Source organism: Ruegeria sp. BF8 (assembly GCF_056538625.1).
In genome coordinates, this window is sequence record NZ_JBQFTL010000003.1 from 446,329 (window position 1) to 500,647 (window position 54,319).

Genomic DNA, 54,319 nt, shown 5'->3' on the forward strand with positions numbered 1-54,319 from the left:
CGATCCGTCGCAAAGTACGCCGTGACTTTGATCGCATGTTCCCGGGTTGGGCCGAGGTTGAGGCAACTCATATGTGGTCAGGTATGGTTTGCCTGACCCGTGACCTGCTGCCCTTTGTCGGGGAGGTTCCGGGCCACCCGGGCTTGTTTGCCGGTCTGGCCTATCACGGGAACGGCGTGGCGATGGGCAGCTATTGCGGGCGGGCATTGGCCCGCTTGGTTTTGGGTGAGCCCGCGAATATTCCGGACGTCATCGCCAAACCGCCGTCAAAGTTCCCATTCGGGCGCTGGCGGCGACTGCTGATGCCACCGGCTTATGCGGCCATGGCTCTTGCCGATTTGTGATACGGCCCACGGTCAGAGGGCCGCAACCTCAAGGTCAAACCCGGCCCTATAGGCTGGCGCACCATTCTCGGCCCGCCACAGGCAGTAGGCAGCCATACGCCAATTGTACCAGGGCTTTAGCTCGAGGTATCGGCGCACCGTCGGCGGGCTGTCATAGGCCGACAGAAACGTAGCCTCTTCCTCGGGGGTCAGCGCCTTGCCGCGATAGAGATGCTGCATGGCGGGTGACAGGAACAGGGCAAGATCCTCGCATGGGTCACCCATCGCCGGGCATTGCCAGTCGATCAGTGTCAGCCCCGCAGAGGAGACGAGGATGTTGCCGGCCACCGGGTCGCCATGGATCAGGCATACTCGGGGGGTCGGCGGCACCCGGACCCTGGGTTTGCGTTCGGCCAGAACGGCGCTGAGTCCCGAGCGGCAACCGTTCAAAATACGGGTGCCGTGATGATCGAGATCAACGCTTCCATTGCATCCCTTAGGGACCTCTAGCACGATTTCTCGGGCGTGCAGATTATGCAGCAGTTTCGCCACCTGCGCGGTCCCTTCTCGCCACGGAGTGCCAGCCGCATGGTCATAGAAAACCCAGCGATCCGGGCCAAAGCTGCCCGAGGCGCGAAGCCGCGGAACAAACCCCGTCGCAGCAAGTGCGTGCAGACAGGCTGCTTCGAGTTGGGCGTCGTTGCGAAACAGCGGGTTTTGAAGGGAAGACCGATAGAACTTCAAAACCCGGTCCGGCTTGGCGTCCAATACCTTCCACACCTGGTTCGTGCGTCCGCCATACAGCGTTTCGAACTGGGCGTCTTTTGCGATCAACCCGCTTTCGACAAGTTGGTCTGCAAGGCCGGGTGGAGGAGCGGTTGGAACGGACAGTTGAGACACCGGAGCGTTGCGAATCTGGACGGCCAATCCTTGGCCCGCAGCGCCCCCGAGTTCAAGCGCCGGTACGAACGGCAACGACGTCGGTTGCCGGAATCACGACGCCGCTGTCCAAGGTCAACATGACGACACCGGCCCCGACTTGGGCTTCGACGACGCGGCTGTAGGTGGCCGCAGGCCGCGCCGAGAGCAGTTCATCACCCAAATAGCTTTCCAGTGTTGCGGAATAGGTGCCGTTGGGCAGCGGATTGCCCGATGCATCCACTCCAGCCCAAAGAAACTCGGTTTCGGATACCGGAACAGAGACCCGGTCGATTTCGGTTCCGTCAGAATCCTTGATGACCAGCACAGACGCATCCGCGCCCAGGTCAGGCTGAGTGAATATGGTCTGCGGCTGGCCATCAAACCGGAAGGAGGCTGCGCCCTGAACATCGACCCCAATCCAGTTGGACAGCTCATCCAGATTGACGCTGCTCAGGGCGGCGGTGAGGTTTGCCAGAAGGTCGTTGGTCTGCACCTGCTGCTCGACCATCGAAAACTGGGCGAGTTGCGACGCATATTCCGACGAATCCAGTGGCTCCAGAGGATCCTGGTTGCGCGCCTGCGCCGTCAACATCATGAGAAACGTCTCAAAGTCCGAGGTCAGCCCTGTCGCTGTCGAAGTTCTCGTTGGCTGCGCTGTTGAGGGTGTATGTGTCGCGGATGCCGCTGTGGTGATCATGGGTCAAAGCCTCAGGTCCAACGCCCGGTCCACCTGAGTTGGGCGGGCCAGAGCGGGTGTTTCGGTTGCAGGGTCAAGCTCCCCTGTGGTGATGAATGTGCTTCGTTCAGTTGGCTCAGCGTCCTGTTCTGCGTTCGCCGAGGTGCCCAGATCAAAGGAAAGATCGCCCAGCCCCATCTCTTTGAATTCGGCTGACAGGATCGAGATATGCCGGCGCATGAGGTCCATGGTTTCAGGCCGGTCGGCGACGATCATCATGTGCAACCCGTCTTCGCGCCCGGTCACCTTGATCGAAACTTTGCCCAGCTCTTCCGGAGTCAGTGCGATTTCCACGCTTCCGCTTCCCGGCTTTGCGACGATGCTGGCCGCCATTTGCCCGGCGACCGCCCGAGCAATTTCCGCCCGGCCCGAGAGCGGGACGCCGTTGGTCGGGCCTGCATCCCTTTGCGCTGGGGTCGTACCCAAGTCCTGCATTGGCATCCGGTCGTGCAGACTGTCCTCTGGCATCGGGTCCTTCAGTGCTGCGCGTTCCGATGTACCGACGATCTGCGCCCGGATGATGGATTCCGTTCCCTGGCCAGCAGGTTTGGCCGGCCGTTGATCCACCCCCCACGATCCGGTGGCCTGCTCGTCGCGCCTGGCTTCTTTACCGGTTGCAGTGCGCAATTCGTCCTTTCGGTTCTGCAGCCCTCCACTCACTCCAGGTTCGGTGGCGTTCAACTGCTCTTTTGCGGCTGACGCAGGTTGGGGCGCTGTGCTCGCGGCACGCTCGGGCGCTTCGGCTCCCTTGCCCGTGTCGCCCGCGAGCGATCGGCGATCGGGATCAGAGGTTACTGCGCGCATGGCCGCGGCGGCAGTTGACTGGCGTCCCTCCGCCGGAGGGCTGGCCTCGAGAGTGGCGTGCGCCGTCGCCTCGCGCTTTGGAAGTTCACCGGGCGTTGCCATGGGCAGAGGCGTGTCTTTCTGTCGAGCGTCCTGTTGTGATCCCTGCAATTCCAGCGGTTCAGCCAAATCGGGTTCGACCTGCGGGACGTCAGGGTCGGTGTTTTCATCGCCATCCACGATTTTCGGACCCGCGCGGCTGTCCGGATGAGGTTTCGCCTCGGCCTCTAGGTTCAGCATCTCATCTTCGGCCATGAGCTCCGCGAAATCAGAGTCGCCTTTTGTTGGGGGCTCGGACTTTGCGGCCCAATCCGGCTTTCCGCCGGAAATCACATTGGTCATCATGGTCAGGGCGTTGGGCATTTTGCTCCGGCTCCGGTTGTTTGGCCCAAACCTGCCCTCAAGGTAGTTACGTATATTTTAACCGCTCTTCGCTTTGATCGACAAAGATCGAAACAATTTTCGGAGAGGGCGATGGAAATCCCAAACTTCGCGCCGGTACCGCGCAGCAATATGACCGAACAAAGACTCAAGGCCGCAGCGGTCGAGCTTGAGGCAACTTTTCTAGCCGAAATGCTGAAGGCCGCAGGCCTGGATAAGACGCGGCAGGCTTTCGGAGGTGGCGCGGGCGAAGACCAGTTCGCGTCTTTCCTGTTGCAGGAGCAGGCCAGGCAATTGGCCCGATCCGGCGGGATCGGACTGTCGGAAACCCTTTTCAATGCAATGATGGAGAAGACCCATGCCGACTGAGCACAAGCAGGGACTGATTAAGGCTCTCGAGGAGGTTCTCGATCTCGAGCGCAGGGCTTTGGTCGAAGGGGACCTGGATCGGCTGGGCCAGATGATGCCGCAGAAGGAAAAACTGATCGGCGCACTCAACGAGATGCAGGTGCACGACAGTGACGACTTGATCCGGCTGCACCAGAAGGTCGAGCGCAATCAAGGCCTGCTGAACAGCGCGGCCGAAGGGATTCGGGCGGTCATGAACCGGATGTCTGAACTCAGAAAAATCCGGCAGGAATTCACGACCTATGACGCGGCCGGGCAACGCAATGGCTTCGCCGTCCGTCAGGATCCCAAACTGGAAAAACGTGCCTAGCGGTGGGTTTGATTCAAATCCGTCTTTTTCCGTCGGACCGCCTTAGCACTCCGTTAGGAGATCAGGCCCAAAAGTGGTCCCGCACCTCGAAAGAAGGTGGCGCGAGCACCGATCGGTAGCTCGCACAGGTCAGAACGACAACACGTCCGCCAATGATGGTCGGGCGTCACTGGGCGAAGAAGGCCCGAATGGAAAAGGATGAAAAACATGTCCAGCATTCTGACAAACAACGGCGCGATGGTTGCGCTGCAGACTCTGAAATCGGTCAACAAGAACCTTGCAGCAACCCAGAACGCGATTTCGACGGGTAAGGATGTCGCTACGGCCAAGGACAACTCGGCCGTATGGGCGATTTCCAAGGTGATGGAATCCGATGTCAACGGTTTCAATGCGATCAAGGATAGCCTGGCACTGGGTGAATCGACTGTCGCCGTGGCCCGGAACGCTTCGGAAACCGTGACCGACCTGCTGACCCAGATGAAGAACAAGATCGTCGCCGCGCAGGAGGACAACGTCGACCGCGGCAAGATCAATGATGACGTAGCCGCCCTGCGGGACCAGATCGCATCGGTTGTCGGTGCCGCACAGTTCAACGGCCTCAATCTTGTGGACGGGTCAGCGGGCACCGCATCGATCCTGTCGTCGCTGGATCGCGACAGCGCTGGCAACGTGACCGCGTCGTCGATTTCGGTGGCCAGCCAGGACCTGTCGACCGGTGGATATGCCAGCAAGGGCGTTCTGGCCGGCTCGGACAACGCGACCACTGACAATGACGCCGCCGGGTTCACAATGGACAAGTCCGGCGGGTCCGGTGACATCGTGATCGATAGTTCGACCGACAACTTCGCCGTCGGTGACAAAGTGTCGATCACCATCGGGGACAAAGTTGCATCATACACCGTACAGGCCAGCGATCTGGATCCTTCGGGAACCTATGACTCTGCCTACACAGATGCCATCGTGGCAGTGGGGCTGAAGAACCAGATCGACGCGCTTGGGATCACCGGTGTAGCGATCGACTATGACTCCAGCGCGCCGGGCACTCTGTCCTTCGTGACCGGGACCGCAACCGCTGGTGCTGACGCAGATCGCGACGTAACCGTTTCGGCCCAGTTCACCAATGCCGGTTCTGGCGGTCTTGGTGCGCTGTCGTCGATTGACGTTTCGACCAGTGCCGGCGCTGCCGCAGCACTGGGCACGATCGAAACCTTGATCGACACGGCGATTGACGCGTCGGCCGCGTTCGGTTCGGCGCAAGGGCGGATCGAGACCCAGAAGGAGTTCATCTCGAACCTGACTGACTCTTTCAAATCCGGCATCGGCTCGCTGGTGGACGCCGATATGGAAGAGACCTCGGCCCGTCTGCAGGCCCTGCAGGTCCAGCAGCAATTGGCGACACAATCGCTGTCGATTGCCAACCAGGCCCCGCAGTCGATCCTGTCGCTGTTCCGCTAAGGCGGAAACTTGGTCGGGGCGTGACCAACGCGCCCCGGCTGTGACTGCAAATACGACGGCCTTTTGAAAGGATTTCAAGTGACCCAGCAAACGCTTGCACAACGGGCATATGCTCAGTCCGCCGCTCCGACGCGAACCCCGCGTGATACCGAGTATGAGGCGATTTCAAAGATCACACACCGGCTCAAGGCAGCGGCCGCGCGCAAAGCCTCGGATTTCGCGGGCTTTGTTCAGGCCCTGCATGAAAACCGCCGCTTGTGGTCCGTCCTGGCCAATGGCGTCGTTGACTCGGACAATGCACTGCCGAATGAGCTGCGCGCGCGGATCTTCTATCTGGCCGAGTTCACCGAGCAGCACACGGGCCAGGTTCTGGCCAGCAAGGCTGGGGTCGAGCCGCTGCTTGAAATCAATCTGGCGGTTTTGCGCGGGCTGCGTCAGCGGGGGACCGCGTAATGGGCGGGCTGGTTCTGAAGCTGGCGCCGAAAGAGCGGGTTTTGATCAATGGCGTAGTGATTGAGAACGGCGATCGGCGGACCCGCTTTTCAATCATGACGCCCGAGGCAAATGTCCTTCGGTTGCGCGACGCAATACATCCCGACGAAGTGACGACCCCGGTCCGGCGCGTGTGCTACGCGGCCCAGCTGGTCCTGTCCGGAGATCTGGAAGCCGGAGACGCAAAACAACAGCTGCTGCGGCGGATCGAGGAACTGAGCCAGGTCTTCACGGATGCCGACAGTCGCCGGGTCCTTGCGCAGGCGACCGAAGCCCTGGTGACTGAGCAGTACTACAAATGCCTGAAGGCGCTTCGATCTTTGCTGCCGCGCGAAGAGCGTCTGATGGCCTATCGGCAATGACATTCCTGCCGGTCGTTCCAACTGGGGGTGTCGTAGGGTGGCGTTTTTTGCAGCGCACCTATGACGCCCAGTTGCAGGCCTTTTCCACCTCGGCGGTCAATGACCGGGACACGCAGTATTTTGTGGAAAACATCCGAAACGTCCGATCGGCAGAAGATCTGGTCTCTGACCGGCGACTGCTGCAGGTCGCGTTGGGCGCGTTCGGATTGGAAGGTGACCTGGACAATCGGTACTTCATTCAAAAGGTCTTGTCAGACGGTACGAGTTCGGATGACGCCCTTGCGAACCGGCTGGCTGACAGCAGATACAGGGAGTTTTCCGAAGCATTCGGCTTGGGTCCGGGCGAAGTTCGGAAAACCGCACTGATCACTGACATGGACAAGATCGCTCAGAAGAATGTCGTCGCCCGGTTCGAAAGCTCGGTCGGAGAAACCGACGACTCGATGCGGATCGCACTTTTTGCCCAGCACGCTTTGAAAGACCTTGCCGGGCAGTCCGGAAGCGAGACCAAGAAGTGGTACGATCTGCTGAGCCTGCCGCCGTTGCGCAGCATGATGGAAACAGCGTTGGGCCTGCCGTCAAGCTTTGGCCAGCTGGATATCGACAAGCAGCTGGACGTATTTCGGGACAAGCTGAGCAGAGTGACCGGTTCGCCGAACCTTTCGCAGTTCGTCGATGCCGATGCAATTGCCGAACTGACGGATACTTATCTCGCCCGAACTCAGATCGCACAGATGCAGAGTTCGATTTCTCCCGCGCAAACTGCGTTGATTTTGCTGGGCGCCGCAAGTTGAACCGTTCGGGCTAAGGTCAGTACCTCGCGCCAGGATCAGAAAGCGCACCAGTGCCTTGCGCAGCTATGAATGGCTGTTTGGGATCGGGGGGGCAAGGGTGCCGGATGCTCAGGCATCCAGAACCGTGTCAGCGGATGTCTGCAAGGCAAAAGACATCACCGGATGCGAAACGTTGTGCAAGTCGACCGGCCCCAATGGAACGGCCCGGGAACAGGCCGGCTCGATATCTTCGGAAACGACGATCCGATGGCCATTGAGCTTGCCGAACTCGCCCAACCGCGCCGCGACATTGGCTGCATGTCCGATCACCGTGAAATCAAGCCGCTCGCGCGAACCGACATTTCCGTACGTGACACGCCCGGACGATACGCCGATCGAGCAATCGCATTGCCGGTTCTTGTCGGAGCGACGCAGCTCGGCCAATTTCTCGACGATTTCAACGGCACTGCGCTGAGCGTCTGACCGTGCCTTGCCGGGGTCCTCACCTGCCGGGAAAACCGCAAGAACGGCGTCGCCGATGAATTTCAGAACCTCACCGTCGTTGTCGTGGACGATGCCGGACACCGTTTCGAAGAATTCGTTCAACAGGTTGATGTATTCCGTGCGGCCCAGATCCTCTTCCAGGCTGGTTGAGTTGCGCAGGTCACAGAACATGATGGCCGCGTCGATGTCATCGCCGTCGCCGCGACGAATGTCGCCGCCCAAAACGCGGGCCCCGGTTCGTTTGCCCACATAGGTCTCGAGAAGGGCCTGAGCATTCTCGCGCTGCATGAACACCTCATAGTAGCGGGCGATGACGGCCGAGCACTCAAAGACAAGCCCCAGGTTTTCCGTGGTAAAGCCGTTGGGGTGGTCGCAGGTCAACGTCAGGACATTGATACGCCCGTCGGAAAACGGCAGAGGCATTGCCACGTAATCGGTGCCCCCCTTGGCGCGCAGGTCCTCCATGATGGGGAAACTGTTGTGGGGGTTGTCTACGTTCAGCCGTTGCCGAACGCCGCCCAATCCGTTCGAGACATGCCGCAAGGGGCTGTTGATGAACGCGGGGTGGTCGTGAATCTCGTAGGTTGGAATACTGGTCGAAATCTCCTCGGCACCCTTTTCCCAGATGTAGTGCTTGCCTGCGATCAAGGGATGCAGCGACCAGACAAGGATGCTGAGACGTTGAATGGCGATGCCGTGTTCCAGCATTTTTTCGGCCAGGGTCTTGGTGAAATCTTCCGGTGTTGAGATCGACCCCGCGCCACGCATCAACCAATCGATCAACGGGCCGCTGATGTTGCCGTCTCGCGGTTGGCGCAATTGATTGTCGCCCAGATCGATATGAGTGTAGGCCGCCGGCATGAAGCCGATGTGACCCTGAATGGCTTTGCTTTCAGGCAGGGAATCCTCGTAGGCCCAAACCGAGTTTGCCAACCGTTCATCGCCAATCAGGACATCGTGATAGGTTGCCGTGCCCTTGAACGGGCAGAAGGTCTGCAACTCGGTCTCGCCGCTCAGATCAACGCGCACGTCTTCGCGCGGAACATAAATCGCAGGCGGCAGCCGGGTTTCATACATGACCTTGGCATTCGTGCTTTCAGCCAGAAGGATGTCATCGCGGTAGATGGCAACCCTGCCGTCAAGCGTTTCGATCGAAATTCCGTAGCCGTTCGTATTCCGTGTGGCGTGGACATTCATCGGCCGTCTCCCTTGCCCGGGTCCCTAGAGGATGGGCTTTTGCAGCCCGATTTCCAAGGGGCGCAACACAGAATTTACCGATCGCGATCCACGGCCGAGGTGGTCAGACCATCTGGATCACGTCTTTTTCGATCGCCAGCATATAGCCCTTTTTGGCGATGTTTTTGACCAACAGCTCGCTGACCATCTGATTTCCCAGCGCGTCCCGCAGCCGTTTGATGCGCGTGGCCCCGGCAGCTTCGTCACAGTCCGATATGTCTCGGCCAGAGATCATGGCTTCGATCTGAACCCCCGACAGCACTTCGTCGTCGAGACGGGACTCGGCCAGGACGGCCAGTGTTTCCATCGCTGCGGGCGTCAGCTTGAAATCCATGTTGTTCAGGTAGACGGTGTTCTCTTCGCGACTGATCAGCAGCGACGTGACCTGGATTCCCGTGCGCTCGATCTGGGCCATTCGACGGTTCAACGTCACCAGCATCACCAGAAAGACCAAGGCGGCCAACAGCATGGCCGTGGCAAAGATCAGCAGCACGAAGATCACCATCCGGTAGCTGGCCAGCGTGTCGGCAAATGCGGTTCCGGATTGCGCGAGGATCTCCAGCAATCGGATTTCAGCCTGGGTGGTCAGATCGCTTTCGACGAACAGCCGCTCGACCCGTGCGTTAAAAGCATTGGCATCGGGCAGGGTCCAGAACAAAAAGACTGCGGCCGTGATCAGGATCACAACGATTGCGGCGATGCCTGCTCCGACCAGCCGGGTGCCAGACCGCCGAGCCTCAGAAACGGAGATAGAATTTTCCGGCATTGGCCTTCCTTTGATCCAACCCTTCCGGTCCAAAAACGCTGATCACGTTGAGCAACGTCCACCCCGAGGATTTCAGCCTTTTGGCCACCTCTTGCTTGGCTTGCCCCTTTTTGCAGGCGGACACCTGCATCACGCCATAGTGCAGGCGCAGCGGGTTGTCCTGTTTGGCCTTGTAATCGGCATAGCATTCGGCCGCCGAAACGGTGGTGCTCAGCGATATCAACGTCGCAACGACCAGGAAAGAGAGGATCTGTTTCATAGGCTGCATCCTGCGCATGGCTTGGCACGATATTCAATATCTCAAAGGGTTTGCGGCGATGATATCGGATAACACTGGGCCGTTATTGCTTGTCTGTCGGCGGGTGGCCGAAAGCTGTTGCATCAGTTTCGCGGTCAGCCAGTGGCGCCGCGTCCAGCTTTGAAAGGACACTTGTCATGCACCGGAAGTTCATCGCCCTCGTCGTCGCCACCGCAGTCGCCATCACCGGCGTTTCCGCATCCCAGGCCAAGGCGGCCGACGCCCATGATATTCTGGGCGGGTTGGCGGCCATTGCCATCATCGGTGCGGCCGTCAATCACTATAACAAGGAAAAGCGCAAAGAGCGTGTCACCCGGCAGAACAACTATGTCTACCAGCCGCAAAACGTTCGGCCCGATCATATCCGCCCGCTGCCCCGGCGTGTCGCCCGCTATGACCTGCCGCAGCGTTGCCTGAAGACCTACAACGGCTATTCGAAGAAACGTCCTTTGCTGGGGCCGAATTGCCTCGAGAAACACTACAAACATGCCAATAGCCTGCCACAACAGTGCAAAGTGGGGTTCTGGGACGGCAAGAAGGTGAAGCGGGCCTACGAACCCGCCTGCCTGCGCCAGAAAGGATACCGCGTGGTTTACCAGTAGTCGGTTTCGAGCAGGAGCAGCGCCGCAGAAGCGCTGTATGGGAAGGGGGCGGCCTGGGTCGCCTCCTTCTTTTTTGTTGCGGTTCGGACCAAAAAGCGGTTTGCCGAGGGGATGACGACTCCGACGTTTGAATTGGAACAGGCGCTGATTGCGCAGGGCTATCCCCGAATAGCAGGTGTAGACGAGGTGGGTCGCGGCCCGTTGGCCGGTCCGGTCGTGGCGGCCGCGGTCATTCTGAATCCGCAGGACATCCCCGACGGTTTGAATGACTCCAAGAAGCTGACGGCGCGAAGGCGGCGCACCCTTGACGAAGATCTGCGCGCCCGGGCCGAGTTTGCCATTGCCGAGGCGTCGGTTGAGGAAATTGATGACCTCAATATCTTGTATGCCTCTCATCTGGCGATGGAGCGCGCCGTCGCCGCCCTGCATCCTGCGCCGGACTACCTGTTGATCGACGGCAATCTGATCCCCAAAGGGCTGACCTTGCCGGCGCAGGCCGTGGTCAAAGGGGATGCGAAGTCAGTCTCGATTGCGGCGGCGTCGATCCTTGCAAAGAATTGGCGCGATCAACTGATGGTGGATTTGGCGCAACAGCATCCGGGCTACGGCTGGGAAACCAATGCGGGCTATCCGTCCAAACAACACCGCGAGGCGCTGCAATATCTTGGGGTAACCCCACACCATAGACGTTCATTCAAGCCCGTCCACAATATCTTGTATCAAGAGTAAATCGTAACCCTCTGATTCAAAAAAGAATTTGACGCCGAATCCGGTTTGACTCATCCTAGTCTCAACCAAATGAGCGCAAAAGCGCCGTGGAACTTGAGGCAGAGACATGACAACTACCAAGACAAAGGGCGCATCCGCGCTCCCTTTAAACACGATTCTATCTGGCGACTGCATCGAGGTGATGAACAGTCTGCCCGAGGCGTCGGTTGACCTGATTTTTGCGGATCCGCCGTATAATTTGCAGCTGAAAGGACAGTTGCATCGCCCGGACAACAGCCAGGTGGATGCGGTCGATGATCATTGGGACCAGTTCTCGAGCTTTGCCGCCTATGACCAGTTTACCCGCGAGTGGCTGAAGGCCGCGCATCGCCTGCTCAAGCCCAATGGGGCGATCTGGGTGATCGGCTCGTATCATAACATCTTCCGCGTGGGCTCGGCCCTGCAGGATGCGGGCTATTGGATTTTGAACGACGTGATCTGGCGCAAGTCGAACCCGATGCCGAATTTCCGGGGCAAGCGGTTCACCAACGCGCATGAAACGATGATCTGGGCCAGCAAGCGGGAAGGGGCGAAATACACCTTCAACTATGAGGCGCTGAAAGCCTTGAATGAAGGCGTGCAGATGCGCAGCGACTGGGTGCTGCCGATCTGCACGGGCCACGAGCGCCTGAAAGATGAAAATGGTGACAAGGCGCACCCTACGCAAAAGCCCGAGTCGCTGTTGCACAGGGTTCTGGTTGGTTCGACCAATCCGGGTGACGTGGTGCTTGACCCGTTCTTCGGCACCGGAACCACCGGCGCGGTGGCCAAGATGCTGGGCCGCGAGTTCATCGGGATCGAGCGTGAGGACAGCTATCGAAAGGTGGCCGAAAAGCGCATCGCCAAGGTGCGCAAGTTTGACCGTGACGCGCTCGAGGTCAGCGCCAGCAAACGCGCCGAGCCGCGCGTGCCCTTCGGCCAGCTGGTCGAACGCGGCATGCTGCGCCCGGGCGAAGAGCTGTATTCGATGAACCAGCGGCACAAGGCCAAGGTGCGGGCCGACGGCACGCTGGTGGGCGACAACATCAAGGGCTCGATCCATCAGGTGGGCGCGCATCTGGAAAACGCGCCGTCCTGCAATGGCTGGACATACTGGTGCTTCAAGCGCGACGGAAAAACCGTTCCGATCGACGTGCTGCGCCAGCAGATCCGGGCCGAACTGCACAACTGATCACACCAATACCGCCGGTGCCTGTGGCCTGACACATGGTACCAAGCCTTGCCCCGCCGAACCCGGCGGGGTCTTTTGTTTTGTGCCCCGTGATGTTTGGATGGTGCGACCCCATATCCCGCTGCATAGCGAGGGAGCATCAGAAATGTCTGATACCACGGCCAGCCAATCCCGGTTTCAGCGGTTTTTCGTGACCACGCCGGACAAATTCAATTTGGACAACAAATACACCGAAGCCGCGCTGGAACGGCACAAGCGCGAGGGGCTGGAACTGGCCGTCCGCGCCCGCTGGATCGCCATGGCGTTGACCGGTGTCCTGCTGGTGTTTCTGAATCCGAACTGGGATGTGATGTGGTATCATTTCATCCTGCTGCTGCTCTGCGGCAACGGCTGGTTGATCCGGCGCGCTGGCCGTGTGGGCCAATCCCGGATCGAGCTTCTGCTGATTTTCGCCGATCTGCTGATCATGACGCTGGGCATGGTCGTTCCCAACCCGTTCAGCGACGATGTGCGCCCGCTGGCGATGCAGTACCGGTTCGACAATTTCCAGTATTTCTTCATCATCCTGGCCGCAGGTACGCTGGCCTATTCCTGGCGCACGGTGATCGCCATGGGCAGCTGGACGGCCCTGATGTGGACGGCGGGCTGGGTCGTCGCCTGGTGGGTGGCCACGCCCATCCCCGGGCTCAGCGAAAAGGTTGCGGCCGCCTTGCGGGGCTATCCGGCCGTGGCTGAATTGTTGGACCCCAACAGCTTCATGGTTCCGATGCGCGTGCAAGAGGTGATCGTGTTCATGATGGTCGCGGTTACGCTGGGCGTGTCGATGCGGCGGCTCAATCGCCTGTTGATCTCAAATGCCGGACTGGAGCGGGAACGCGCCAACCTGTCGCGATACTTCTCGCCCAACGTGGTCGAGGAGCTGAGCCAGAACGACGAACCGCTCAAGCAGGTGCGCAAGGAAAACATCGCGGTTCTGTTCATCGACATCGTGGGCTTCACGAAATTCGCTGCCGGCCGCGACCCGTATGAGGTGATCGAGGTGCTGCGGGGCTTCCATGCGCGAATGGAGGCCGAGGTGTTCCATCACCACGGAACCTTGGACAAGTATCTGGGCGACGGGCTGATGGCCACGTTCGGCACGCCGGTTCCAACGCCGTTGGACGCGGTCAACGCCCTGTCCTGCGCGCGGTCAATGGCTGACATCATCGACCGTTGGAATCTGGAACGCCGACGGGCAGGCGAGCAGGAGATTCAGGTTGGCATCGGTGTTCACTACGGTCCGGTCGTTCTGGGCGACATCGGGGCCAACCGGCTGGAATTCGCGGTGATCGGAGACGCGGTCAATCTGGCTGCCAAGCTTGAAGCAATGACGCGAAAGATGGGTGCGCGGATTGTCATCAGCGACGCGCTGCGCGAAAAGGCCCTAAGCGAAGCGTCGACGGCTGCCGATCTGATGAACGGGTTCCAGCGCCACGATGCACAGGCGGTTGGCGGCGTCGAGCGGCCGGTCGATATCTGGGCGCTGCGTTGACCGCTCTCAGGACCGTGGCATCGGAAGCATTGCCTTGTTGTACGGCTTCCAGTCCGTGATCTCGGGGTAGTACTGTCGCCGCCAAGCCCGCACCCGCGGGTTCATCACACGCCGCCACAGCGGCGGGACCATCGCCGCGATCGTCATCACCGGATAGCCATAGGGCAGCTGCGGGGCCGCCTCGGGTGGGTGGTTCTGCAGCAGCGGAAACCGCCGGTTGGGCTTGTAATGATGGTCCGAGTGGCGTTGCAGATTGATCAGCAGCCAGTTCGAGGCCTTGTGCGCGGCGTTCCACGAATGGCGCGGCCGGACGTGCTCGTATTTGCCGTCGCCCAGGTATTTGCGCGTCAGGCCGTAATGTTCGACATAGTTGACCAGCTCCAGCTGCCAGATCGCGGTGCCCGCCTGAACCAGGAACAGCCCCAGCCCCGCCCATCCGCCGAGCAGCAGCGCCAGCGCCAGCATCAACCCCTGCAGCGCCCAGTACCGCCAGAACGGGTTCGACCGGTCCGTCCAGTTCAGCCTTTTGCGCGCCAGCTTGGCCTTCTCGGCCTGGAACGCGGACACCAGGCACTGGCGCAGGACGCGCGGATAGAAGCGGTGGAACCCCTCGTTGTAGCGCGCGGTCACCGGGTCGCGGGGCGTGCCGACATAGCGGTGGTGCACCAGCAGGTGTTCGGACCGGAAATGCGAATACAGAACCATCGCCAGCAGGATGTCGCCCAGCCACCGCTCCAGCCGGCCCTTTTGGTGCATCAGTTCGTGGCTGTAGTTGATGCCGATCGTGCCCGAGATCACGCCCATCCCGAAGAACAGCCCGATCTTTTCCAGTGATGACAGATGTTCGGCGCGGGTGGCGTACCAGATCAGGCCATAGAGCGTGAAAAACTGGACCGGAACCCAGGCCTTGGTCAGCAGGACGTACCAGCGCAGCGCGTCCTCGGGCGTTTCGGGGTCGGCGTTTTCAAGGTTCAGCCCGGTCAGGCCGTCCAGCGCCGCAAACAACCACCAGGTGGACAGCGGCACCAGCAGCACCCACCAGCCACCGGCGAAAGCAGTGAACCACAGGATCGGGATCAATATGAACGAAACCCAGAAAGGAAGGGCTGATTGCCAGCGCGACAGGGTATCAGTCGAGATCATGGTCAGGCTCCGAAACTCTGCCGTCAGGATAATCCTGCCCGATCCATTTTCCCAGATGCAGAACTGCCGCGCCACAGATCATGCGCCTTGCGCATCACGGTCGGAAGATCGCCGGGGCGAAAGGCATGTATGGGCGTCACGACCAAGCCCACGGGGTCCACCTCTGCGGGAACGGCGGCGGTCCAGACGCGCAGGGTCAGGTGGAAATGGGTAAAGGTATGGCGCACCTCGGCGGGCAGCAGGGTCCAATCGGCCGGAAAGGGCGGCGCTTCGGCCGCGTCCTCGGCCCAGTCCGAGCCCGGAAAGCCCAGCATCCCGCCCAACAACCCGGTTTCTGGGCGGCGTTCCAGCAGGATTGCGCCATCGGCGCGCTGCGCGATGTAGACGTGGCCAAGCCGGGTGGGCTTCGGTGCCTTGGGCGTCTTGCGCGGCAGGTCGGCCTGTGTTCCGGCAGCGCGGGCCTCGCACGGGTCTCGCAGGGGGCAGATGCCACAGGCCGGAGACTTCGGCGTACAGATCGTGGCCCCCAGATCCATCACCGCCTGAGCATAGTCGCCGGGGCGGTCGTCCGGGGTCAGCGCGGCGGCCTTCGCCTTCAGCAGAGGTTTCGATTTCGGCAACGGGTCGTGGATGTCATACAGCCGGGCCATGACCCGCTCGACATTTCCGTCCAGCACGGTTTCCGGCCGGTCAAAGGCGATGGCCGCGATGGCGGCGGCGGTGTAGGGGCCGATGCCGGGCAGCTTCAGCAGCGCATCATGGCTGTCGGGAAAGCGCCCGTCGTGCTGGTCCACCACCGCGCGGGCGCATTTCAGCAGGTTGCGCGCGCGGGCGTAATAGCCCAGCCCGGCCCATTCCGCCATCACCTGGTCATCGGGCGCAGCGGCTAACGCCCGGACATCCGGCCAACGCGCGGTGAAGCGCAGGAAATAATCCCGCACGGCGGCCACCGTGGTCTGCTGCAGCATCACCTCGGACAGCCACACGCGATAGGGGTCGGGCTGCACGCCTGCCGCCCTGTCGGCGGGGCTGACCCGCCACAGCAGGTCGCGGGCATGGCGGTCGTACCAGGCAAGCAGGCTGCGGCCCAGGTCGAAGGTGGCGGTGTCACGCAAGTTTTATCCATTTCTCTGTCGGGTTTCGCTGGCGCCCGGATGCACGCCCATTACAATAGCGGCGCAGGAGTTGGAAACCAGATGCAACCAAGACGGTCCACCACCCGCGGGTTCAAACGCACCGCGTCCTTGCTGAGCGATCGGATCCGCAAAGCCGGTGAAAGTCGCGGCTTTGCCGTGTCGCGCCTGTTGACCCATTGGGCCGATATCGTGGGCCCCGACATCGCCGCCATCGCCCGACCGGTCAAGGTGGGCTATGGAAAGGGTGGGTTCGGCGCCACATTGACCGTGCTGACCACCGGACCACAGGCCCCGATGCTCGAGATGCAGAAGGACCGTCTGCGCGACAAAGTGAATGCCGTCTATGGCTACAGTGCCATCAGCCGCATCCGCATCACCCAGACTGCTCCTACAGGATTTGCCGAGGGGCAGGCCAGTTTCGAGCATCGGCCGAAACAGGCGAAACCCACCATCGCACCGGAAGTCGTTGCCGAGGCAGACAAAGTGACGCGCGAGGTTCACGACCAAGACTTGCGCGCGGCCCTTGAACGACTGGGCCGGAACGTTCTATCCAAACAAAAACGCTGAGAAAGGGCTGAGTATGAGCCGTATTGCAACCGTAATCTGCGCGGCCGTGGCGCTGGCCGCAGGCGGCTATTGGCTGACCCAATCGCCAAGCACCGTGCCTGTGCCACAACTGGTCGGCAGCGCCGAAGCGCAAAACGCCGATCTGGACACCTCGACCATCGTCGAGATGGTGCAGGGGGCCGAGGATGCACCGGTCGAAATCATCGAATACGCGTCCTATACCTGCCCGCACTGCGCGAACTTCCATCAGGGGCCGTACAAGCAGCTCAAGAAGGAATACATCGACACCGGCAAGGTCAAGTTCATCTACCGCGAGGTCTATTTCGACCGCTACGGCATCTGGGCGTCGATGGTGGCGCGCTGTGGTGGCCCCGAAAAGTTCTTTGGCATCACTGACCTGATCTATCAGGGCCAGTCCGAATGGACACGCGCCGGCGGCCCGGCCGAGATCGTGGAAGAACTGCGCAAGATCGGCCGTCTGGCCGGGCTGAGCAACGATCAGCTGGAAGCCTGCCTGCAGGACGGCACCAAGGCGCAGACCCTCGTCGCCTGGTACCAGAAAAACGCCGAGAAAGACGGTATCCAGGCCACCCCGTCCTTTGTCGTCAACGGCAAGAAGGTCGACAACCAGTCCTATGACGAGTTCAAGGCGCTGATCGAAAAGGAACTGGGCAACTGATGACCGGGCCTCTGGCCGGTCTCAAGGTTGTCGAACTGGCGCGCATTCTGGCTGGCCCCTGGGCCGGCCAGACCTTTGCCGATCTGGGCGCCGAGGTCATCAAGGTGGAATCCCCGGCCGGCGACGACACCCGCGCCTGGGGTCCGCCCTTCGTGACCCGCGATCAGGATGTCTCGGCGGCCTATTACCATTCGACCAATCGCGGCAAGGCGTCTGTGATCGCCGATTTCTCGACCCCCGAAGGGCAGCAGAAGGTGCGCGCGCTGGTCGCTGACGCCGATGTGGTGATCGAGAATTTCAAGGTCGGCGGGCTGAAGAAATACGGGCTGGACTTTGACAACCTCAGCCAGTTGAACCCGCGCCTCGTCTATTGCTCCATCACCGGGTTCGGGCAGACCGGGCCATATGCGCATCGGGCCGGGTATGATTTCATCATCCAGGGCATGTCCGGGCTGATGTCCGTGACCGGAGAGCCCGACGGCCAGCCGCAGAAGGCAGGCGTGGCGATCACCGACGTGTTCACCGGCATCTATGCGGTGGCCGGGGTTCTGGCGGCGCTGCACCAGCGCCAGCGCACCGGGCGCGGGCAGCATGTGGACATGGCCCTTCTGGATGTGGCCGTGGCGGTCACGGCAAACCAGGCGCTGAACTATCTGACGACCGGTCAGGTGCCGCAGCGCATGGGCAACGCGCATGTGAACCTGGCGCCCTATCAGGTGTTCGACTGTGCCGACGGTCACATCATCATCGCCACCGGCAATGACCGGCAGTATCAGCGCCTGTGCCGGGTGTTGAACCTGCCCGACATGGCCGAGGCGCCCGAATACCTGCACAACAAGGACCGGCTGGCCAATCGCCGCACCCTGATTGCACGGCTGAACGGGGCCACGGCGACCTGGGCCAAAGCCGACCTGCTGGCCGCCTGCGAGGCGCAAGGCATCCCCGCCGGGCCGATCAATACACTGGACGAGGTCATGGCCGATCCGCAGGTGATCGCGCGCGGCATGCAGATCGACCTGGACGGGGTGCAGGGGATTCGCGCGCCATTCGTCTTTTCGGATGCCGATCTGAACCTTTCGCGCCCTGCCCCGAAACTGGGCGAAGACGACTAGGGCGGCGGCGCGGCCGTCAGCAGCCGCTGACGCACGTCGTCGGCCTGATCCACCTGCAGGCGCACCGGCAGGGTGATGACCTTGCTGCGAAAAGCAGGCGGCAGGCGCACGGCGTCTTTTTCGGTGGTGACCATCTGCGCACCCAGCAACCGCGCCTCGTTTTCCAGCCGGGTCATCAGGGCCGGCGTCAGCGGCTGGTGATCGTCCAGCGCCTCGGCCCGCAGCAGGCGCGCGCCCTGTTGGCGCAAGGTTTGAAAGAACTTCTCGGGGTGGCCGATACCGGCAAAGGCCAGAACCGGAGTTTCGCTCCAGTCCATCCCGGTTTGCAGTGCCATGACCTGACCGGTTGCGTGCGGAACGCCCAGCTTGTCGCCCCATTGTTGCGCGAACTGTTCCTGCGCGGCCAAGTCGCCCAGCGACAGTACTAGATCGGCCCGTTGCAGCCCCACGTCGACCGGCTCGCGCAGCGGTCCGGCCGGCAGGCACAAGCCGTTGCCAAAGCCACGGACCGCGTCCACCACGACGACCGAGAATGTCTTGGCCACCGAAGGGTTCTGGAATCCGTCGTCCAGCACGATCGCGGTGGCGCCGTCCTCGGCTGCGGCGCGGGCACCGGCGGCACGGTCCTTGGCGACCCAGACCTCGGCGAAGGCCGCCAGCAACAATGGCTCGTCACCAACCTGCGCCGCCGTGTGTCGGACCGGGTCGACCCGAACCGGCCCCTCAAGCGATCCGCCATGGCCGCGGGTGACCACATGCGGCGTGTGATACGCGTCGCGCAGCTGTTCAAGAACCCAGATCGCCGTCGGCGTTTTTCCGGTGCCGCCAGCATTCAGGTTGCCGACGCAGATCACGGGTACACCCGGATCAACCCCGGGCCCCGACGCCACCCGCCGGGCCGTAGCCCGCGCATAGACGCGGCCCAGCGGCGCCAGCAGCCTTGCGCGCAGGCCGGGGTGATCCGGCGCGTTGTTCCAGAATTCAGGCGCCCTCATGTTCCGCTCCGTGCTGGTCCAGATGTTCCTGTACCATGTCGATCAGAGTATCCACCTGGGGCGCGCTCTCAGTCACCAGTTGCCAGCCGGCAAGGGCCATGTTCGCGGCCAAGTCCGGGGCCAGCAGTTCAACGACAGTGTCGCCCAATTCGGTGGCGGTGCGAATCTCTCGAGCGGCTCCTACACCATCAAGCGCGTCATACAGGGCCTTGTGGCCGCTCACGTCCGGTCCATGGATCAGGGCCGAGCCCAGGGCTGCGGCCGCGATCGGGTCATGCCCGCCTATTCCCGACTCGAGCGTGCTGCCCATGAACGTCACCGGAGAGACGCGATACCAAAGGCCAAGGGCCTCGGGGTCCGACGCAAGGATGACCTGGGTCATGTCTTCGATCATGTCCCCATCTTCCCAGTTGGCACAGCGCAGGTCCATCGTTTCCAGCCTTTTGCGCAGGGGCGCCGCCTCGGACATGTCCGCAACATGCAGGATCAGGGCCAGCCTCGGCAGCATCCGCATGGCCTGCCGATGTGCGCTGAGAACCGAGATGAATTCCTTGGCGTCGACCCACGCCGCCAGCCAGACCGGCCGCCCTGCCAACGCATGGTTCGTCTCGATCAGCTCGTCCTCGGGCCAGGGGCGAAGGGTGGGGCTGATACTGAGCGGCGGAAACAGTGCCACCTTCGAAGCCGGGACGCCCAGACGTCGGATTTGCCGGGCTGCGTCCTCGGACGTGACGTGGATCGCACGGAAGCAGTCAAAGGTATAGCGGTTGATGTCCGGCAGCCATTTCCCGACAAAGGCAACACGAACGTCGTTCTCGCCCTCAAGCAGGACCATGGGTATACCGCGTTCGGCCGCGCGGGTGATCACGTTGGGCATCAGGCCGCCGCCGACCCACAGCCCCATGTCGGGTTGCCAGTGCTCCAGGAATCCACGCGCCGCGCCGGTTTTTTCGTCAGGCAGCGGAACCAGCTCCATGTCGCAGCCTGCCCAGCGTGTCAGGTCAGCGTCAGGCGGGACGGTCAACAGAATCGACAGCCCCGGCCGGGACTGCTGCAGCCGCTTGCAAAAGTCGTTCACCGCGCGCAGGCGCTGTTCGTTGGCAACATGAATCCAAAGCAACTCACCCGCGGGGCGAGGCGGTGTGTTGTGTCCGGGGGGCTTGGGAACACCCCAGGACAACGCGCGATAGGCCGCCAGGCTGAGGGATCGCGGTTTGCTCATGCCCGATGCCCCTGAATTGGCTGATCCAGTCGGCCCATCAGCACCTTATGCAATTCGGACCCGGCGCCAACAACACCGTTCAGCCGTGGGTCGGGGTTGTTGAACCGCAACGGGCGCCCGGTACGGTCAGTACAGGTGCCGCCCGCTTCGCGCAGGATCAGGTCCCCGGCCGCGATGTCCCATTCCCAGCTTGGGCGCAAGGTCAGCATCCCGTCGAACCTGCCCTGTGCGACCAGTGCCATTCGGTAGGCCAGCGACGGACGATAGGCCCGAAGGAAGATCGGCGCGACCCCGTCCTGCCAATGATCCGGTTTCAGGTTCGGCTTTGCGGCCAGAACCTCGGCTTCGGCCTCTGTGGCCGCCGCGGTCACCCGGATCGGCTGACCGTTCAGGGTTGCCCCCTGTCCCCGCGCGGCTGCAAACAGCATGTCGCGCATCGGCAGGTAGATCACGCCGGCGATGACCTGTCCGCGATCGGCGACCGCCAATGAATGCGCCCAGGTGCGCGACCCTTCGGCAAAGCTGCGGGTGCCGTCGATCGGGTCGATGATGAACACTCGGTCACGGGTCAACCGGTCCTGATTGTCCTCGGTCTCCTCGCTCAGCCAGCCATATCCGGGCCGCGCGCTGGGCAGGCGTTGTTCCAGCATCGCGTTGACGGCCAGATCAGCCTCGGTCACCGGCCCGGCGCCCTTGGGTTTGTCCCAGCTCTGCATCTCGCGGCCTGCATAGGCGACGGCAATCCGGCCGGCCTCACGTGCGGCGTCGATCAGCAGGGACAGGTCAGTTTCCGGCAAGTGTCATCCCTTCGATCAGAAGCGAGGGCACGACCCGGGACAGATAAGTGCGTGCGTCATTGGCCGGGATGATCCGCATCAGCATGTCCCGCAGGTTTCCGGCAATGGTGCATTCGTTGACCGGGTGCGAGATCTCTCCGTTTTCGACCCAGAAACCCGACGCACCGCGTGAGTAATCGCCGGTATTGGGGTTGATGGTGGACCCGATCATCGAGGTCACCAGCAACCCCGTTCCCATATCGCGAAGCAGGTCGTCGCGGCTGAACTCGCCCTGGGTCAGGCTCAGGTTCCAGTTGCTGGGAGATGGAGGACCGGACACGCCACGGGCGGCGTTCCCGGTGGAATTCATGTCCAGTTTGCGCGCGCTTGAAAGATCCAGTGTCCATCCGGTCAGCACGCCGTTTTCGACGATCATCCGGCGCGCGGTCGGCAATCCTTCGGCATCAAACGGGCGCGATCCTGAAATTCTGGGGCGATGGGGGTCTTCGATCAGCGACAGATGTGCAGGCAGCACCTGCTGGCCCAGGCTGTCCTTGAGCCAGGAGGCGCCGCGGGCCACCGCCGCGCCGTTGCTGGCCGCCAGAAGATGCCCGATCAATGAGGACGAAATCCGCTCGTCGAACAATACCGGGAAACGCCCTGTTTCCGGCTTTCGGGCACCCACTCGCTGCACGGCACGCTCGCCCGCGATCCGGCCGATCTCGTCGGGGCTGCGCAGGTCGGACTGAAAGCTGCGGCTGTCTCCGTCATAGTCGCGTTCCATCCCGGTGCCTTCGCCCGAGATCGCCACGCATGAAACCGAGCGGCTGCTGCGCGCATAGCCACCGGAAAATCCATTTGTCGCGGACAGATGAACCCGGTGGGTGCCATAGGATGCCGCCGCATCAGACACCTGGGTAACGCCTTCCACCGCCAGGGCCGCAGCCTCGGCGGTCAGCGCGTCCTGCATCAGAGCGTCTGCTGAAGGTTCGGGCGTGGGGTCAAAAAGCTCCAAGGAGTCGACGGAAAAACCGCTGGCCAGTTGTTCCGGATCTGCCAAGCCAGCGAACGGATCCTCGGGCGCTTCGCGTGCCATGGCCACGGCCCGTTCGGCCATGGCGGCAAGCGTTTCGGGACGACTGTCCGAGCCGGACACGATGGCCTGCTGCTTGCCGATGAAAACACGCAACCCCACGTCGGTGCTTTCGGCGCGTTCGGCGTGCTCCAAAGCGCCACCACGCACCTCGACCGAGACCGAGGATCCGTCGATCACGATCGTGTCGGCCGCTTCGGCTCCGGCCTTGCGGGCCAGGTCCAGCATTTCTTGGCTGATTGCTTCGGGTGATCGGGTCATGGTGCCTCCAATTGATTGTATTGGACCTAGCCTTGGTCAACCCGCCTCGCAAGCCCTTGGGTGTATCCAATGCGTCACGGATGGTGACGGCACATTGGGAAATCGGGGTCCACGGAAATAGATCCCGCTGGGAAGGGCCGCAGCTGCAGGGTAAGCTGACTTCAGAGAATGACCGGTCGCCCGGCGGCACTGAAATTTGAGGTATGAGGTTTGGCGCGCTTCTATGTGGTTGAGTTTGACGAGCCCGGCGTCCTGGCCAAGGGCAAAGGGTCCCGCAACATCATCGTGCGCCTGACACGGGTGATGGGTAAGCTGGGCGTTCCCTCCGAGGTTTTGCCCTTCGCGGAATTGATGGCACGCGGTGCGATCGACGACCCGCAGAGTTACGTTCTGCTTCACTACAACGAGCTGTTTGTCGTTCAGAACGAAAAAGTTGACTGGCTGCGTGCGCGGGAATCTGAAATCGAGGCACTGGGCCACAGGGTTTTGCACTCGGTTGAACATGGCCGCGTCGTCGGGCACAAGATCCGTCAGAACAAGGTTCTGACAGCGGCAGGGGTTCCAATGCCCCGGCTTATCGAGACTGGGTCTTCGTTTGAAACTGCGTTTTCGAACGAACTTTCGAACGCTCATGTTCCGGTTCAGCTTGTCGGGAATGCCGCAGAGTTGGACCCGGATCGTTACAACACCGAGTATGTCGATTGTCGTCACGAGTATGAAGGTGAGATGTGGCACGTCTGCATTCGTGCGCAAGCGGTGGGCGACCAGGTTCTGTTTTCTTGGGTTAGAGCGGGACGCGAAGCCAGCGTCCATACCCGTGACACACCCGTAGACCCTCAGATGATAAGGTATTTTCACAGGCTGCTGATCACGCCCAACATTGGCCGGATCAACGCGATTGCGAGGGGTGTAAAGGCCGCTTTGGGTGTCGGGCTTTATGCCCACGATATCCTTCCCTGTGCCAAGACCGGTCAACTGTTCTTGTGCGAAACAAACTTCAAGTTCTACGATGGAAACCACCGATTTCATATGGCGAGCATCGCGGCTGAGCATCCCGTACCAGCACTGTTCGACGGGCGCAAAGTCACACGGCGGATGGCCCGGGCTCTGGTGCAGGAACTTGATTTGAAGACCTGAAAAGCCCGAGATTTCATCGAGCCAAAGAAAAAGGGCGCGGAACACCGCGCCCTTGGTCGAAGGCCAGGCCAAGCGAGGTTACTTGATCCGTTGACCATTGGCCAAAATCTGGCCGTCCTTGGTGAACTCGATCTTGGAGTTCAGCGTGTCGGGCTGGTCGCTGGGAACAGCCATCATCCCCATCATCATGCGCGCGCCCATGGCGTCGTTCTCGGACATGAACCCCATTCCGATCAGCTTGTCGATCAGGGCGTTGGCACCCACCAACTGAAGGTTTGCCTCACCCGCCGGCGCCGGAACTCCTCCGAACTCTTCGGTGTTCGAGTTGTCGAAGGTGAAATCACCGGTGCCTGTCAGCTTGGCACCGACCATCGAGACCAGCAGTTCATTGATTTTGAGCGAATGCAGTTCGGCCGGAATCTCGTCCGAGCCTTCCAATGCTTCGGCAACTTCCGGGTCCAGGAAGTTCAGGAGAATCTTTGCGGTGCCCGTTGCATCCAGCGCGATCGTGGCTGGATCGCGTGGCAACGCGCCTGCGGGGTCGAACATGCTCCACAGAATGTCGGACATGGTGAAGTCTGTCAGGTTCATCGCAAAGCCGAACGGTTCGACCTCTTCGGATGCCTGGATGGGTGCCTCGAGTTTCAGACCGGCCTTCGCCATTGCAATCTCGATGGGAAACGGCAGGTCTGCCGTGGTTACTTCCAGCTTTGCATTGTTCTGTTCGACGTCATACGCCAGACGCTCGGCGTCGATGCTGGCACCGAAGCGGCCACCGTCCGAACTGCTGGCCATCGAGAAAGCCTCGCCCTCGCTGGTGCCTGCGATGCTGGTTTGGCCGGCGCCGTAGGTGAAGATCCCGTCAAAGGCAAAACCAGCCTCATATGCGCCTTCCACGTCCGCCAGGCTGAAGCCTTCGGGGATTACGTTCTTTCCTTCAAACTCCAGCTGGTCGAGCTTGCCGTTGATGCGGGCATCTTCGCCCGTTTCCGGGTCTTGGAAACTCAGGTCATAGGTCAGGTTTGCCGCGGTGAAATTCTGGTCGACCTTGCGGCCCTCTCCGATCTGCATCCGGGATGCACCGGCCAGGTTGATCATCTCAAAACCCAGATCCAGCGCGTCGTCGGGCATCGCTTCGCCATCGACCATGATGTTGTCGAGCGCCAGCGCCAGCTTGCTGGCAGAGTAGTCATAGGTCATGTCGTCGGGCGACCCCGAAACCAGCATTTTCAACCCGGTCTGCGAGTACAGGATATCCACCGAGAATTCTTCCTCCTCGGCCTGGCCGGATACCGTCATGGGGAAGCTTTCGGGGAATTCGATGCTGACCGTTCCGTCGCCGTTTTCCGTCAGGGTCATTTCCGGAACGACCATGTCGAACGAGCCTTCTCCCTCGGGAAGGTCCATCTTCATGGTCATGTTCGTGATGGTGGTGACGTCGCCAGAGGTGTTCTGCTCGCCCGTGATGGTGTACCCCATGCTGCCCATGTAGGCCTGCCAATCCGACCAGACATCGTTGGCGGACAGATCGGCAAAAGCGCCTTGGGTTGCAACGGCATAGGCCAGCGCGGCACCGCAGCTGCGGCGGAAGAAAACGGACATTAGGGAACCCTTCTCGGTAAAAATTGCGCGCATGGTCGTGGTTGTCGCGGCTGCCGTCAAGGGGCAAGGGCTGGACGATTTCCCCGTTTGCGCGGTACCACTTTACCCGATTTCAATCCAAAAGGATTACAGGATGCATATGAAGGGCAAAACAGTACTGATCACCGGAGCCAGCCGCGGCATCGGCGCCGAAGCAGGGCGCGTATTTGCCGCAGCCGGCGCCAATGTCGCGCTGGTAGCGCGCAGCCATGATCAGATCGATGCATTGGCCGCGGCACTGGGTGAGAACGCCATCGCGCTGTCCTGCGACGTCAGCGATTTTGCGCAGGTGGAACAAGCGGTTGCGGATTGCGCCGACCGCTTTGGCCGCGTGGACGTGCTGATCGGCAATGCGGGTGTGATCGATCCAATCTTTCACCTGTCAAATGCCGATCCAGCAGCCTGGAGCAAGGCCATCGACATCAACCTCAAAGGGGTGTTCCACGGGATGCGCGCGGTTCTGCCGCTGATGCGGGCGGCGGGCAGCGGGACGGTTCTGACCGTTTCCTCCGGAGCCGCCTCGAACCCGGTCGAGGCCTGGAGCCACTACTGCGCGTCCAAGGCCGGGGCGAAAATGCTGACCGAATGCCTTCACCTGGAAGAGGCGCATCATGGCATACGTGCCATGGGTCTGTCCCCGGGCACGGTGGCGACCGACATGCAGCGGGTCATCAAGGCCAGCGGCATCAACCCGGTCAGCCAGCTGGACTGGGACGATCACATCCCGGCCGACTGGCCGGCGCGGGCGCTGCTGTGGATGTGCTCGGAAGATGCGGACGAGTTTCTGGGAACCGAGATTTCGCTGCGCCGTGACGACATTCGCCAGAGGATCGGCCTGACGTGATCGACCTGACCCAGCAGGACGGTCTGTGGACGATCACGATCAACAACCCCGGCAAGGCCAATGCCCTGACCGGGGCCATGTTGTCGGACCTGCTGCAGATCGCGGAAGCGGCCCAAGAGGCGCGCGCCCTGATCCTGACCGGAGCGGGCAAGGTGTTCAGTGCCGGCGCCGATCTGGACGAGGCGCGGGCAGGCCTTGCGACCTCGGACCTGTGGGAGCGTCTGTCCGGAGCCATCGCGGCGCTGCCCTGCCTGACCGTCGCTGCGTTGAACGGCACCATGGCGGGCGGGGCCAACGGTATGGCTTTGGCCTGTGACCTGCGCATGGCGGTGCCCACGGCCAAGGTCTTCTACCCGGTCATGCGGTTGGGGTTCCTGCCGCAGCCATCGGACGTGAAACGCATGCGGGCGCTGATCGGCCCCGCCCGGACCAAGTTGATCCTGATGGCAGGCCAGAAGGTCACGGCGGACGAAGCACTTGCCTTTGGCCTGGTGGACCGGGTGGTCGCTCCGGAAGATCTGATGCAAGCCGCGCGGGACCTGGTTGCCGACAGCCTAGCCGCTGATCCGCAGACGGCGGCCGGTATCGCCGGGATGTGCGGATGAGGATCGCTGCCCTTCGCCTGCGTGTGGCTGATCCCGCACGGCTGGCCGATTTCTACAGCGTAAACCTCGGCATGGTCGTGCGTGCCGAGGGAGATGCGCGGCGAGTGGGCTATCCGGGACCCAGCGCCGACCTTCTGCTGTTGCCCGGAGGCGGCGGATATGCCCACGACCGGGGTCAGAGGTACTGGAAGATCGGCATCACCTTGCCAGATCTCGACCATGCTGCGGAATGGCTTCGGCGCGCTGGCATCAACGTCAGCCGTCCGGCCCAGTTTCGAGATATCGGTTACATGTGCCACCTGTCGGACCCCAACGGCTTCTCGATCGAGCTTCTTCAGCATGATTTCGAGGGGAACCGACCCAAAAAGCAGCCGGATGAGAACCCGTTCGGACAGGCCGCCGTGGGCCAGATCACTCTGCGGACCGGCGACATTTCGGCAGAGGATGCGTTTTGCAGGGATTTGGGTATGCGCCTGCTCTCCATGCAGGACGTGGCCTCGCACGGGTTTGATCTGCATTTCTATGCCTTCACGACCGAGGTGCCGCCGGACCCAGATCTCTGGGCGGTCGCAAATCGCGAATGGCTGTGGAAACGTCCCTATACCATTCTGGAATACCAGCATATTCCCGATGCGCGGATCGTTCCCGCGCCAGACTTTCTGGGCATCGAGGTCGAGGGCCTGGCTGCAACGGAAACAGACCCGATGGGTGACCCGTTCCTGTCAGCCTGATCAACGGCCGCGGCGTCGGCCCGGGACTTTGGATTGAAATCCAGGCGGACGTTTGCGTACCCAGTCCAGAAATCGGTTCAGCCGGGGATGCGTGCGCAGGCTTTCGACAGTGTTGAAGTCTCGCGCAAGCTCGGCTTCGGTCAGGGTGGCGTGCACCTCCTTGTGGCAGATCTTGTGCAGCAGAACCGTGGGACCGCCCTTGCCACCTTTGAGTTTTGGGATCAGATGGTGCAGGCTGCCGGTCCCGTTCGGGATCGGGCGGTTGCAGAGCGGGCAGATCGGATCGCTGTTCGTCATCACCGGAACACAGTCGCGGCTGAACGCAAGTGAGGCAAGAGGGCAGATATGGCACAGGCAGTGGTGATCGGGGCAGGCCCCGCCGGGCTGATGGCCGCCGAAGAACTTGCCGGGGCCGGGCACAATGTGCTGGTTGCCGAGGCCAAACCCTCGGTGGCCCGCAAATTCCTGATGGCGGGGAAGTCCGGTCTGAACCTGACAAAGGACGAGCCGTTTGACCGCCTGATTTCGGCGTACGGCGATGCGGCGGACTGGTTGCACCCAATGATTGCCGCCTTCGATGCGCAGAGCGTGCAAAGCTGGGCGCGGGACTTGGGCCAAGATCTGTTCACGGGGTCCACAGGGCGGGTATTTCCCAAATCAAAAAAAGCTTCGCCATTGCTGCGCGCCTGGCTGGCGCGGCTGGAAGAGATGCGGGTCGAGATCCGCACCCGTTGGCGCTGGTTGGGTTGGGACGGCCCCGCGCTGGTCTTTGATACGCCGGCAGGTCGGCAGAAAGTGGTTGCTGACGTCACGGTTCTGGCGCTTGGCGGTTCCAGCTGGGCGCGTCTGGGGTCGGATGGCGCCTGGGCGCCGGCTCTGGCCGATGCCGGGGTTCCGCTGGTCCCTTTTGCACCATCGAACGCCGCACTGTCCGTCGAATGGAGCCCCCATATGGCCGCGTATTTCGGTCGGGCGCTGAAATCTGTTCGGTGGCGCGCGGGCGACCTTGCCAGCCGTGGCGAGGCGGTCATTTCAACCAAAGGCCTGGAAGGGGGCGGTCTTTACCCGCTGACACCCGCGCTTCGGCAGGGTGCTGATCTGTATGTGGACCTCGCGCCGGACCGCACGATTCAGGATCTGTCCGGGCGTCTGTCAAAAGCTGGCCCGAAAACCACTTTGACCCGTTGGTTGAAGAACGGCATGCGACTGCCGCCGCCAAAGATCGCCTTGTTCCACGAAATGACACATGGGCAGAATCAGCGGCGCGATGATTGGGTCAAGACTTTGAAGGCTTTGCCTGTTCGCAACGCAGGCTTGCGCCCGCTGGACGAAGCCATTTCGACCGCAGGCGGGGTTGCGAAAAGCGGGCTGGACTCGGGGCTGATGCTGAAAGCCAAGCCCGGCGTGTTCTGCACAGGCGAGATGCTGGATTGGGAAGCCCCGACCGGCGGCTATCTGTTGACCGCATGCCTGGCGACAGGTCGTTGGGCGGGGCGCTCGGCCGCAGAATGGGCCGGGCTGTCCCAAGCGGATTAGGCGGATTTGGCCATTTCACCCAGTTTCTTGTAGGCCGGACGCTCGCGAACGCGCTTGCCGTAGGCTTTCAGGCTGTCTGAATTCATCGGGAATCCAGCCGACTTTGCCCAGCTCATGCAGTGAATGCACAGGATGTCCGCGATCGTCATCTGCTCGCCCTGGAGGAATGGCCCTTTGAATCGCTGCCCCATGCGTTGAAAGCTGCGGTCAAACTCCCACTGGGCGGTTTCGACGACCTGTGGAACGCGTTTGTCCTTGGGCAGGATGAACATATGGCGGGCGGCCAGCCACAGCGGAGCATCGAATTCTTCCAACAGCGCGTGCAACAACGAATCCTGCTCGGCCCGTTCCGGGGTGCCGGCGGGGTAGGTGAAGGCCCTGTGCTTGTCCGCCAGATAAGTCATGATCGCCGCGCTGTCCGAAATGACTGCATCACCATCTTGCAGGACAGGAATCTTGCCCGTGCCGTTCAGGTCCAGAACGCGCGGGTCGTGCGGGCCCGCATCGATCCACTCATAGTCCTGCCCCAGTTCCTCCAATAGCCAGATCACCCGAGAGGCACGACTCTGGATGCGCCCGTAGATCTTGTACATGTCATGCTCCTACGTGGTTGCTCTGGCGTCAGGGTGGGGGACTGCGCCGCCGCGTCAAGTCGGACGCGCCGTCAGTTCAATTCAGCGTGACCGCGCCAGCATGGCCAGCCGGATCAGAGCGCGCTCGACCAGGGCCATGGCCGGGGCAGTCTGCCCTGCCGACCGGAGAGACAGATCCGTATCCGTCAGCACGGTCAAAGCCGTCTGCAGCTTGTGCGCGCCCCAAGTCTGCGCCTGCCGAAGGATGCGGTCACGCCGCTTGCCATAAACCGGCGGCCGGAGTTTGCCGATCCCTTGCGCTGCGCCACCGGGGTCCGAGGCGCAGGCATAGAGCGTGCGAAAATGGCGGGTCGCGCCGATGCACAGGGACACCGCATTTGTTCCCTGCGCCTGCAACCGCCGGATCAGGGGCCCGATTTCACCGGATCGGCCTTCGGCAACGACGTTGAGAACGTCATCCAGGGCCGCCTCATTGGATTGCGGCGCGCAGGCCTCGATGTCTTCGACGGCAACGTCTGAGGCATCACCGCGTTTGTACAGAGACAGCTTTTCAACGGTTTGCGCAAAGTCGCCCGGGCTGAGTTCGGTGGCCAGATCGCTGAGCACGGACATCGCGTCACGGGGAACGCTCGCAAGTCCGGCTTGGGCCAGAACACGCTCGATCTCCGCGCGCGACGGTGGATCGTCATAGATCCCGACCGCATAGGCGGCCCGATGGCCTTCGAACGCTTTGCGCAGCTTCGAGCTGGCCTTGAGCTGCCCGGCGGTCACAATGATCTGAGCGTCGCCTGGCGCCCAATCCTCGAGCGCGGCGGTGATCGCCGGGGTTGCGGCGTCGGTTGCATCCTCGACGAATACGGCGCGCGCGCCGGGAAAGAACCCGACAGCCTTCACGGCATCCAGCAGAAGGGCAGGATCCGCCCGCAGATCCGAGGCCGGAAGACGGGTCAGGCGCATTTCCTCTTCTGCACCCGGGCCCAACAGCGCGGCCAATACCTGCTGGCGCTTGAGCGCGACGCGCATCGCGTCGGCGCCGTAGATCAACAATCCCGTCTTGTCGGGGTCAGGTTTGGCGAAATACCCCTCGGCGTCGCGCGGGGACAGCTTCATGAAGCCAGGCCCGGTGCGGAATACAGGCGCGTGACGATCTGATCGGACAGGATGACCATCAGCCTCTCTTTGGCATCCCGTTCATCAGCGAGCGTGGAAACGGTGGACCCCGCGGCTGAGTAGCCTACGAAATCGGCCACAGTGCCGGACACAAGGATCTGGCCCGTTTCATTGGATCTCAGCGTATAGCTGGCGCGCCCGTCAATCGAATACCGGTTGGTCTCGTTCGAGGTCGTGATGGCGGCCCCGCGGGTCACCGTAGAGACCTGCACATTCAGGCTGTAATCCTTGGCTGAACTGACGCTGCGCCCGAGGGACTGCTCCAGATTCTGCACCAGAAGGTAGCTTTCGACCGAATCTGGCGCTGACACGGCGACCTTGCCGTATAATTCGCTGCCAGCGCCGCCCGGGGCATAAACCGGCTGGAACCCACAAGCGGGCGCCACGGTCAACGCCGCCAACGAAAGCAGCAGGTTTCTACGGTCAAACAACGACATTCACGATCCGGCCCGGAACAACGATCACCTTTTTCGGAGCAGCGCCATCCAGCGCCTTCTGCACAGCTTCGGTGCTGAGCGCGATTCTTTCAACCTGCGTCTTGTCCAGATCCTTGGCCACGCTGATTTCGGCACGGCGCTTGCCGTTGATCTGGATGGGCAGGGTGACGGTATCATCGACCAGCATCGACTCGTCCGCCACCGGCCAGGGCGCCAGCGCCACCAGCCTTTCGCCGCCCAGCATCTGCCACAGCTCTTCGGACAGGTGCGGCGTCATCGGCGACATCAGCTGCGCCAGCGTCATGGCCGCCTGCCGCTTGGCCTGCGCGCCCGCCTTGGATTTGGCCAGCGTGTTGGTAAAGGCATAGAGCTTGGCGATCGAGGCGTTGAAGCCGAAGGATTCGACCCCGCCGGTCACGTCATGGATGGTCTTGTGCATCTCGCGCAGCAGCGCTTCGTCCTCGGCATTGGCCGGGGCGTCGGATGCGGCGATCTCGGACACGATGCGATGCACGCGGCTGAGGTGCTTGTGCGCGGCCTCGGCGCCGGCGGCGGTCCATTCCACGTCACGCTCGGGCGGCGAATCGGACAGCACGAACCAGCGCGCGGTATCCGCCCCGAAGGCCGAGATGATGCTGACCGGGTCCACCACGTTCTTCTTCGATTTCGACATCTTGGCCGAGGGAATGATCTCGACCGGCTCGCCCGTCGCCTTCAGCTTGCCGTCCTCGACCTCTTCGGGAAGGTGATAAACCGGGCGGCCCTTGTCGTCGCGGGTCTGATAGATTTCATGGGTGACCATGCCCTGGGTGAACAGCGCGTCGAACGGCTCGATCGCCTTTTTCGGCAGATGCCCGGTGATGTGCATGGCGCGGGCGAAGAACCGCGAATACAGCAGGTGCAGGATCGCGTGTTCGATGCCGCCGATATACTGGTCCACGTTCATCCAGTACTCGGCTTCGGCCAGATCGGTCGGCGTTTCCGCCCGCGGGGCGGTGAAACGGGCGAAATACCACGACGAATCGACGAAAGTGTCCATCGTGTCGGTTTCGCGCTTGGCCGGTTTGCCGCAGGACGGGCAGGCACAGTCGCGCCAGGTCGGGTGACGATCCAGCGGGTTGCCCGGTTTGTCGAAGGTGACATCGTCGGGCAGCCGAATCGGCAGGTTTTCCTTTTTCTCCGGCACCACGCCGCAATCGTCGCAATGTACCACCGGGATCGGACAGCCCCAGTAGCGCTGGCGCGACAGGCCCCAATCGCGCAGGCGGTACTTGGTCACGCCTTTGCCCCAGCCGGCCTTCTCGGCAAAGTCGATAGTCGCGTCGATGGCTTCCTGTCCGGTGGCCTCGGTCAGACCGGCGAAATGGTTGACCCAGCGCACCTTCTGCTCTTTCGGCGGGACGAAGGCGATCTTGTCCACCGGCGTGTCGTCATCCAGGGCAAAGAAGGTGTCGATTACCGGCAGGTCGTATTTGCGGCAGAAATCCAGGTCGCGCTGGTCATGCGCGGGGCAGGCAAAGATCGCGCCGGTGCCGTAATCCATAAGGATGAAATTCGCGATCCAGACCGGCAGTTCCCAGTTCGGGTCCAGCGGGTGTTTGACGCGGATGCCGGTGTCGAAACCCAGCTTCTCGCCGGTCTCGATGGCCTCTTCCGTGGTGCCGCCCTTGCGGCATTCGGCAACGAATTCAGCGACTTCGGGGTTCTCGGCCTCAAGCTGCTTGGCTATCGGGTGATCGGGCGAGATACCCACGAAAGACGCCCCCAACAGCGTGTCCGGCCGCGTGGTATAGACGGTGATGGGTGCATTGCCGTCGGTGCGCTCGAAGGAAAACTCCAGCCCGCGTGACTTGCCGATCCAGTTCTCCTGCATCAGCCGCACCTTGGCGGGCCAGTTGTCGAGCGTATCCAGCGCATCAAGCAACTCTTCCGAGAACTCGGAGATCTTGAAGAACCACTGGGTCAGCTCGCGCCGCTCGACCAATGCGCCCGAGCGCCAGCCGCGGCCGTTTTCGACTTGTTCGTTGGCCAGCACGGTCATGTCCACCGGGTCCCAGTTGACCACGGCGTTCTTGCGATAGACCAGCCCCGCATCCAGCATGTCGAGGAACAGCGCCTGCTGCTGGCCGTAATATTCCGGGTCGCAGGTCGCGAACTCGCGCGACCAGTCGATCGACAGGCCCAGCGGCTTCATCTGCGCGCGCATGTCGGCGATGTTGCCATAGGTCCAGTCCTTGGGGTGGCCGCCGATGGCCATGGCCGCGTTTTCCGCCGGCATCCCGAAAGCGTCCCAGCCCATCGGGTGCAGAACGTTGTGCCCGGTGCTCAGCTTGTGGCGCGCGATCACGTCACCCATGGTGTAGTTGCGCACATGCCCCATGTGGATGCGCCCCGAAGGATAGGGGAACATTTCCAGCACATAGTATTTCGGTTTGTCCGCCGTCCGTTTGGCGGTGAAGATCCCGGCCTTGTCCCAGGCCTCTTGCCATTTTGCTTCGATTTCGTTGGCCGAGTAACGCGACATCATGCGGTCCTTCGTGAATGAAAACGCCGGGCAGGGGCCCGGCGTGGTAATATTGTGATTTTCTGCGGGTTGCTAGAGCTTGTTGTCCGCGATCCGCAGCTGACGCGCCCGCGAAAGAATCGCATCTTCGACCGCACGCGTGGTCGCCGCGCTGACCGGAGCGCCTCCGCTGGTCTGCAGCGCCACCGACAGGGACCGCGCCGCCAGGGCCGGATCACTGATGTGCACCGTCGCCCGATAGGACCGCCCGCCGCCCGGCGGTTTGCCGTAACCCGTTATGATAACGCCGGTAAACGGATCCACCTCCTGTACTGGCAGGAAGCTGAGCACATCCAGCGACGCCGCCCACAGGTACCGGTTGACCTGGGTGACCTGTTCCGAGTTGTTGGGGCCAAACACATCCCAGATGGTCGAACGATTCGGATCGTTGAGCTCGCGGGCCTCGGACGAGCTGCCGTCGGCGGATAGAACATTGGGGTTGGGCGACGTGCTCCGATTCTGTCCGCACGCAGAAACGGAGGCAGTCAAAACGGTCAAACCCAAAATCGTCAGCAGGCGCATCGTCGGCAGGTCCTGTTTTCACATGTTTTGCTTTGCTAGGAGATACTCCTAGACAACGTACTGTGCTGCAACAACCCCATTCTTGGCTTACGTACCCGTGCTGCTGAAATATCGGGGTGAATTCGACTGTGGCATCCTTGCACCAATTTGGGGCCAAAGAACCGAAGCTGTCCAAGGCATGCTTGCGCAACAGGGGCAAAAAGAGCGAAACGGTCTGCGTGCTGAGACATATGCAGCAGGTATGTGTCGAGTAGAAATTATTGAAACCGAGGGAAACAAGATGAAAAAAGTTCTCTTCGCATCGACCGCACTGATCGCAACCGCATCGGTTGCCGCGGCCGAAGTTAAGTTCAGCGGTTATGGCCGCTTTGGTATCGGTTACCTGGAAGACCGTACCGGCGTTGTGACCAACATCAACACCGGCGTGACTCTGACCGATCAGACCACCACCACGACCAGCGGCGCAACGAACACTGGTGTGACTCTGACTGACCAGACCACCACCGGTACCGCAACCGTTGCAACCGACGAAACCATCCTGGTCTCGCGCTTCCGCCTGAACATCGACGGCATCGCGGAAACCGACGGTGGCGTCCGCTTTGAAGCACGTGTTCGTCTGCAGGCTGACGAAAACGCCAACACCGGCGAAGCAAACGCAGCCGGCCTGAACGGCGCTCGCTTCTCGGTCATCTACGGTGGTCTGCGTGTTGACGCCGGCAACGTTGCTGGTTCGTTCGACAACTTGGCAAACTACTACGGTAACGAGCCGGGCCTGGAAAACTTCATCGGCCAGTACTCGGGCGTCGACTACAGCTTCCTGGGCTACTCGTCGACCGGTGCAGGTTCGAACGCTGTGTTCTTCCAGTACGCAGTTGGTGACTTCGCCTTCGGCGCATCGTACGATCAGGCAACCTTTGGCTTCAACGGAGAAGCAGACAGCGCAGACCGCTGGGACATCAGCTTCACCTACAGCTTCAACAACTTCACCGCAGCTGTTGCTTATGGTGAAACCAGTGCTGTTGGTACCGTTCGTGAGAAGGAAAGCCTGGCAGTCCTGACACTGGGCGCTGAATTCGGCGACTTCTCGGGCACCATCTTCGTCGCAGACGATGACGTTGCAGACGACGCCCTGAACGGCACTGCATACGGTCTGTCGGCAGCCTACAACGTTGGCGCTGCAACCACCCTGACCTTCGCTTACGGCGACGGCTCGGGCGACGGTGACACCCAGCAGTACGGCATTGGCGCCATCTACGACCTGGGCGGCGGTGCATCGCTGCGCGGTGGTATCGGCCAGTCGAAAGTTGGCGACGGCGACGGCCGCCTGCGCGCTGACTTCGGTGCTCAGTTCAACTTCTAAGTTGATCTGAACCGCAAGGTTTGAGGGCGGGTCTTCGGACCCGCCCTTTTCTTTTGTGCCGACATGGTGTTTTTCTGCGGACAAATGGAAACAGAGGGAATCCATGTCGCTGCAAGAAATCACCGCCCGCATCGCCAAGGCCGAAGCCGCAGCCGGCCGCCCCAAGGGCTCGGTCCGGCTGATTGCCGTATCCAAGGTGCAGCCCAACGACCGGGTCGAGGCCGTGTTGAAGCAGGGTCACCGGTGTTTTGGTGAAAACCGGGTGCAGGAGGCCGCCGGCAAGTGGCCCGCCTTCCGTGAAAGCTATTCCGATATTGATCTGCATCTGATTGGTCCGCTGCAAACCAACAAGGCGCGGCAGGCGATGGAACTGTGCAACGCGATCCACTCGGTCGACCGTCCCAAACTGGCCAAAACCCTTGCGCGGCTGGCGCAAGAGGTGGGGCAGTGTCCTGACCTGTTCATTCAGGTGAATACCGGCGAAGAAGCCCAGAAAGCCGGGGTCATGCCCGCCGAGGCCGATGATTTTGTCGCCGAATGTCGATCACTTGACCTGCCGGTGCGTGGGTTGATGTGCATTCCGCCCGTCGACGAAGAGCCCGCGCTGCATTTTTCTTTGCTGGCCAAGATCGCGCGCCGAAACGGGCTGGATGGCCTGTCCATGGGGATGAGCAGCGATTTTGAAACCGCGATCGCGCTGGGTGCAACTCATGTCCGGGTGGGGTCGGCCATTTTTGGTGACCGGGTCAAACCCGCGGAATGATGATCCGGGTTCCGGGTGCGACGCGCCGCGCGATCCAGTGCAGATCGTCGCGCCGGAACGCCACGCAGCCTTCGGTCGGATAGCCCGGTCTGCGCCACTGATGCAGAAAGATCGCTGATCCGCTGCCCGGTGTGGCGACGGGCCAATTCCAATCGGTAATCAGCACCAGATCGTACAGCGGGTCTGCCCGACGCAGGTGTTCGTGACTGCATGGATAGGGCGCCCGAACGTGTTGGTTGTAGTCCTGATCCCTATCGTCATCCGACCACAGATCGCCCGGCCCGATGGGCAAAGCCCACGGGGCGGGAGGCGCAATCCGATCTGGGCGGTACAGCATTCCGACAATGTGGTGGTGCCCTGTGGGGGTGGCCCCGTCGCCCTCGCGCTTGTGGTTGCTCAGGCCACCTCTGCCGACGGTGCAGGGAAACCTGCGGCCGAAGAACCGTACTCCGGTCGGCGTCACCACCAGATCAAGAGGGCTCACAGCAGGTGGCCCGATTTCGAGGCCTTGGTCGCCAGATAGGCCCGGTTGTGGGCGGTTTCCCCGACCTTCAGCGGCACACGCTCGGTAACGGCAATCCCGGTCCGTTCCATCATTGCGATCTTCGCCGGGTTGTTGGTCAGCAACCGGACCGAACTGAACCCGAGCGATTTCAGGATGTCCGATCCCAGGCGGAAATCGCGCTCGTCATCTTCAAACCCAAGCCGGTGGTTGGCTTCGACCGTGTCGAAGCCCTGATCCTGCAGGAAATAGGCGCGCATTTTGTTGGCCAGGCCGATCCCGCGACCTTCCTGGTTGAGATACAGCAGAATCCCATGCCCCTCGGCCCCCATCTGGGCCAGGGCACCGCGCAGTTGCGGGCCGCAGTCGCATTTCAGGCTGCCCATCAGATCACCGGTAAAACAGGCCGAATGCAACCGAGCCAGAACAGGTTTCGAGCGATCCGGGCGGCCGATTTCGATGGCATAGTGCTCCTCGCCACCGTCCTCTGGGCGGAAGACGTGCAGACGACCGGCCTCGGACACCTCCATCGGCAGGCGCGCGGCGACCACCTCGTGCAAGGGGCTGCGATCGGCCAGATGCGGCGCGGCGCGTGTGTGGTCGATGCAGGTCAGACCGTGTGTCGCTGCAAAGGCCCGGCCGTTTTCGACCGCAACCACCACTGCGGCCGGCAGCAGACGGGCGGATTTGGTCAGTGCGATTGCGATGCGATGCAGGTGTGCATTGCCCTGGCGCTGAGTCATCAAGGGCCCCTTCATCGGGGCATTCAGGTCATCGGACGGGTCTGCAACCGCCTGCACCCACCCCAGATCAGCCTCGGCCGGAATCACGACCCGAGCAAGATCACCGTCATAGGCGCGGGCTTTGAGCGTTTCGGCCCGTCGTCCGGTGATGGCAACCACAGGCGTGTCGCCCAGACCCCTCAGGTCCGCCAGACGCTGCGGGTTGAGTGTCTCTGCGGCGACGGCGACAACGCTGAAATCCCCGTCATCCGTCAGCACGACCGGAACGCCCATCCGAAGGTCGGCACGCGCCCGGGCCAGCAACTCGGTGATGTCTGGAATGAGACTCATTGATGTTATCCTGTAACGTTCGACCCTCGTCCTAGCCCGTTCGAAAGGAAATGTGAAACATTTCCGGCCCAACAGACACGAGGGCGTGAGAGCATTGCAGCAAAACTTGTTGATTGCATCTTCCACGCTCAAGTGTTGCAAAAGGTTTAGGAGGACCGGGACATGGCGCAACTCAAGAAAATCCTGCTGGTCGATGACGATGAAGACCTGCGCGAGGCGCTCAGCGAGCAGTTGGTGATGACCGAGGACTTTGATGTATTCGAAGCCTCCGACGGCCAATCCGCGATGGAGCGGGCGCGCGAAGCCATCTATGACCTTGTGATCCTGGATGTGGGTTTGCCCGACACGGATGGGCGTGAGCTGTGCCGCCTGATGCGCAAGCAGGGGGTCAAAAGCCCGATCCTGATGCTGACCGGCCATGACAGCGATGCCGATACGATCCTGGGGTTGGATGCGGGTGCCAACGACTATGTCTCAAAGCCGTTCAAGTTCCCGGTGCTTCTGGCTCGGATCCGTGCGCAGCTGCGCCAGCACGAGCAGTCTGAAGATGCCGTTTTTGTCCTAGGGCCCTATACCTTCAAACCCGCGATGAAGATGTTGATCACCGAGGACGACCGCAAGATTCGGCTGACCGAGAAGGAAACCAACATTCTCAAATTCCTGTATCGCTCGACCGACGGCGTGGTGGCGCGCGATGTGCTGCTGCATGAGGTCTGGGGCTACAACGCCGGTGTGACCACACATACGCTGGAAACGCACATCTACCGCCTGCGTCAGAAAATCGAGCCCGATCCCTCCAATGCGCGCCTTTTGGTCACAGAATCTGGTGGATATCGACTGGTGTCGTAACCATAGGTGGATTGATGTGGATCAAAGTGATACTCTGCAAGCATCTTTAGGATAATCCCATCCCGTGCATGTCCGGGTCATGACATGTACCTCCCTGTTGGACTGCCGGGCCTTTGGCCCGGCTTTTTTTCGGATGGCACCCCGGCACCTGCCGCGCTAGTTTGCCCGAGTCGCGACAAGGGAACCCCGATCATGCCTTTCACTCTGGCCACCTGGAACATCAATTCCGTTCGCCTGCGCGAGCCGATCGTGCTGAAGCTGCTGCAGGAAGAGGCGCCGGACGTGCTGTGCCTGCAAGAATGCAAATCGCCGGTCGACAAGATCCCGACCGAGGGCTTCGCGGAACTGGGCTACACCCACATGATCGCACGCGGTCAAAAGGGCTATAACGGCGTGGCCATCCTGTCGCGCCTGCCGATCACGGATCTGGGCGATCAGGACTTTGCCGGGTTGGGCCATGCCCGACATGTGGCGGGGCAACTGGAAAACGGGGTGATCATCCACAATTTCTACGTCCCGGCAGGCGGCGACGTTCCTGATCGCGAGGTGAACGAGAAATTTGGCCAGAAGCTGGATTACCTGACCGACATGCGCGACTGGTTCCACGCTGAAAAGCCGCAGAAATCCATTCTGGTCGGTGACCTGAACATCGCCCCGCGCGAGGACGACGTGTGGTCGCACAAGCAACTGCTCAAGGTCGTATCGCACACGCCGATCGAGGTCGAGCAACTGGCCGAGACGCAGGATGCGGGCGGCTGGGTCGATATCACCCGGCAGGACATCCCCGAGGGACAGCTCTACAGCTGGTGGTCCTATCGCGCCCGTGACTGGGATGCGGCTGACAAGGGGCGGCGCCTGGATCACGTCTGGGCGACGCCTGATATCTCGAACGCCGGCCATTCCAGCCGCGTCCTGCGCGACGCGCGCGGCTGGGAGAAGCCCAGCGACCACGCGCCCGTCTTTGCCAGTTTCGATCTTTGATCGGTGCGGGATTCCGCAACTCGGCCCTTGGTTTCCCGGTCGGCTGGTTGCATATAAGGCGCAAGACTGAATCCGGAGAGTGAATGCCATGGAACTTCTGAACGGCGCAGGCAGCCCCGCAGCCACCGATCTGATCAAAGACGGAACCGAGGCCACTTTCATGGCCGATGTCGTCGAGGCATCGCAGGAATTGCCCATTATCGTCGACTTCTGGGCGCCCTGGTGCGGTCCCTGCAAGACCTTGGGTCCGGCCTTGGAAGAGGCCGTGACCGCGGCCAAGGGCGCGGTCAAGATGGTGAAAATCAACGTGGACGAGGCGCAGATGATCGCCTCGCAATTGCGTATCCAGTCGATTCCGACCGTCTACGCCTTCTTCAAGGGGCAGCCGGTTGACGGATTCCAAGGCGCTTTGCCAGGATCGGAGATCAAGGCCTTTATCGACCGTGTGATCGAGGCCGCCGGGGGCCAGAGCCCGGGCGGGCAGCTGGACGAGGCCGTGGAAGCCGCCGAAGAGATGCTGAATGATGGCGCGGCAGTGGATGCGGCCCAGACTTTTGCCGCCATTCTTGGCGAAGACCCCAAACATGCCGCGGCCTATGGCGGCCTGGTGCGGGCGCATATCGCGATGGGTGACCTTGATCAGGCCGAGGCGATCCTGAACGGCGCTCCGGCCGAGATTTCAAAGACAGCCGAGTTGGAAGCTGCCCATGCGCAGCTGGAACTGGCCAAACAGGCCGCAAATGCCGGGCCGGTGGCCGAGTTGACGGCAGCGGTCGAAGCAGATCCCGACAACCATCAGGCTCGGTTTGACCTGGCGCAGGCGCTCTATGCCAACGGCAAGGCCGCCGAGGCGGTTGACCAGCTTCTGGAGCTGTTCCGCCGCGATCGGGAATGGAATGATGGCGCAGCCAAGGCGCAGTTGTTCACCATCTTCGATGCGCTCAAGGCCAATGACCCGATCGTTTTGAACGGTCGCCGCAAACTCAGCTCGATGATATTTGCCTAACCGCGCATCAGAGCTAGAATCGGAAACATGATGCATCCCGCCGATCTGCCGGACACGGTGTCCGTGTTTCCTCTGCCCGGGGCGCTGTTGCTGCCCCGGTCACGCCTGCCGCTGCATATTTTCGAGCCTCGCTACCTGCAAATGCTGGATGACGCCTTGAAAACCAAAGAGCGGTTGATCGGCATGGTCCAGCCGAACCCTTGTCAGAACGACGACACCAAGTTGCATCGGATCGGATGCGCCGGACGTGTAACGCAGTTTTCCGAGACCGAAGACGGGCGCTATCTGATCACGTTGTCCGGTGTGTCCCGATTTCGCATCCAATCCGAATTGGATGGTTTCACGCCGTATCGTCGCTGCGCCGTCACCTGGGACGGGTTCGACCGCGATCTGGGCAAAGGGGAAATCGACGATACGTTCGACCGGTCCGGTTTCCTGCGTCTGCTGGGGCGGTACTTTTCCGCTCGCCAGCTCTCGACCGATTGGGAGTCACTGAACGAGGCGGATGACGAATTGCTGGTCAATTCCCTGTCTATGCTTCTGGATTTCGACCCTGAGGACAAGCAGGCCCTGCTTGAGGCGCCCTGTCTGCGCACCCGGCGCGAAACGCTTGTCACACTGATCGAATTCTCGCTGCGCGGGGGTTCAAACGAGGAACAATTGCAATGACTGAGACGGAACCGGGATTCGACCGCCACATGCTCGAGGCGCTGATCTGCCCCCAGACCTACACCACCCTGGAATACGACGCCGAGCGGCAGGAGCTGGTCTCGAAAGCCGCTGGTCTGGCCTTTCCCATCCGCAACGGGATTCCGGTGATGCTGGTGGACGAGGCGCGCAAGCTCGACTAGATCGGGCGGCCCTGCAGCAGCCTGGGCAGGTCGCCTGTCAAACCGGCGGCCTCGCGCACGAAGCCGCGGCGCAGTCCAGGCAGAGAGCCCACGATGCCCATGCCGATGTCGCGCCCCAGCCGCAGGATCGGATTGTCGTTCGAAAACAGCTTGTTGAACACATCCGTCGCCATTGCCAGGGCCGCCGTGTCAAAGCGGCGCCATTCCTGATAGCGCTCCAGAACCAGCACCGAGCCGATGTCCTCGCCGCGCCGCCCGGCCAGCGTCAGAACCTCGGCCAGCGCGCCGACGTCGCGCAGCCCGGCGTTCAGCCCCTGACCGGCGATCGGGTGCATGCCATGGGCCGCATCACCCACCAGCGCCAGCCGCTCGGCGATGAAGGAATTGGCGATGGTCAGGTTCAGCGGATAGGTGAACCGGTCGCCCTGCAGACGGATGTTACTCAGAAAATCGCCGAATCTGGGCCGCAGAACTTGAAGGTACTCGGCCTCGTCCAGCGCGTTGATGCGCTGCGCGGTGTCAGAGCGTTCGCTCCAGACGATCGAGCTGCGATTGCCGGTCAGCGGCAGGATCGCCAGCGGGCCGGGGGGCATGAAGAACTGATGTGCGATGCCGTGATGGGGCAGGTCGTGTTCGATGGCGCAGACCAGCGCGGTCTGGCCGTAGTCCCATCCGGTCCGCTTGATCCCGGCGCGGGCGGCGGTGCCGCTGCGGCGGCCGTCACACCCCACCAGAAGCCGACCGGACAGCGCCGATCCGTCATCCAGCGTCACGGTCACGCCACCAGGCCCGGTTTCCTGCGCAACCACGGTTTTGCCATCGACCCGAGTGATCGCCGGTTCTGCCTCCATCGCCGCAAGAAACGCGCGCCGCAGGTGACGGTCCTCGACCATATAGCCCATCGGGCCTTCCTCGATCTCGGCATGGTCGAAATGCATGAAAAACGGCGACGGGCCTGCGCCCGCATGGCCATCGGTGACCTTGATCTCCAACATCGGCTGGGCGTGGTCCGCGACCCGCTCCCAAATGCCGATCGCGGCCAGCAACCGTTGCGAGGTCAGCGCCAGCGCATAGGCACGCCCGTCGAACGCCGCGTTCTTGCGCACCTTTTCGGCCAGCGCGTCGATCACGGTGACGCTGTGCCCGGTCTGCGCCAGCGCCAGCGCCAGGGCGGGGCCGTTCAGCCCGCCGCCCACGATCAAGATATCGGAAACCTGTGTCATGCGGTGCAATATGCGCGCCCTTTCGGGATTGTCCATGTGCAGTCCTGTCGCTACCGTCGCCGAAACACGAATTTTTCCGACAAGGGGGCAAAGATGCAGGACTGGCTGACCATGACGGCATGTGACCTGGGCCGGGGGATCGGCATGGGGCAGATCGATCCCGAGGAACTGACCGAGGTCTATCTGGCGGCCATCGACGCCCATCCGCACCGCGATCGCATCTATGCCCGCGTCACGCATGACCGCGCCCGCGCCGAAGCCCGCGCGGCCAAGGAACGGGTGGCCCAAGGGCTGCGCCGGTCCCTGCTGGATGGGGTGCCGATCAGCTGGAAGGATCTGTTCGACACCGCCGGGATCGGAACCGAGGCCGGATCGGCCCTGCTGCGCGGCCGGGTTCCCGACCATGACGCAACCGTTCTGCGCAACGCGACGGCCATGGGCGCGGTCTGTCTGGGCAAGACGCATATGAGCGAGCTGGCCTTCTCGGGCCTTGGCCTGAACCCCGCCACCGCGACGCCGCCCTGCGTGAATGACGAAAAGGCGGTTCCGGGCGGGTCGTCCTCGGGTGCGGCGGCGTCGGTGGCCTTTGGTCTGGCGGCCTGCGGAATCGGCTCGGATACGGGCGGATCGGTGCGCATTCCGGCCGCGTGGAACGACTTGGTGGGGCTGAAAACCACGTCGGGGCGGTTGAGCCTCGAGGGCGTGCTGCCCCTGTGCCTGCGGTTCGACACGGTCGGCCCGCTGGCGCGGTCGGTCGAGGATGCGGCGCAGATGCTGGCGCTGCTGGAAGGCGGAACGCCGGCCGATCTGCGGGGCGCCAGCCTGAAGGGGCGGCGGTTTGCCGATCTGCAGACCATCGCGCAGGACGATCTGCGCGACGCGCCACGCCAGGCCTATGCCGAGGCGCTGGACCGCTTGCGTGATGCAGGGGCCGAAATCGTGCCGCTGGAGGTGCCGGAGCTGGTCGAGGCGATGGGCCTGTCCGGTGTTCTCTACACCACCGAAGCCTATGGCCTGTGGCGTGACGTGATCGAGGCCAACCCTGAGGCGATGTATCCCGAAATCCTTGAACGGTTCCGCGCGGGCAAGGGGCATTCCGGCCCGGATTACGTGGCCGCGTGGTCGCGGCTGAAAGCCTGCCGGTCGGCCTGGGACGCGGCCACCGCCGGCTTTGACGCGGTTCTGGCCCCCACCGCGCCGATCCTGCCGCCGGATTTGGACCGGCTGATGAACGACCATGACTACTACGTCACCGAGAACCTTCTGGCCCTGCGCAACACCCGGATCGGCAACCTGATGGGGCTGGCGGCGCTGTCGCTGCCCACTTCGACACCGTCCTGCGGGCTGATGATGTTGGGCTATCCGGGCTCGGAAGAGGCGCTTTTGCGGCTAGGTGCGGCGGCCGAGGCTGTTCTGACCTGAATGCCACAATCCCCTGATTCGGAACCTCTTTGTCTGGACGCGCGGGGGTTCGGCCTGTAATCTGCTGGAAAACCGGGGCGCCAATGATCCCGGTATCGAGGCAGCAGTCATGAATTTCCCCGAGCGGTTTTCGAACCTACCGGCCTATGCTTTTCCGCGTCTACGCGCCCTGCTCGACCATCACGCGCCGGGCGGCGATGTCGTGCATATGACGATTGGCGAGCCCAAGCATGACTTTCCGCCCTGGGTGACCGATGTCATCGTGGAAAATGCCGCCGGATTTCAGAAATACCCGCCGAACGAGGGGTCCGACGCGCTGCGCGGGGCCATCGCCGACTGGATCGACCGCCGCTATGGCGTGCGGATGGACCCCGAGACCAACATCATGGCACTGAACGGCACGCGCGAGGGGTTGTATAACGCCGCCATGGCGCTCTGCCCCGAGCAGAAGAACGGCCAGCAGCCGATCGTTTTGTGCCCCAACCCGTTCTATCAAGTCTACATGGTGGCCTCGATCTCGGTCGGGGCGCAGCCGTATTTCGTGCCGGCCACCGCGGCCACCGGGCATCTACCGGACTATGCCGGCCTGCCAGAGGATGTGCTGAACCGCACCGCCGTCGCCTATATCTGTTCGCCCGCCAACCCGCAGGGTGCCGTCGCCTCGCGCGACTACTGGGCCGAGCTGATCCGGCTGGCCGAGCGGTACGATTTCCGCATCTTCGCCGACGAGTGCTATTCCGAGATCTACCGCGATACGCCGCCCACCGGCATCCTGACCGTCGCGCAGGAGCTGGGCGCCGATCCCGAGCGGATCACGCTGTTCAACTCGCTGTCGAAACGGTCGAGCCTGGCGGGGCTTCGGTCGGGGCTGATCGCGGGCGGGCCGGAAAGCATCAAGCGGGTCAAGCAGTTGCGCGCCTATGCCGGGGCGCCCTTGCCGCTGCCGTTGCAGGCCGCGGCGGCCAGGGTCTGGGCCGACGAGGCGCATGTTCAGGAAAACCGCGCGCTGTATCAGGAAAAATATGCCACCGCCGATCAGGTGTTTGCGGGCGTTCAGGGCTATATGCCGCCCGAGGCGGGGTTCTTTCTTTGGCTGCCCGTCGAGGATGGCGAGCGGGCCGCATTGAAGCTGTGGCGGGAAACCGGGGTTCGGGTCCTGCCGGGGGCATATCTTTCACAAGGGGATCCGGGGCAGAACCCGGGCAAAGGCTTTATCAGGGTCGCGATGGTGGCCCCAAAAACAGAGATGCAGCGCGGGCTGATCACGCTCCGCGACTGCATCTATTCGTGAGGTACGAGGGCACATGGCATCTTACAACGCGCGCAACCGCGACCCATTGTTGGACAGCACCACCCAGGCCGCGATCGAGCGGCGCAGCAAGGAACTGATCGGGATCGCCTTGATCTTGGCCGGCCTGGCCGCCGCGGCGATGATCTGGTCCTACACGCCGGATGATCCGAACTGGATGGTCTCGACCGACGCGCCGGTGCAGAACTGGCTGGGCCGGTTCGGCGCTTCGATCGCCGCGCCGTTGTTCATGATCGTGGGCTGGGGCAGCTTTGGCATCGCGCTGGTGCTGGTCGGCTGGGGCGTGCGCTTTGCCGGCCATTTCGGCGAGGATCGCGCCGTGGCCCGCCTGATTTTCGCGCCGATCTGGATCGCCGTCCTCTCGGTCTATGCCGCAACGCTGGTGCCCGGCGCCGAATGGCGCGCGACGCACAGCTTTGGTCTGGGCGGTCTGTTCGGCGACACGGTGATGGGCGCGCTGCTGACGCTGTTGCCGATCTCGTCGCATTTCATGGTCAAGCTGATGTCGCTGGCCATGGCGGCCGGCATGCTGGCATTGGGCGTCTTTGTGCTGGGTTTCACCAAATCGGACGTCCGGCACGGGTTCCGGGCTTTCCTGCTGGGTCTGGTGATGGCCTATGACATGCTGATGACCGCGCTGGGGCAGGGGGCCTCGGCCACGGCCCGTGCCGCGCAGGCGCGCCGGGAAAAGTGGCAGGAACGCAAGGCAACCCAGGCCGCCGGTGCCGAATTCGAGGATGAACTGGCCTATGCCGATCCGGTCTTTGAAGAGCCCGAGATCGCAGCCCACGAGCCCGTCAAAACGGGCCTGCTTGCGCGCATGCCTGGCCTGATCCGCCGCCCCGAGCCGATGCCCGAACCCGAACTGGTCGACCCGGAACCTGTTACCGGATATGACGAGATGCCGGGCGAGGACCGGATCCGCTCGAAGATCTCCGCGGTGATCCAGAACCGCAAGGTCGCCACCGGTGAAATCGCGCCCGAGCCGGATCCGAACCGCCCGCTGACCAAGGGGCGCGGCCGTGGCCCTGACCCGCTGATCCTGAATGCGCCGCGAGCGGGCAACCTTCCGCCCGAACCTCCGCTGACTGCTGCCGGGCTCCCGCCCGAGCCGCCGTTGACAGGTCACCCGGCGCAGCCTTCTGCGGAAATGAAGACGTTCGCGGAAGACCCGGTCTCGGCCTATGCGCCTGAGGATATCGACGACGATCAGGTGTTCGAGGATGCAGAGGACCCAATCGCCGAGGCACGCCCGGCATTGAAGATCCCGGTTGCCGAACCGCGCAAGCCGGTCGTGGCGCAACCCGTCCGGCGCAACGTCCTACCGTCGCGACGGGCTCAGGCAGAAGCCCAGCCCAGCCTGTCTTTCGAAGAGCGGCACACGGATTTCGAACTGCCGCCGCTCAGCCTGTTGACGAACCCGTCGGGCATTCAGCGTCATCACCTCAGTGACGAAGCGCTGGAGGAAAACGCGCGGATGCTGGAGAACGTGCTGGATGATTATGGGGTCAAAGGCGAGATCGTCAGTGTCCGCCCCGGCCCTGTCGTCACGATGTACGAGTTGGAACCCGCACCGGGCCTGAAAGCCAGCCGCGTGATCGGGCTGGCCGATGATATCGCCCGGTCTATGTCGGCGCTGTCGGCGCGGGTCTCGACCCTGCCCGGACGTTCGGTCATCGGCATCGAACTGCCCAACGAGAACCGCGAGATGGTGGTCCTGCGCGAAATCCTGGCAAGCCGCGATTTCGGCGACGGCACCCATGCGCTACCGCTGGCGCTGGGCAAGGATATCGGCGGAGACTCGGTCGTGGCCAACCTGGCCAAGATGCCCCACCTGCTGATCGCCGGGACGACCGGTTCGGGCAAGTCGGTGGCGATCAACACGATGATCCTGTCGCTGCTCTACAAGCTGACACCGGACGAATGCCGCCTGATCATGATCGACCCAAAGATGCTGGAACTTTCCGTCTATGACGGCATCCCGCATCTGCTGTCGCCGGTCGTGACCGACCCGAAAAAGGCGGTGGTTGCCCTGAAATGGGTCGTCGGCGAAATGGAGGACCGCTATCGCAAGATGTCCAAGATGGGCGTGCGCAACATCGCCGGCTACAACGGCCGGGTGAAGGACGCGTTGTCCAAGGGCGAGATGTTCAGCCGCACGGTCCAGACCGGGTTCGACGACGAAACCGGAGAACCCGTTTTCGAGACGGAAGAGTTCGAACCCAAGGCCATGCCCTATATCGTCGTCATAGTCGATGAGATGGCCGACCTGATGATGGTGGCCGGTAAGGAGATCGAGGCCTGTATCCAGCGTCTGGCCCAGATGGCGCGGGCCTCGGGCATCCACCTGATCATGGCCACGCAGCGGCCCTCGGTGGACGTCATCACCGGCACGATCAAGGCCAACTTCCCGACCCGGATCTCGTTCCAGGTGACGTCGAAAGTCGACAGCCGGACCATCCTGGGCGAGATGGGGGCCGAACAGCTGCTGGGGCAGGGCGACATGCTGTACATGGCTGGCGGCGCCAAGATCACTCGCTGCCACGGGCCGTTCGTGTCGGATGAAGAGGTCGAGGAGGTCGTGAACCACCTCAAGCAGTATGGCCCGCCCGACTATGTCGGCAGCGTGCTGGACGGCCCGTCCGAGGACAAGGCCGACAATATCGACGCGGTTCTGGGGCTGAACACCGGCGGTAACACCAATGGTGAGGATGCCCTGTACGATCAGGCGGTTGCCATCGTGATCAAGGATCGCAAGTGTTCAACCTCGTACATCCAGCGGAAACTTGCCATCGGCTACAACAAGGCTGCACGGCTGGTCGAGCAGATGGAGGACGAAGGCGTTGTTTCGGCAGCAAATCACGTGGGCAAACGCGAAATCCTCGTCCCGGAACAGTAGGATATTTAATAACAAGGGCAGAGCGCATATCTGTGTGTCATGAAACAGATTGCCTTTGCCCTTGCCCTTGCTTTGACTGCCCCTGCAGCCTGGGCCGCCGACAAGCTTCCCTTGTCGCAGATCTCGAACTATCTGAACGGATTGAAGGCCGTTCAGACGACGTTTACCCAAGTCAACGATGACGGATCGCTGAGTACCGGCAAGCTGTGGCTGCAGCGCCCCGGAAAGATGCGGTTCGAATACGATCCGCCCAACAGTGCGGTCGTGTTGGCCAATGCCGGCACGGTGATGGTGTTCGACCCCAAATCAAACCAGCCGCCCGAGCAGTACCCGTTGAAGCGCACACCGCTGTCGCTGGTTCTGGCGCGCAACGTGAACCTGTCGCAGGCCAACATGGTAGTCGGCCACACATTTGATGGCACAGCCACGGTCGTCACCGCGCAGGACCCGAAAAACCCCGAGTCCGGGCGGATCGAGCTGATGTTCACGGCTAATCCGATCGAGCTGAGGAAATGGGTCATCTACGACAACGCCGGGGGTCAAACCACGGTGCTGCTGGGTCCCCTCAACGAAGATGTCAGAATCGACAGCGGCCTGTTTTCGAACAAGGCGCGGCGCGGGTCAGAAAATCGCTGACCCGCGGCTCTTTCAATAGCGGCAGCTGGACAGCTGCGCCTGGTACATCTGCGCGCGTGCGTCCACGTCATTGGCCACGTTCAATAACCAGGTCTTGCCGTAATGGCTGCCGCGTGCGTAACCCGCGCGACCTTCGTGATACGCCAGATACTGGTTCCGCGTGTCGCTGGTCGAGATGCCGATCTTCTGACTGCTTTTGTTCATGTACCATCCGACGAAATCTGATGCGTCACGAATGCGGTCACGCTTGGCGCGCCGCTTCCCGGTTTCGCGCTGGTATTCTTCCCAGGTTCCGTCCAGGGCCTGGCTGAAGCCATAGGCGCTGCTCTGACGGCCCATCGGAATAACCCCAAGAACATATTTGTGGGGCGTCCGGGCGTCGTGACGATAGCGGCTTTCTTGGTAGATGGTTGCCATCTGGACATGGACCGGAACACCCCATTTGCGTTCGGTGCTCTTGAACGCCTTGATCATGTCCGGCCGCTCGCGTGCGATGGCGCAAGCGTCATTGAGGTTGCTGGGCGGACGCTGTGCGCCGCCCCCACAGGATGCCAAAAACAGCACCCCGAAGAGTACGAGAAGTTTTCTGCTCATGTGCCTCGTGCCTTTTTTCTTTATTCTAGCGCAGATTGCAGGCCGAGGAAATCACAATCGTATAAGAAACCCTGCAGCAGGCCGACGACTGTCAGGCATAGGTTCACAGACTGTTTCCGCGAATTTCAGATCAATGATTGGCAATTGCCGGCGGAAAGGTTTAGTAAGTGCCTTGGGGGCTGAAACAATGCTGAAGACACATGCAAAGTACCGCCTAGGCCAGGTGGTTCGTCACAAGAAACATCCCTTCCGAGGGGTGATTTTTGACGTGGATCCGGAATTTGCGAACACCGAGGAATGGTACGAGGCAATTCCCGAAGACAGCCGCCCGATCAAGGATCAGCCGTTCTACCATTTGCTGGCCGAGAACGATCAATCCTTCTATGTGGCTTATGTATCAGAGCAAAATCTGATTGCCGACCAGTCTGGCGAACCTGTTGATCATCCTGATATTCCCAACATGTTCGGGCCGTTTCAGGACGGCAGCTATCCGCTGCACTTCCAACTGAACTGATACGGTGTTGACGCCGTTGCGGCGTCAGTAACCCAAAGCGCAACCGTCCTTTCGAGGGTCGCTGGCGCCCTCCAATACTCCGCTTTGACGGATTCGGATCGCCTGGGCGCCGCCCAGAGGCGTTTCCGTTTCGACGACATTGTGCCCCATTTCCGACAATTGTTGCGCGATCCTGCGATCGTAACTGGGTTCGATCTTCAAGATCGAACCGTCGGCAAAAACGCGGGGTGCGTCGACGGCGTGCTGCAGCCCCAAGTCGAAATCCAGAAGGTTGGAAACCAGGCGCGCGTGGCCTGTCGGCTGATAGGCCCCGCCCATCACGCCGAACGGCATGGCTATCTGCCCGTTTTGCTTCAGTATCGCGGGAATGATTGTGTGCATCGGGCGCTTGCCGCCGCCCAGTTCGTTCGGATGTCCCGGTTCAAGGTTGAAACCACATCCGCGGTTCTGCAGGAGAATGCCAAACTTTTCCGAGGCGATGCCCGATCCGAAGCTGTGGAAGATGGAGTAGATCAGAGAAACAGCCATACGATCCCGGTCGACGACCGTGACATAAACCGTGTCCTTGTGCACCGCTTCGGTCAGCGGGGCGGCGGCGGTCATGGCGCGCCGGGGATCAATCAGCTCGGCCAGCTTTGCCGCCGTTTCCGGCGCCAGAAAATGTTCCATGCGCGACGTCTGATCCGGGTCGGCGATGAACCGGTTGCGTGCATCGTAGGCCAGCTTGGTCGCCTCGGCTTCGATATGCGCCCGTTCGGCGCCCCACGGGTCCATGCCTGCAATGTCGAAATGCTTGAGGATGTTGAGAAGCAGGATCGCAGTCGCGCCTTGTCCGTTCGGCGGATGTTCCAGCAGTTCAGCGTTGCGGTAGTCACCTCCGACCGGTGAGGCTTCGATGAATTTTGTGTCGTGAAAGTCCGTGGCCGAATGAACACCGCCTCGGGAATTCAACGCGGCCAGCATGTCATCGGCGATTTCGCCCTCGTAAAAGGCGTCACGCCCCCTTCGGGCCACGCGACGCAGGACTTCTGCCTGACCCGGAGCGCGAAACACCTGACCTGTCGTTGGGGCGCGGCCGTCGATCAGATAGTGATCCCGGGCTGCGCCCTGCAGCGTTTCGGCCCCGATCGACCAGTCATGCGCGACGCGAGGTGCAACCGGAACGCCCGTTTCGGCATAGTGAATTGCAGGTTGAAGAAGGGCCTCGATCCCCAATCGACCCTCGGCCTCTGACAGGTGGCAGAATGCGTCAACAGCCCCGGGGATCGTCACCGCTTCGGGGCCGTCAAGTGGCACCGCAGCCAACCCACGGGCCCGCAGATCTTCGGCCGAGGCGCCAGCGGGCGCCCGCCCGGATCCGTTCAGCGCGCGCACCTTCGTTTCGCCAGCGCGATTGTAAAGAACGAAACAGTCGCCACCCAGACCTGTCATCTGCGGTTCGCAGATGCCCAGAAGTACGCCCGCGGCAATGGCGGCGTCCATCGCGTTTCCGCCGCGGCCCAGAATGTCCAGCGCCACCTTTGCAGCCAGCGGATGCGAGGTTGCGCACATCCCTTCGGTCGACAAAACCTCGGAACGGCCGGGGGCATGGAAATCGCGCATGGAATGGGTCTCCTCCTGAACGGCTCGACACTAGGGTGCCGTTGGCTGATGTCCAGTCATTTCAAGGAGAAGGTCCTCGGCGCCGTTCACTGGGTGGGGGCTGTGACACATGGCGCCGAGGGAAGCTATCTGAGCTACCCCTTGTTTCTGCCCGTCGTTTGCGGCGCGACAATGGTCCGATCTGGGCGTTATTGTGGCCGATCCGCTTTTTTTGTGCGCTCAAACCGCAAGAATAGCAGGTTTTGGCCGTTTCTGCGGTCATACCGCACCTCGTCGGCCAATGTGCGGATCAGGAACCAACCGAATCCACCTTCGGGCAGGTTTGAAGTATCGGTTTCCACACTGGCGGGAATACCATCAGGCATCTTCAGGCCGGGCAAGGGGTGCCCGGTGTCAGTGATCTGGACCTCCAGGTAATCTTTGGAGTCCAGCACGGAAACCCGAACCATTCCGGGCGCGCGCTCAGCATAGGCGTGTTCGACAACATTGTTGATCGCCTCGGCCAACACGATCTTGATGTCGGCAGTCTTTTGCCCCGGCAAACCGAGATTCGACAGCCCCGCGTGCAACGAAGCGATGGCGCGGCTGGCCTCGGCTTCGACGGCAGGGAACGCCACTTCGAGTCGGCCGTCTTCGCAGTTGACTGTCACGCCATTTGCCCCCTGACGCTTCACTCCAACTCGGAGGCCAGCGCGTCATCCAAGTTGGGATGCAGTTTGAAAACCGTATCCATCCGCGTCAGCCGAAAAACCTTGGCCACGACAGGCTGCAATCCTGCCAGTTCCAGCCTGCGCCCATTTCCAAGTTGCTTCATGGACGCCACGATCGCGCCCAATCCACTGGAGTCTATGAACTTGACCGCAGACAGGTCCAGGATGATCCGACCGGCGCCATCCGCGGTTTGGGTCCGCATGTCTTCCTTGAACTGTATCGCCATGGCGGCGTCGATGCGGGCGGCGTCGACTGTGATGATCTGCGTTTCGCCTGTCGTTTTGCTGCTCAGTGCCACGTGACTTCCCTCGGATTCCGTCGATCGATCGTAGAAATACGCTAGACGGCATTTCTTACCATTCGGTATCCAAGCACTCGACAAAAGGAGGAGTCGTCACATGAAAGAGGTTGTGATCGCTGGTGCGGCCCGGACGCCGATGGGCGGGTTTCAAGGAATGTTCGACGGCGTGCCTGCGGCGGAACTGGGTGGCGTCGCCATTCGCGCGGCGCTTGAAAACGCCAAGACGCAGACGGTCGACGAGGTTTTGATGGGCTGCGTTCTGCCCGCCGGTCAGGGGCAGGCTCCGGCGCGTCAGGCAGGGTTTGCGGCAGGTCTGGGAGAAGAGGTACCTGCGACCACGCTGAACAAGATGTGCGGGTCGGGCATGAAGGCGGCGATGATGGCGTTCGATCAGATCGCGCTTGGCCATGCAGACTCGATGGTTGCGGGTGGGATGGAAAGCATGACGAATGCGCCCTACTTGCTGCCCAAGATGCGCGGCGGGGCTCGTATCGGTCACGGCCAGGTGGTGGATCACATGTTCCTGGACGGGTTGGAAGATGCCTATGACAAGGGCCGCCTGATGGGCACTTTTGCCGAAGACTGCGCCGAGGCTTATCAATTCACCCGAGAGGCGCAAGACGAATACGCGTTGAAATCGCTGTCGAATGCGCTCGAAGCGCAGGCCAGCGGGGCCTTCTCGGACGAGATCGCAGCCGTCACGGTCCGAAGCCGCAAAGGTGAAATCATTCAGGATTCGGATGAGCAGCCCAAATCGGCGCGGCCGGAAAAGATACCGACGCTGAAGCCGGCATTCCGCAAGGATGGCACGGTGACGGCGGCCAATTCCTCGTCAATCTCGGATGGCGCAGCGGCGCTGGTTCTTGCTGCGGCTGACACGGCCGAGGCGCGCGGCCTGAATGTACGTGCCCGCATCCTGGGCCACGCGAGCCACGCCCAGGCGCCCGGCCTTTTCACGACGGCTCCGGTCCCGGCCGCGCAGAAGCTGCTGGAACGGATCGGTTGGAGCAAGGACGACGTGGACCTGTGGGAAGTGAACGAGGCGTTTGCCGTTGTTCCGATGGCCTTCATGCACGAAAT

58 protein-coding genes (2 of these 58 running past the window's edge) are annotated in these 54,319 nt (G+C 61.9%); 32 read left to right on the forward strand and 26 right to left on the reverse strand.

Features of this window, described 5'->3' with window-relative positions; all coding sequences use genetic code 11:
- Positions 1 to 344, forward strand: the end of a protein-coding gene (locus ACR0LD_RS12795; protein ID WP_170433944.1) for an NAD(P)/FAD-dependent oxidoreductase. It extends 958 nt beyond the left edge of the window; the window shows 344 of its 1,302 coding nt (coding positions 959–1,302); its start codon lies beyond the left edge, outside the window; the stop codon is at positions 342 to 344.
- 12 nt (positions 345 to 356) lie between these two features.
- Here the strand turns inward: ACR0LD_RS12795 and ACR0LD_RS12800 are convergent, their stop codons facing one another.
- The 3 genes from ACR0LD_RS12800 to ACR0LD_RS12810 are packed head-to-tail and all read right to left on the reverse strand — an operon-like array spanning position 357 to position 3,186.
- A complete protein-coding gene (locus ACR0LD_RS12800) occupies positions 357 to 1,250 on the reverse strand; it encodes a phosphotransferase (RefSeq protein ID WP_480637274.1) in 894 nt (297 codons plus the stop codon).
- 25 nt (positions 1,251 to 1,275) lie between these two features.
- Positions 1,276 to 1,941: a flagellar hook capping FlgD N-terminal domain-containing protein gene (locus tag ACR0LD_RS12805; RefSeq protein WP_480637276.1), complete on the reverse strand. Its 666-nt coding sequence runs from the start codon at positions 1,939 to 1,941 to the stop codon at positions 1,276 to 1,278.
- A gap of 3 nt (positions 1,942 to 1,944) precedes the next feature.
- Complete coding sequence (locus ACR0LD_RS12810; protein WP_480637278.1) at positions 1,945 to 3,186, reverse strand: flagellar hook-length control protein FliK; 1,242 nt, start codon at positions 3,184 to 3,186, stop codon at positions 1,945 to 1,947.
- Positions 3,187 to 3,297: 111 nt separating this feature from the next.
- On the opposite strand from ACR0LD_RS12810, the gene ACR0LD_RS12815 reads away from it, so the two are divergent.
- From ACR0LD_RS12815 to ACR0LD_RS12840, 6 genes are all read left to right on the forward strand, one after another.
- Complete coding sequence (locus tag ACR0LD_RS12815; RefSeq protein ID WP_170360756.1) at positions 3,298 to 3,573, forward strand: rod-binding protein; 276 nt, start codon at positions 3,298 to 3,300, stop codon at positions 3,571 to 3,573.
- Entirely contained in the window at positions 3,563 to 3,922 is a 360-nt protein-coding gene (locus tag ACR0LD_RS12820; protein ID WP_170364870.1) for a flagellar biosynthesis protein FlgN, read from the forward strand. Before ACR0LD_RS12815 ends, ACR0LD_RS12820 begins: the two co-directional genes overlap by 11 nt.
- A 207-nt stretch (positions 3,923 to 4,129) precedes the next feature.
- Positions 4,130 to 5,377 carry a flagellin gene (locus tag ACR0LD_RS12825; RefSeq protein ID WP_170360760.1) on the forward strand — a complete coding sequence of 416 codons (1,248 nt, stop codon included), beginning with the start codon at positions 4,130 to 4,132 and terminating at the stop codon, positions 5,375 to 5,377.
- 78 nt (positions 5,378 to 5,455) lie between these two features.
- Complete coding sequence (gene flaF, locus ACR0LD_RS12830; RefSeq protein WP_480637281.1) at positions 5,456 to 5,830, forward strand: flagellar biosynthesis regulator FlaF; 375 nt, start codon at positions 5,456 to 5,458, stop codon at positions 5,828 to 5,830.
- The gene (gene flbT, locus ACR0LD_RS12835) at positions 5,830 to 6,231 is read left to right on the forward strand and encodes a flagellar biosynthesis repressor FlbT (protein ID WP_170419998.1); all 402 of its coding nucleotides are present in this window, start codon (positions 5,830 to 5,832) and stop codon (positions 6,229 to 6,231) included. Before flaF ends, flbT begins: the two co-directional genes overlap by 1 nt.
- Positions 6,232 to 6,278: 47 nt before the next feature.
- Positions 6,279 to 7,025, forward strand: a complete 747-nt coding sequence (locus ACR0LD_RS12840) for a DUF1217 domain-containing protein (protein ID WP_480637283.1) — start codon at positions 6,279 to 6,281, stop codon at positions 7,023 to 7,025.
- 108 nt (positions 7,026 to 7,133) lie between these two features.
- On the opposite strand, the gene ACR0LD_RS12845 is transcribed toward ACR0LD_RS12840, so the two are convergent.
- From ACR0LD_RS12845 to ACR0LD_RS12855, 3 genes are all read right to left on the reverse strand, one after another.
- A complete protein-coding gene (locus ACR0LD_RS12845; RefSeq protein ID WP_480637285.1) occupies positions 7,134 to 8,705 on the reverse strand; it encodes a DUF427 domain-containing protein in 1,572 nt (523 codons plus the stop codon).
- 103 nt (positions 8,706 to 8,808) lie between these two features.
- Entirely contained in the window at positions 8,809 to 9,510 is a 702-nt protein-coding gene (locus ACR0LD_RS12850) for a winged helix-turn-helix domain-containing protein (RefSeq protein ID WP_480637287.1), read from the reverse strand.
- Complete coding sequence (locus tag ACR0LD_RS12855) at positions 9,482 to 9,769, reverse strand: hypothetical protein (protein ID WP_093964235.1); 288 nt, start codon at positions 9,767 to 9,769, stop codon at positions 9,482 to 9,484. Before ACR0LD_RS12855 ends, ACR0LD_RS12850 begins: the two co-directional genes overlap by 29 nt.
- 176 nt (positions 9,770 to 9,945) lie before the next feature.
- On the opposite strand from ACR0LD_RS12855, the gene ACR0LD_RS12860 reads away from it, so the two are divergent.
- The 4 genes from ACR0LD_RS12860 (at position 9,946) to ACR0LD_RS12875 (ending at position 13,880) form a co-directional block, all read left to right on the forward strand.
- Entirely contained in the window at positions 9,946 to 10,410 is a 465-nt protein-coding gene (locus tag ACR0LD_RS12860; RefSeq protein ID WP_170364227.1) for a hypothetical protein, read from the forward strand.
- A 111-nt stretch (positions 10,411 to 10,521) separates the two neighbouring features.
- Complete coding sequence (locus ACR0LD_RS12865; protein ID WP_480637289.1) at positions 10,522 to 11,139, forward strand: ribonuclease HII; 618 nt, start codon at positions 10,522 to 10,524, stop codon at positions 11,137 to 11,139.
- Between the two features lie 106 nt (positions 11,140 to 11,245).
- On the forward strand, positions 11,246 to 12,349 hold the full coding sequence (locus ACR0LD_RS12870) for a site-specific DNA-methyltransferase (protein ID WP_170341272.1): 1,104 nt from the start codon (positions 11,246 to 11,248) through the stop codon (positions 12,347 to 12,349).
- 145 nt (positions 12,350 to 12,494) lie between these two features.
- The gene (locus tag ACR0LD_RS12875; protein WP_170369176.1) at positions 12,495 to 13,880 is read left to right on the forward strand and encodes an adenylate/guanylate cyclase domain-containing protein; all 1,386 of its coding nucleotides are present in this window, start codon (positions 12,495 to 12,497) and stop codon (positions 13,878 to 13,880) included.
- Positions 13,881 to 13,886: 6 nt separating this feature from the next.
- Here the strand turns inward: ACR0LD_RS12875 and ACR0LD_RS12880 are convergent, their stop codons facing one another.
- Both ACR0LD_RS12880 and mutY read right to left on the reverse strand, forming a co-directional pair.
- Positions 13,887 to 15,023 (reverse strand): alkane 1-monooxygenase, encoded by a 1,137-nt coding sequence (locus ACR0LD_RS12880; protein ID WP_480637292.1) that lies wholly within the window; start codon positions 15,021 to 15,023, stop codon positions 13,887 to 13,889.
- A 23-nt stretch (positions 15,024 to 15,046) separates the two neighbouring features.
- Positions 15,047 to 16,138, reverse strand: a complete 1,092-nt coding sequence (gene mutY, locus ACR0LD_RS12885) for an A/G-specific adenine glycosylase (RefSeq protein WP_480637294.1) — start codon at positions 16,136 to 16,138, stop codon at positions 15,047 to 15,049.
- A gap of 81 nt (positions 16,139 to 16,219) precedes the next feature.
- Here mutY and ACR0LD_RS12890 point away from each other — a divergent pair, with 81 nt between their 5' ends.
- The 3 genes from ACR0LD_RS12890 to ACR0LD_RS12900 are packed head-to-tail and all read left to right on the forward strand — an operon-like array spanning position 16,220 to position 18,517.
- The gene (locus ACR0LD_RS12890; protein ID WP_170341278.1) at positions 16,220 to 16,726 is read left to right on the forward strand and encodes a DUF721 domain-containing protein; all 507 of its coding nucleotides are present in this window, start codon (positions 16,220 to 16,222) and stop codon (positions 16,724 to 16,726) included.
- Between the two features lie 13 nt (positions 16,727 to 16,739).
- Positions 16,740 to 17,405 carry a DsbA family protein gene (locus tag ACR0LD_RS12895; protein ID WP_170360782.1) on the forward strand — a complete coding sequence of 222 codons (666 nt, stop codon included), beginning with the start codon at positions 16,740 to 16,742 and terminating at the stop codon, positions 17,403 to 17,405.
- On the forward strand, positions 17,405 to 18,517 hold the full coding sequence (locus ACR0LD_RS12900; RefSeq protein WP_170364891.1) for a CaiB/BaiF CoA transferase family protein: 1,113 nt from the start codon (positions 17,405 to 17,407) through the stop codon (positions 18,515 to 18,517). Before ACR0LD_RS12895 ends, ACR0LD_RS12900 begins: the two co-directional genes overlap by 1 nt.
- Here ACR0LD_RS12900 and lpxK read toward each other — a convergent pair.
- From lpxK to ACR0LD_RS12920, 4 genes are read right to left on the reverse strand one after another with little or no spacing between them, the layout of a single operon-like run.
- The gene (gene lpxK, locus ACR0LD_RS12905; protein WP_480637296.1) at positions 18,514 to 19,512 is read right to left on the reverse strand and encodes a tetraacyldisaccharide 4'-kinase; all 999 of its coding nucleotides are present in this window, start codon (positions 19,510 to 19,512) and stop codon (positions 18,514 to 18,516) included. The genes ACR0LD_RS12900 and lpxK overlap by 4 nt on opposite strands.
- Positions 19,499 to 20,734: a 3-deoxy-D-manno-octulosonic acid transferase gene (locus tag ACR0LD_RS12910; protein ID WP_480637298.1), complete on the reverse strand. Its 1,236-nt coding sequence runs from the start codon at positions 20,732 to 20,734 to the stop codon at positions 19,499 to 19,501. The genes lpxK and ACR0LD_RS12910 overlap by 14 nt, the downstream gene beginning before the upstream one ends.
- On the reverse strand, positions 20,731 to 21,531 hold the full coding sequence (locus ACR0LD_RS12915) for a 3'(2'),5'-bisphosphate nucleotidase CysQ (protein ID WP_480637300.1): 801 nt from the start codon (positions 21,529 to 21,531) through the stop codon (positions 20,731 to 20,733). Before ACR0LD_RS12915 ends, ACR0LD_RS12910 begins: the two co-directional genes overlap by 4 nt.
- Positions 21,518 to 22,864: a TldD/PmbA family protein gene (locus tag ACR0LD_RS12920; RefSeq protein ID WP_480637302.1), complete on the reverse strand. Its 1,347-nt coding sequence runs from the start codon at positions 22,862 to 22,864 to the stop codon at positions 21,518 to 21,520. Before ACR0LD_RS12920 ends, ACR0LD_RS12915 begins: the two co-directional genes overlap by 14 nt.
- Positions 22,865 to 23,074: 210 nt before the next feature.
- Between ACR0LD_RS12920 and ACR0LD_RS12925 the strand changes: the two genes are divergently transcribed.
- A complete protein-coding gene (locus tag ACR0LD_RS12925; protein ID WP_480637304.1) occupies positions 23,075 to 24,001 on the forward strand; it encodes a hypothetical protein in 927 nt (308 codons plus the stop codon).
- A 78-nt stretch (positions 24,002 to 24,079) separates the two neighbouring features.
- On the opposite strand, the gene ACR0LD_RS12930 is transcribed toward ACR0LD_RS12925, so the two are convergent.
- On the reverse strand, positions 24,080 to 25,603 hold the full coding sequence (locus tag ACR0LD_RS12930; RefSeq protein WP_480637306.1) for a DUF2125 domain-containing protein: 1,524 nt from the start codon (positions 25,601 to 25,603) through the stop codon (positions 24,080 to 24,082).
- Between the two features lie 133 nt (positions 25,604 to 25,736).
- On the opposite strand from ACR0LD_RS12930, the gene ACR0LD_RS12935 reads away from it, so the two are divergent.
- From ACR0LD_RS12935 to ACR0LD_RS12945, 3 genes are read left to right on the forward strand one after another with little or no spacing between them, the layout of a single operon-like run.
- Positions 25,737 to 26,486, forward strand: a complete 750-nt coding sequence (locus ACR0LD_RS12935) for an SDR family oxidoreductase (protein ID WP_170342442.1) — start codon at positions 25,737 to 25,739, stop codon at positions 26,484 to 26,486.
- Positions 26,483 to 27,091 carry an enoyl-CoA hydratase/isomerase family protein gene (locus ACR0LD_RS12940; RefSeq protein WP_480637308.1) on the forward strand — a complete coding sequence of 203 codons (609 nt, stop codon included), beginning with the start codon at positions 26,483 to 26,485 and terminating at the stop codon, positions 27,089 to 27,091. The genes ACR0LD_RS12935 and ACR0LD_RS12940 overlap by 4 nt, the downstream gene beginning before the upstream one ends.
- On the forward strand, positions 27,088 to 27,822 hold the full coding sequence (locus tag ACR0LD_RS12945) for a VOC family protein (protein WP_480637310.1): 735 nt from the start codon (positions 27,088 to 27,090) through the stop codon (positions 27,820 to 27,822). Before ACR0LD_RS12940 ends, ACR0LD_RS12945 begins: the two co-directional genes overlap by 4 nt.
- Here the strand turns inward: ACR0LD_RS12945 and ACR0LD_RS12950 are convergent, their stop codons facing one another.
- The gene (locus tag ACR0LD_RS12950; protein ID WP_170342229.1) at positions 27,823 to 28,119 is read right to left on the reverse strand and encodes an HNH endonuclease; all 297 of its coding nucleotides are present in this window, start codon (positions 28,117 to 28,119) and stop codon (positions 27,823 to 27,825) included.
- 48 nt (positions 28,120 to 28,167) lie between these two features.
- On the opposite strand from ACR0LD_RS12950, the gene ACR0LD_RS12955 reads away from it, so the two are divergent.
- A complete protein-coding gene (locus ACR0LD_RS12955) occupies positions 28,168 to 29,358 on the forward strand; it encodes a TIGR03862 family flavoprotein (protein WP_480637312.1) in 1,191 nt (396 codons plus the stop codon).
- Here the strand turns inward: ACR0LD_RS12955 and ACR0LD_RS12960 are convergent.
- The 5 genes from ACR0LD_RS12960 to ACR0LD_RS12980 all read right to left on the reverse strand — a co-directional run bounded on the left by ACR0LD_RS12960 (position 29,355) and on the right by ACR0LD_RS12980 (position 34,643).
- Positions 29,355 to 29,951: a glutathione S-transferase family protein gene (locus ACR0LD_RS12960; protein WP_170342233.1), complete on the reverse strand. Its 597-nt coding sequence runs from the start codon at positions 29,949 to 29,951 to the stop codon at positions 29,355 to 29,357. The two genes, ACR0LD_RS12955 and ACR0LD_RS12960, sit on opposite strands and share 4 nt — an antisense overlap.
- An 81-nt stretch (positions 29,952 to 30,032) precedes the next feature.
- Positions 30,033 to 31,061 carry a DNA polymerase III subunit delta gene (holA, locus tag ACR0LD_RS12965; RefSeq protein WP_170342235.1) on the reverse strand — a complete coding sequence of 343 codons (1,029 nt, stop codon included), beginning with the start codon at positions 31,059 to 31,061 and terminating at the stop codon, positions 30,033 to 30,035.
- On the reverse strand, positions 31,058 to 31,558 hold the full coding sequence (gene lptE / locus ACR0LD_RS12970; protein WP_170342238.1) for an LPS assembly lipoprotein LptE: 501 nt from the start codon (positions 31,556 to 31,558) through the stop codon (positions 31,058 to 31,060). Before lptE ends, holA begins: the two co-directional genes overlap by 4 nt.
- Positions 31,545 to 34,082: a leucine--tRNA ligase gene (gene leuS / locus ACR0LD_RS12975; protein ID WP_480637314.1), complete on the reverse strand. Its 2,538-nt coding sequence runs from the start codon at positions 34,080 to 34,082 to the stop codon at positions 31,545 to 31,547. Before leuS ends, lptE begins: the two co-directional genes overlap by 14 nt.
- Before the next feature lie 72 nt (positions 34,083 to 34,154).
- The gene (locus ACR0LD_RS12980; RefSeq protein WP_170341302.1) at positions 34,155 to 34,643 is read right to left on the reverse strand and encodes a DUF3576 domain-containing protein; all 489 of its coding nucleotides are present in this window, start codon (positions 34,641 to 34,643) and stop codon (positions 34,155 to 34,157) included.
- A 280-nt stretch (positions 34,644 to 34,923) separates the two neighbouring features.
- Between ACR0LD_RS12980 and ACR0LD_RS12985 the strand changes: the two genes are divergently transcribed.
- Positions 34,924 to 36,003 (forward strand): porin, encoded by a 1,080-nt coding sequence (locus ACR0LD_RS12985; RefSeq protein WP_480637418.1) that lies wholly within the window; start codon positions 34,924 to 34,926, stop codon positions 36,001 to 36,003.
- 103 nt (positions 36,004 to 36,106) lie between these two features.
- The gene (locus tag ACR0LD_RS12990; RefSeq protein WP_480637316.1) at positions 36,107 to 36,766 is read left to right on the forward strand and encodes a YggS family pyridoxal phosphate-dependent enzyme; all 660 of its coding nucleotides are present in this window, start codon (positions 36,107 to 36,109) and stop codon (positions 36,764 to 36,766) included.
- Here the strand turns inward: ACR0LD_RS12990 and ACR0LD_RS12995 are convergent.
- Together ACR0LD_RS12995 and ribA are read right to left on the reverse strand one after the other, a co-directional pair.
- Positions 36,750 to 37,250, reverse strand: a complete 501-nt coding sequence (locus ACR0LD_RS12995; protein WP_480637318.1) for a L,D-transpeptidase family protein — start codon at positions 37,248 to 37,250, stop codon at positions 36,750 to 36,752. The genes ACR0LD_RS12990 and ACR0LD_RS12995 overlap by 17 nt on opposite strands.
- Positions 37,247 to 38,341 carry a GTP cyclohydrolase II gene (gene ribA, locus ACR0LD_RS13000; RefSeq protein WP_170364252.1) on the reverse strand — a complete coding sequence of 365 codons (1,095 nt, stop codon included), beginning with the start codon at positions 38,339 to 38,341 and terminating at the stop codon, positions 37,247 to 37,249. The genes ACR0LD_RS12995 and ribA overlap by 4 nt, the downstream gene beginning before the upstream one ends.
- Positions 38,342 to 38,503: 162 nt before the next feature.
- Between ribA and ACR0LD_RS13005 the strand changes: the two genes are divergently transcribed.
- The 5 genes from ACR0LD_RS13005 (at position 38,504) to ACR0LD_RS13025 (ending at position 42,028) form a co-directional block, all read left to right on the forward strand.
- Positions 38,504 to 39,190: a response regulator transcription factor gene (locus ACR0LD_RS13005; protein WP_093964262.1), complete on the forward strand. Its 687-nt coding sequence runs from the start codon at positions 38,504 to 38,506 to the stop codon at positions 39,188 to 39,190.
- A gap of 192 nt (positions 39,191 to 39,382) precedes the next feature.
- Positions 39,383 to 40,171: an exodeoxyribonuclease III gene (locus tag ACR0LD_RS13010; protein ID WP_170360822.1), complete on the forward strand. Its 789-nt coding sequence runs from the start codon at positions 39,383 to 39,385 to the stop codon at positions 40,169 to 40,171.
- A gap of 88 nt (positions 40,172 to 40,259) precedes the next feature.
- On the forward strand, positions 40,260 to 41,177 hold the full coding sequence (locus tag ACR0LD_RS13015) for a tetratricopeptide repeat protein (RefSeq protein ID WP_480637320.1): 918 nt from the start codon (positions 40,260 to 40,262) through the stop codon (positions 41,175 to 41,177).
- A 27-nt stretch (positions 41,178 to 41,204) separates the two neighbouring features.
- Positions 41,205 to 41,846, forward strand: coding sequence for an LON peptidase substrate-binding domain-containing protein (locus ACR0LD_RS13020; RefSeq protein WP_093964265.1), 642 nt, complete (start codon positions 41,205 to 41,207; stop codon positions 41,844 to 41,846).
- A complete protein-coding gene (locus ACR0LD_RS13025) occupies positions 41,843 to 42,028 on the forward strand; it encodes a Trm112 family protein (RefSeq protein WP_480637322.1) in 186 nt (61 codons plus the stop codon). The genes ACR0LD_RS13020 and ACR0LD_RS13025 overlap by 4 nt, the downstream gene beginning before the upstream one ends.
- On the opposite strand, the gene ACR0LD_RS13030 is transcribed toward ACR0LD_RS13025, so the two are convergent.
- The gene (locus ACR0LD_RS13030; protein WP_480637324.1) at positions 42,025 to 43,287 is read right to left on the reverse strand and encodes an FAD-dependent monooxygenase; all 1,263 of its coding nucleotides are present in this window, start codon (positions 43,285 to 43,287) and stop codon (positions 42,025 to 42,027) included. The two genes, ACR0LD_RS13025 and ACR0LD_RS13030, sit on opposite strands and share 4 nt — an antisense overlap.
- 57 nt (positions 43,288 to 43,344) lie before the next feature.
- Between ACR0LD_RS13030 and ACR0LD_RS13035 the strand changes: the two genes are divergently transcribed.
- The 4 genes from ACR0LD_RS13035 to ACR0LD_RS13050 all read left to right on the forward strand — a co-directional run bounded on the left by ACR0LD_RS13035 (position 43,345) and on the right by ACR0LD_RS13050 (position 49,517).
- A complete protein-coding gene (locus ACR0LD_RS13035) occupies positions 43,345 to 44,673 on the forward strand; it encodes an amidase (RefSeq protein ID WP_480637325.1) in 1,329 nt (442 codons plus the stop codon).
- Positions 44,674 to 44,782: 109 nt separating this feature from the next.
- Positions 44,783 to 45,964: an aminotransferase class I/II-fold pyridoxal phosphate-dependent enzyme gene (locus ACR0LD_RS13040; RefSeq protein ID WP_480637326.1), complete on the forward strand. Its 1,182-nt coding sequence runs from the start codon at positions 44,783 to 44,785 to the stop codon at positions 45,962 to 45,964.
- A gap of 13 nt (positions 45,965 to 45,977) precedes the next feature.
- Entirely contained in the window at positions 45,978 to 48,881 is a 2,904-nt protein-coding gene (locus ACR0LD_RS13045; protein ID WP_480637328.1) for a DNA translocase FtsK, read from the forward strand.
- A 39-nt stretch (positions 48,882 to 48,920) separates the two neighbouring features.
- Positions 48,921 to 49,517, forward strand: a complete 597-nt coding sequence (locus tag ACR0LD_RS13050) for a LolA family protein (protein ID WP_170342281.1) — start codon at positions 48,921 to 48,923, stop codon at positions 49,515 to 49,517.
- 12 nt (positions 49,518 to 49,529) lie between these two features.
- On the opposite strand, the gene ACR0LD_RS13055 is transcribed toward ACR0LD_RS13050, so the two are convergent.
- Positions 49,530 to 50,111: a transglycosylase SLT domain-containing protein gene (locus tag ACR0LD_RS13055; RefSeq protein WP_093964271.1), complete on the reverse strand. Its 582-nt coding sequence runs from the start codon at positions 50,109 to 50,111 to the stop codon at positions 49,530 to 49,532.
- 187 nt (positions 50,112 to 50,298) lie between these two features.
- Here ACR0LD_RS13055 and hspQ point away from each other — a divergent pair, with 187 nt between their 5' ends.
- Positions 50,299 to 50,625 (forward strand): heat shock protein HspQ, encoded by a 327-nt coding sequence (gene hspQ, locus ACR0LD_RS13060; protein WP_170341320.1) that lies wholly within the window; start codon positions 50,299 to 50,301, stop codon positions 50,623 to 50,625.
- Positions 50,626 to 50,649: 24 nt separating this feature from the next.
- Here the strand turns inward: hspQ and ACR0LD_RS13065 are convergent, their stop codons facing one another.
- From ACR0LD_RS13065 to ACR0LD_RS13075, 3 genes are all read right to left on the reverse strand, one after another.
- Complete coding sequence (locus ACR0LD_RS13065) at positions 50,650 to 52,227, reverse strand: gamma-glutamyltransferase family protein (RefSeq protein ID WP_480637330.1); 1,578 nt, start codon at positions 52,225 to 52,227, stop codon at positions 50,650 to 50,652.
- Between the two features lie 188 nt (positions 52,228 to 52,415).
- The gene (locus ACR0LD_RS13070) at positions 52,416 to 52,877 is read right to left on the reverse strand and encodes an ATP-binding protein (RefSeq protein WP_170342288.1); all 462 of its coding nucleotides are present in this window, start codon (positions 52,875 to 52,877) and stop codon (positions 52,416 to 52,418) included.
- A 20-nt stretch (positions 52,878 to 52,897) separates the two neighbouring features.
- Positions 52,898 to 53,236 (reverse strand): STAS domain-containing protein, encoded by a 339-nt coding sequence (locus tag ACR0LD_RS13075; protein WP_480637332.1) that lies wholly within the window; start codon positions 53,234 to 53,236, stop codon positions 52,898 to 52,900.
- Between the two features lie 100 nt (positions 53,237 to 53,336).
- Here ACR0LD_RS13075 and ACR0LD_RS13080 point away from each other — a divergent pair, with 100 nt between their 5' ends.
- Positions 53,337 to 54,319, forward strand: partial view of an acetyl-CoA C-acyltransferase gene (locus ACR0LD_RS13080; RefSeq protein ID WP_170341327.1) — the 5' portion only. Its footprint extends 190 nt past the window's final position; 983 of the gene's 1,173 nt are visible here — the first part of the coding sequence; its start codon is at positions 53,337 to 53,339; its stop codon lies beyond the right edge, outside the window.

Excerpts from the sequence above, each read along its gene's own strand:
- ACR0LD_RS12875 (WP_170369176.1), top strand. The coding sequence starts at position 12,495 with ATGTCTGATACCACGGCCAGCCAATCCCGGTTTCAGCGGTTTTTCGTG.
- ACR0LD_RS12920 (WP_480637302.1), bottom strand. The coding sequence starts at position 22,864 with ATGACCCGATCACCCGAAGCAATCAGCCAAGAAATGCTGGACCTGGCC.
- ACR0LD_RS13010 (WP_170360822.1), top strand. The coding sequence starts at position 39,383 with ATGCCTTTCACTCTGGCCACCTGGAACATCAATTCCGTTCGCCTGCGC.
- ACR0LD_RS13020 (WP_093964265.1), top strand. The coding sequence starts at position 41,205 with ATGATGCATCCCGCCGATCTGCCGGACACGGTGTCCGTGTTTCCTCTG.
- ACR0LD_RS13005 (WP_093964262.1), top strand. The coding sequence starts at position 38,504 with ATGGCGCAACTCAAGAAAATCCTGCTGGTCGATGACGATGAAGACCTG.
- ACR0LD_RS12860 (WP_170364227.1), top strand. The coding sequence starts at position 9,946 with ATGCACCGGAAGTTCATCGCCCTCGTCGTCGCCACCGCAGTCGCCATC.
- ACR0LD_RS12820 (WP_170364870.1), top strand. The coding sequence starts at position 3,563 with ATGCCGACTGAGCACAAGCAGGGACTGATTAAGGCTCTCGAGGAGGTT.
- ACR0LD_RS13035 (WP_480637325.1), top strand. The coding sequence starts at position 43,345 with ATGCAGGACTGGCTGACCATGACGGCATGTGACCTGGGCCGGGGGATC.
- holA (WP_170342235.1), bottom strand. The coding sequence starts at position 31,061 with ATGAAGCTGTCCCCGCGCGACGCCGAGGGGTATTTCGCCAAACCTGAC.
- ACR0LD_RS12870 (WP_170341272.1), top strand. The coding sequence starts at position 11,246 with ATGACAACTACCAAGACAAAGGGCGCATCCGCGCTCCCTTTAAACACG.
- ACR0LD_RS13065 (WP_480637330.1), bottom strand. The coding sequence starts at position 52,227 with ATGCGCGATTTCCATGCCCCCGGCCGTTCCGAGGTTTTGTCGACCGAA.
- lptE (WP_170342238.1), bottom strand. The coding sequence starts at position 31,558 with ATGTCGTTGTTTGACCGTAGAAACCTGCTGCTTTCGTTGGCGGCGTTG.
- ACR0LD_RS12825 (WP_170360760.1), top strand. The coding sequence starts at position 4,130 with ATGTCCAGCATTCTGACAAACAACGGCGCGATGGTTGCGCTGCAGACT.
- ACR0LD_RS13045 (WP_480637328.1), top strand. The coding sequence starts at position 45,978 with ATGGCATCTTACAACGCGCGCAACCGCGACCCATTGTTGGACAGCACC.
- ACR0LD_RS12900 (WP_170364891.1), top strand. The coding sequence starts at position 17,405 with ATGACCGGGCCTCTGGCCGGTCTCAAGGTTGTCGAACTGGCGCGCATT.
- ACR0LD_RS12850 (WP_480637287.1), bottom strand. The coding sequence starts at position 9,510 with ATGCCGGAAAATTCTATCTCCGTTTCTGAGGCTCGGCGGTCTGGCACC.
- ACR0LD_RS13025 (WP_480637322.1), top strand. The coding sequence starts at position 41,843 with ATGACTGAGACGGAACCGGGATTCGACCGCCACATGCTCGAGGCGCTG.
- ACR0LD_RS12895 (WP_170360782.1), top strand. The coding sequence starts at position 16,740 with ATGAGCCGTATTGCAACCGTAATCTGCGCGGCCGTGGCGCTGGCCGCA.
- ACR0LD_RS12945 (WP_480637310.1), top strand. The coding sequence starts at position 27,088 with ATGAGGATCGCTGCCCTTCGCCTGCGTGTGGCTGATCCCGCACGGCTG.
- ACR0LD_RS13030 (WP_480637324.1), bottom strand. The coding sequence starts at position 43,287 with ATGGACAATCCCGAAAGGGCGCGCATATTGCACCGCATGACACAGGTT.
- leuS (WP_480637314.1), bottom strand. The coding sequence starts at position 34,082 with ATGTCGCGTTACTCGGCCAACGAAATCGAAGCAAAATGGCAAGAGGCC.
- ACR0LD_RS13015 (WP_480637320.1), top strand. The coding sequence starts at position 40,260 with ATGGAACTTCTGAACGGCGCAGGCAGCCCCGCAGCCACCGATCTGATC.
- ACR0LD_RS12950 (WP_170342229.1), bottom strand. The coding sequence starts at position 28,119 with ATGACGAACAGCGATCCGATCTGCCCGCTCTGCAACCGCCCGATCCCG.
- hspQ (WP_170341320.1), top strand. The coding sequence starts at position 50,299 with ATGCTGAAGACACATGCAAAGTACCGCCTAGGCCAGGTGGTTCGTCAC.
- ACR0LD_RS12955 (WP_480637312.1), top strand. The coding sequence starts at position 28,168 with ATGGCACAGGCAGTGGTGATCGGGGCAGGCCCCGCCGGGCTGATGGCC.
- ACR0LD_RS12845 (WP_480637285.1), bottom strand. The coding sequence starts at position 8,705 with ATGAATGTCCACGCCACACGGAATACGAACGGCTACGGAATTTCGATC.
- flbT (WP_170419998.1), top strand. The coding sequence starts at position 5,830 with ATGGGCGGGCTGGTTCTGAAGCTGGCGCCGAAAGAGCGGGTTTTGATC.
- ACR0LD_RS12980 (WP_170341302.1), bottom strand. The coding sequence starts at position 34,643 with ATGCGCCTGCTGACGATTTTGGGTTTGACCGTTTTGACTGCCTCCGTT.
- ACR0LD_RS12985 (WP_480637418.1), top strand. The coding sequence starts at position 34,924 with ATGAAAAAAGTTCTCTTCGCATCGACCGCACTGATCGCAACCGCATCG.
- ribA (WP_170364252.1), bottom strand. The coding sequence starts at position 38,341 with ATGAGTCTCATTCCAGACATCACCGAGTTGCTGGCCCGGGCGCGTGCC.
- ACR0LD_RS13055 (WP_093964271.1), bottom strand. The coding sequence starts at position 50,111 with ATGAGCAGAAAACTTCTCGTACTCTTCGGGGTGCTGTTTTTGGCATCC.
- ACR0LD_RS12810 (WP_480637278.1), bottom strand. The coding sequence starts at position 3,186 with ATGCCCAACGCCCTGACCATGATGACCAATGTGATTTCCGGCGGAAAG.
- ACR0LD_RS12930 (WP_480637306.1), bottom strand. The coding sequence starts at position 25,603 with ATGTCCGTTTTCTTCCGCCGCAGCTGCGGTGCCGCGCTGGCCTATGCC.
- ACR0LD_RS13040 (WP_480637326.1), top strand. The coding sequence starts at position 44,783 with ATGAATTTCCCCGAGCGGTTTTCGAACCTACCGGCCTATGCTTTTCCG.
- ACR0LD_RS13050 (WP_170342281.1), top strand. The coding sequence starts at position 48,921 with ATGAAACAGATTGCCTTTGCCCTTGCCCTTGCTTTGACTGCCCCTGCA.
- ACR0LD_RS12960 (WP_170342233.1), bottom strand. The coding sequence starts at position 29,951 with ATGTACAAGATCTACGGGCGCATCCAGAGTCGTGCCTCTCGGGTGATC.
- ACR0LD_RS12890 (WP_170341278.1), top strand. The coding sequence starts at position 16,220 with ATGCAACCAAGACGGTCCACCACCCGCGGGTTCAAACGCACCGCGTCC.
- lpxK (WP_480637296.1), bottom strand. The coding sequence starts at position 19,512 with ATGAGGGCGCCTGAATTCTGGAACAACGCGCCGGATCACCCCGGCCTG.
- ACR0LD_RS12865 (WP_480637289.1), top strand. The coding sequence starts at position 10,522 with ATGACGACTCCGACGTTTGAATTGGAACAGGCGCTGATTGCGCAGGGC.
- ACR0LD_RS12910 (WP_480637298.1), bottom strand. The coding sequence starts at position 20,734 with ATGAGCAAACCGCGATCCCTCAGCCTGGCGGCCTATCGCGCGTTGTCC.
- ACR0LD_RS12855 (WP_093964235.1), bottom strand. The coding sequence starts at position 9,769 with ATGAAACAGATCCTCTCTTTCCTGGTCGTTGCGACGTTGATATCGCTG.
- ACR0LD_RS12880 (WP_480637292.1), bottom strand. The coding sequence starts at position 15,023 with ATGATCTCGACTGATACCCTGTCGCGCTGGCAATCAGCCCTTCCTTTC.
- ACR0LD_RS12805 (WP_480637276.1), bottom strand. The coding sequence starts at position 1,941 with ATGATCACCACAGCGGCATCCGCGACACATACACCCTCAACAGCGCAG.
- ACR0LD_RS12990 (WP_480637316.1), top strand. The coding sequence starts at position 36,107 with ATGTCGCTGCAAGAAATCACCGCCCGCATCGCCAAGGCCGAAGCCGCA.
- ACR0LD_RS12935 (WP_170342442.1), top strand. The coding sequence starts at position 25,737 with ATGCATATGAAGGGCAAAACAGTACTGATCACCGGAGCCAGCCGCGGC.
- ACR0LD_RS12815 (WP_170360756.1), top strand. The coding sequence starts at position 3,298 with ATGGAAATCCCAAACTTCGCGCCGGTACCGCGCAGCAATATGACCGAA.